The organism is Gordonia sp. NPDC003585, assembly GCF_040610755.1.
Classification (GTDB): Bacteria; Actinomycetota; Actinomycetes; order Mycobacteriales; family Mycobacteriaceae; genus Gordonia.
On sequence record NZ_JBEXMX010000012.1, the window covers coordinates 1 to 57,671 of the forward strand.

Sequence of the window (57,671 nt, forward strand, 5' to 3'; positions counted from 1 at the left end):
CCGAAGACGGTGGCGCCGTGTCTATTCGGCCCGCTCGCTCCGCTCCCGGCGCCGTGCCTATTCGGCCCGCTCGCTCCGCTCCCGGCGCCGGGGGTCGACGGGTGTGCCTGCGCCTGGCGGCGAGCAGTGGTGACCGGACGTCGGATCACCGAGGCGGCACTCACGGCAGCGTTGTCGATGATGCGGTTGATCACCATCGCCGCGGTGTCGTCGGGCACCGCAACGGGGTCGGTCGCGACTTCCGCGATCTTCTGGGCGAGGTGCTCCGACTGCGGGAAATCTTCGGAACTGCGGTGGGTGCGGACGTGATGAGTGATCATGTGTTGCACCGTACGCACACGCCCGGACGTCGCAAAAGGCCTGGCAAATGCGTATTTCAGCGAATATCGTTGAGCCATTTTGCGAATGTTGTGGAAGCTGTGTCGATTATGCTGTTCCCATGGCCAAGATGTTTGTGGGTGCGCGGCTTCGTCGGCTGCGCGATGAACGAGGCCTCTCCCAGGCGGGTCTGGCGCGGCGGATCGACCTGTCTACCAGTTACGTAAATCAGCTCGAGAACGACCAGCGGCCGATCACCGTTCCGGTGCTGCTGACGCTCACGCGCGAGTTCGACCTCGACGCCGACTACTTCGCGCCGGACGGCGACGCACGCCTGGTCGCAGACCTCGCCGATGTACTGGCCGCACAACCCGACGCCGGCGACGTCAGCCGTGCCGAGATCTCCGAGCTGGTCGCGCGCATGCCGGCGATCGGGCAGACGCTGGTGAACATGCATCGCCGGTTGGTCACCGCCGACACCGAACTGGAAGGGCATCGTGCACGGGTCTCGGCGGAAGGCACGCCGTCGGCCACTCCGATGCCGTTCGAGGAGGTCCGCGACTTTTTCTACGACCGCAAGAACTACATCGACTCCCTGGACCGAGCGGCCGAGCAGCTCTTCGTCGACCATCGGCTCTCGGTCGGCGGTCTCGACCTCCAACTCGCCGAACTCCTGCGCGACGAGTTCGGCATCTCGGTCACCATCGGCCACGATCCCGATCCGGCCGGCGCGGCCCGAGGGCCCAAACGTCGCTTCGACGAGGACAGCCGCGTGCTGCACCTCGCCGGGCGACTCTCGTCGGGACAGCGCGCCTTCCAGCTCGCCACCCAACTCGCACTGCTCACCCAGGGTCCGGTCATCGACGCCCTCGTCGCCGAGGCCGACAACATGCACCCGGCGTCGGTACCCGTCGCGCGGATCGGCCTGGCCAACTACTTCGCCGGCGCGCTACTCCTCCCCTACGAGCGGTTCCTCGACGCGGCCGAGAAGGCGCGCTACGACGTCGAACTCCTCAGTCTCGGGTTCGGCGTCGGCTTCGAGACGGTCTGCCATCGGCTGTCCACGCTCCAGCGCGCCCAAAAACGCGGTGTGCCATTCATCTTCGTGCGTACCGATCGCGCGGGGAACATTTCAAAACGTCAGTCCGCCACGGCCTTTCACTTCTCCCGCGTCGGTGGCAGCTGCCCCTTGTGGGTGGTGCACGACGCCTTCTCGACGCCGGGCCGCATCGCTACGCAGGTGTCGCAGATGCCCGACGGGCGCTCCTACTTCTGGCTGGCCCGCACCACCGACGAACAGCAGGGCTTCCTGTCGCCGCGCAAGAGCTTCGCCATCGGTCTCGGCTGCGACGTCTCGCATGCCGAACGGCTCATCTACGCCAGCGGCATCGACCTCGCCGACGAAACGACCGTCGTGCCGATCGGTGCGGGCTGCAAGGTGTGCAGCCGACCCGCGTGTGCGCAGCGCGCCTTCCCGCAACTCGGTCAGCCCATCCTCGTCGACGCCACTGTCAGCGATTCGATTCCCTACCGCCAGGCGACGACCTGACCACTCGAATACTCCCGCTCCCCGAGTGCGGGCCCTCGATCCGAACGATCGATCGGCCGGGATAGCATCCAGAGCGGAGGTGTGCAGAACAGTGAGCGCGACGTGCGGGACGGATGTGCCCGGAGTGGCAGGCGCACCGGAACCGATCGAACGGCACCCCCGCGCTGCGGTCACCGTGCTCTGTGCGGCGGGCATCGTAGTGGCGCTGATGCAGACGATCATTGTGCCGCTCATCCCCCAGCTGCCGACGCTGCTGCACGCCGATCCCGGCAACACATCCTGGGCGCTCACCATCACCCTGCTCGTCGGTGCCGTGATCACACCGATCGGTGGTCGTCTCGGCGACATGTACGGCAAGCGACTCGCCCTGATCGGCAGCATGAGCTGCGTGGCCATCGGTTCGATGGTGTGTGCGCTGTCGACGGCGCTGGTCCCGTTCCTGATCGGTCGGGGTCTGCAGGGCCTCGGTTTCGGCACCATCGCGCTGGGTATCAGCGTGATGCGCGACATCGTGCCGCCCCGACACCTCGGTTCGTCGGTCGGCACCATGAGTGCGTCGCTCGGTGTCGGCGGCGCACTGGGCCTGCCGTTCGCCGCGTCCATCGCCCAGCATCTCAGCTGGCATGCCCTGTTCTGGGCGTGCGCCGCCGCCGGAATCCTGGGCGCCATCGGCATCGCGATCACCGTCCCGGAGAGCCCGACCCGCAGCGGCGGCCGCTTCGACCTGATCGGCGCGGCCGGACTCGCCGCGATGCTCGTCTGCCTTCTCCTGCCCTTGTCCAAGGGATCGGCGTGGGGGTGGACGAGTCCACTGACCCTCGGACTGTTTGCCGCTTTCATCGTGGTCGGCGCCCTGTGGTCGTACTTCGAGCGTCATCACGCCAACGCTCTGATCGACCTCGCGGTGGTCGTCGAGCGTCCCGTCCTGCTGACCAATGTCGCATCCGTGGCGACCGGATTCGCGTTCTATTCGATGCAGCTGATCCCGATCCAGCTCCTGATGGCGCCGACCTCGAGCCCCAACGGACTCGGCTTCGACATGCTCACGGCGAGTCTGATCCTCGCCCCGAGCGGTCTGCTGATGTTCGTCTTCTCCCATATCAGCGGTCGGCTCACGGATGCCTTCGGGCCGCGGATCTCGCTGTCGCTCGGCGGGCTGGTGATCGGTACCGGCTACATCGTGTTCATCGTCGCGATCGCCGGGCCGTGGGCCCTGAACTGGGGGTTGATGGTCACCATCAGCTGCCTGATCGGCGCCGGGCTGGGAATCGCGTACTCGGCGATGCCGTCGCTGATCATGCGGGCGGTACGCGTCGAACAGACCGGCGAGGCCAACGGCGTCAACGCCCTCATGCGAGTGGTCGGGACGTCGATGTCGGCGGCCGTCGTCGGGATGATCCTGACGTGGTCGATGATCGCGGCCACCGCCCCCGACGGCCAGACGATCGCGGTGCCCAGCGAAGTGGGCTATCTGTGGTCCGCGGGAATCTCGCTGGGCGCCTGCGTCGTTGCGAGCGTCGTCGCACTCACCATCCCGGCGAGTCGGCGCGTCGTCGAAGAACGCGTCTGAGATCGGAGCAGCGACCCACCCGCCGCCCCGTCGACGATCGTGAAGGCGGGAAGAGCGCGCCTCGTCGCAGACACCGCATTCGTGGCCAGAAACCGCCAGTGCGGTCGGAAACCTCTGGTGCGCACCGGGTTTCTCACCAGACACGCGGTTCCTGAGATCGCGACACGCCGACAATGCGCGTCGGCGGCGGTCTTGGACCACCATCTCGGCGGCGGACGCTTCCGCTCAGAGGGTGCTGGCGACATCTGCTCGCATGTCTCCCATCTGCGCGCGATGCACTGCGCGCAAAGGGGAGAAACGCGAGCACCTGCGTCGTCGAGCCCGCGACTGTCGATCGGCGCGTTCCGCGGAACGCGCCACACGCTCGTGGCGCCCGCAGAAAATAGGGGAAGAAACTTCGTCCCCTACCCTTAGAGTCCTCCCCTAGAAACTTCTGGGGGAGGACTCTGAACCTAGGGGAGGAAAACTCTTCCCCTAGATTCTGCGAGCACGACGCTGACGTATTTGCCCAGGTCAGCGAGCCGGCAGGTGGTCGAAGAACGCGTCTAGCTCTCGAACAGCTGGTGTCCGAGATACCGGCCCGCGGCGACACCGGGCGGGATCGCGAAGACCGCCGACCCGATCGGCGTCGTCCATTCGTTTAGCAGGTCAGCCTCGGCCAGCCGTTGCTGTACCGGGATGAACTGGGTGTCGATGTCTCGCTGAAACGTCGTGAAGATCAGGCCCGCGTTCGTCGTGGCACCGCCAGACGGCACGTCGTCGAAGTTGTAGGCCCGCCGCAGAAAACGTTCCCGCGGCCCCTTCGCGTGGGCACGCGCGATGTGGGAGTTCGCCGGGATCACCGGGATGCCCCGTTTGGTCGCCGCGAAGTCGGGCTCGTCGTCTTCGTGACTTCCGGTGAGCGGAGCACCGGTGTCCTGATGGCGGCCGATGGCGAGGTCTCGTCCGTGCCGATCGAGTTCGTCCCAGGTATCGAGTTCGACGCGGATGCGGCGGATCACCATCGTGGTGCCGCCGGCGAGCCACCCCTGGTCCGGCCCTGCCCAGACGACGTCGGCGAAGTCGCCGCTACCCGATCGGGGGTTGACGGTCCCGTCGACCGATCCCATCAGGTTGCGCATCGTCTGGCCGTCGGGGTGCGCGCCCCGGGCCGGCCGGAAGCCACGCTGAATCCACCGGATGGTGGCGAGCTTTCGGGTGTTCTTCAACAACACGCGCTGCGCGTGGGCCAGCGTCGTCGGATCATCGCAACAAAGCTGCAGGAGCAGGTCGCCCCCACCCCATTCCGGCTCGAGGGCGTCGATCCCGAAGGACGGCAGTGGCCGCACCGACGCCGGGGACTGGAGTCGTAGCCGCTCGAACAGCGTCGGACCGAACCCGACCGTGACCGTCAGGCGCGACGGCGAAGTGGCGAGTTCGGGCTCGGTGTCGGCGAGGGCAGCCGCACCCGCGGTCAATCGGGCGGCGTCCGCGGTCCACAACTTCAGGATCGAAATCGCCTCTCGCGTCGTCGATCCCGGCCTCAGATCCAGAGCGATGAACACGGCGTGCGCCTGCGGCGGCGTCTCGATCCCGGCCTGATGGTCACCGAAGAACGGCACCGTGTGCCGTCCGAATTCCTGGCCCGCTGGACCGGTGACCGCACCGGACGACGCCAGCGTCGATACTGCAGCACCCGCCCCGATGGCGCCGAGCGCGGCGGCGCCTCCCCCGAGGAGGCGCCGCCGGCTCAGTTCCGTTCTCGACATGTCACACCGCTCAGGCGCCAGGTGCCGTGGTGCTGGTGGGCATGCCGTGTCCGGGGCCGTAGTCCTCGTTCGCACCCGCGAAGTCCCGCACCTGGGCCGAGAACGAGGTCGTACTTCCGTCGAAGAGCGTCAATGTGATCGCGACGTCCTCGCCCGGGGTCAAAGGTGCAGGCAGGTCGAACATCATCAGGTGGTAACCGCCGGGCGTCAACTCCAAGGAGCCGTGTGCCGAGATGACGAACCCGCCGTCCTTCTGCCTCATCTGCATCGCACCGCCGACACCGGGGACAACCTCGTGCAATTCCATGCGGCCGGCGGCAGGCGATGATGCAGCCGTCACATGGATGTCGCTGTCGGTGGTGTTGGTCAGGACGCCGAAGGCCGCCGTCATCTGTCCCTGCGGGACCGCCTTCACCCACTGGTTGGCCACGGTGAGATCTGCCTTGTCGTCACCGCTGTCGCCGCACGCGGCGACAAACAACGTCAAGGCCACAGCGACCACCAACACGATCGCGCGACCGCTCGTTCTGAATGTGGTCACCTCACTTGCCCTTTCGTGCAGCCGATACTTCCGCGGCCGTCCGGTGGCGCCCCCAAGCGATCAGAGCCAGCGCCGCGTCGACCACGAGAAACGCCAGCAGCGTCCAGCCGAGCAGCGGCAGGAACCATCCCACTGCAACGGCCGCCGCCACCAGCACAACCGCGGCAGGCCACGGGATCTGACGGATGCCGCCGCGACGAGGAGCTCGTCCGACGCCCCAGGCGCCACCGCGCGTGGGTCGGCGCTGCCACCACATCCGGTACCCCCGGATGATCACCGTGACGAGAGTGAGCGCGACGACCAGCAACAAGAGCTGGTTGAGGAAGCCGAACAGGAATCCCATGTGCGCGCGGATCCCCCAGTCGGCGAGCTTCGCCATCAGCGAGTAGTCGCTGTCGTAGTCCACGCGGCCCGCGGTCTGCATCGTCGTGGGGTCGATGGCCACCGCATCGCTGGACAGGCGATAGGGCTTCTCGATCTCGGCGACACTGATCGCCTGCCCCGGCTCGCTGGGCAGCGTCACTTCGAGGGGCGTGCGCACTCCGGCCGCTGCGGCCACAGCGACGACCCGATCGAAGTCGATCGTCGAGAAGTCGACGGTCGGTGTGGCCATCGAATGCCCGGCATGACCTCCGGCGGCGTCAGATGCCGCGGGAAGCGAGGTGGCCAGATCGGGGCGCTCCCAAGACATCGCGGTACGCAACTCGGTGACATGTTCACCCGCATGCGTCGACCATGTGATACCGGTGGCCGAGAGGAAGACGAGCACGACGAGAATCCACACACCCGCCGCACCATGCCAATTCACCGTACGGGCCCGACCGGTCACCGAGCGGTCGACCCCGAAGAACCGGCCGCGCCGTCCGCGTGCTCGAGCCTGCCGGAACCGACGCCACCACAGGTAGAGACCACCGAGGGCGACCACCCACAACCACGACGCCGCGAGCTCGCTGTAGAGCGCGCCCGTCTCACCGAGCTGCAGGTTGCTGTGGAAGCCGTCGAGCCAGCTGCTCAATGGCAGATATCCGAACCAGGTCGGCTCGCTGCCCAGCACCTTCCCGGAGTAGGGGTCGACGAACACAGCGCGCAGCTTCTCCTCACCGAGTGCCGGGTCGGCGAAGTAGATCCGAGTGGAATCGGTGGCCGACGCCGGGGGCCGCACCCCGGTCACGGACAGGCCAGGATTCGCCTGCTGTGCGGCCGCGACCTGCGCGGTCAGCGGCACGGATGAGCCGGTGGCGTCGACGCTCAGCACGTCGCCGTAGACGACTCGTTCGATGGTCGGGGCAGCTGCGTAGAGGGCGCCGGTGAGCGCGGCCACGAGGATGAACGGCCCGATCAGCACACCGGCATAGAAGTGCAGGCGCATCATCAGCGGTCGCCAGTTGCCGGCGGACGTTGTCGACGTTTCCGGCGGAGAGTCGTCTTGCGACGGGACGGGTGGAGGAACGGAAGGTGAGGACAGAAGGTCCGTCATGGGTACGTACTTTCACGAATGATCGACCCAGAGGGAATGATCAAGGCCGATCGGGGCTGAAGGTAGAAGGCGGCGCGTGGCGCGTTCACCGCGGCGAACTCGCGCGCAGCACGGTCAGACCCCTCGAATGTCGAAGAATCCGAGGGGAAAAGGGCAACCAGAACCCGCTGAGGTCAGCAGGCGGGCGACGCGGCGACGGGTGGCGCTCGGCTGACCCCTCCGCCACCGGCGAGCCGCGAACGCAGCGATCGAACCGGGAGTTGCCACAGTGTGGGTCGCCACGGCGCTTCCGCGGTGGGCGGCGGCGATCCGAGACAGATCGTCCACCGCAGTGCGGTGCGGGCGATCAGCTCGACCAACGACTCGGCGACCACGAGGCCCAGGGCCACGGCCACCGCCATGGCGAGGTGAGCGCCGGCCATCAGCGGCGAGGGTGTCACGCCCATCGTCGAGCCGTGCATGTGTTCGGCCGAAGCGGCGAGCAGGATGTGCCCGGCGAACTGCCCGAGGCACAACTGGACGATCAGATCGGTGAGGTTTCGGCCTGCGCGGCCCGCACTCCACACCCCGACCGCGACGCAACCGCCGACAAGCACCATCAGGGTCTCGCTGGACGGGAGGGAACCGCCGCCCATGCAGTGCGCGGCGAGCGAGGCCGTACCGGATACGGCGCCCACATAGCCCCCACGCAAGCGCGCGGTGAAACTAGGAGACCCGACCATGCGCCTAACCCTATCAATCCGGCACCGCCGACGACCCTCCGCATACCGGATGAGCTGCGCACACGTCCACCGAAATCCGGCTGTAATCTCGCCGCCGTAGCCTGTCGCGGTGGCCGCCCAGACCCTGATCGAGAACTGTCATGTCGTGACCGTCGACACCGCGCGACGGGAATTGGAATCGGCATCGGTCCTCATCGACGGCGACCGGATCGCGGCCGTCGGCCAGGGACCGATCGAGGTGGGCGACGACGTGACCCGGATCGACGGCTCCGGATGCGTGCTGACACCCGGTCTGGTGAACACCCACCATCACCTCTACCAATGGATCACCCGCGGACTGGCCGCCGATCACACCCTCTTCCAGTGGCTGACCACGCTTTACCCCATCTGGGCCGGAATCGACGAGCCGGCCGTTCATGCCGCCGCGTTGGGCGGTCTGAGCCAGCTCGCCCTGTCCGGGTGCACCACCACCACCGATCATCACTATGTGTTCCCGCGTGAAGGTGGCGATCTGCTGGGCGCCGAGATCGCTGCAGCCGGTGAGATCGGGCTGCGATTCCATCCGACCCGCGGGTCGATGGACCTCTCTGAGAAGGACGGCGGACTGCCACCCGACTCGGTGGTGCAATCGCTCGACGAGATCCTCACCGCGAGCAGTGATGCGGTCAACCGGTGGCACAACCCAGACCCCGGCGCGATGGTGCGCATCGCCCTCGCGCCCTGCTCCCCGTTCTCCGTCACCACCGACCTGCTGCGCGAATCCGCGCTCCTCGCACGCGAACTCGGCGTGCGGATGCATACCCACCTGGCCGAGTCGCTGGACGAGAACACCTACTGCGATGAGCATTTCGGTTGCACTCCACTGCAATACATGGAGTCGGTCGGGTGGGTGGGCGACGACGTGTGGTTCGCGCACGGCATCGAGTTCGACGACGACGAAATTGGTCGCCTGGCCGCGACCTCGACCGGTGTCGCCCACTGTCCGACGTCGAATGCCCGTCTGGGCAACCGGATCTGCCGCACCCGGGAACTGGTCGATGCCGGAGTGCCGGTCGGGCTCGGCGTGGACGGTGCGGCGTCGAATGAATCGTGCCGACTGCTCGAGGAAGCCCATCAGGCCGTGCTGATGGCCAGGGCGAAGGGCGGACCCACCGCGTTGTCCACACGTACCGCCATCGAACTCGCCACCCTCGGTGGTGCCCGAGTGCTCGGGCGCGCCGACGAGATCGGATCGATCGAGCCGGGCAAGTTCGCCGACCTCGTCCTCTGGGACCTGACCACCGTCGCGCACCGCGACATCGACGACCCGGTCGCGGCCTTGGTCCTCGGCGCGATCCCGCCCATCAAGGCGTCGTGGGTGCACGGCCGAAAGCTGATCGACAATGGTGAGATGCAGACCGTCGACCTCGACAGTGTCACCGCCGAGGTCGCAACGCAGCATCGTCTCCTGATCGACCGGGCCGGCTGATGGATCTGCACACCGTCACCGGATATCGGTTCGCGCACGATCGAGCCGATCTCGCCCTGGCGCCCGGAGAGCGCATCGTGGCCGGTGGCACATGGATGTTTTCCGAACCCCAGATCGACGTCGACGGCCTGGTCGACATCAGCCGCATCGGTTGGCCTGCAATCGAATACAGGCCCGACGGCGGCCTCCGGATCGCCGCCAACTGCCCCATCGCCGAATTGGCAGCACTTCGGCCGCAGTCCGGATGGCGGGCACATCCACTCTTCGCCCAGTGCGCCAACGCACTCCTCGCGTCGTTCAAGATCTGGAACATGGCCACTGTGGGCGGAAACATCTGCCGCTCGTTCGCCGCCGCATCGATGGTCTCGCTGACTGTTGCGCTCGACGGGAGCGCGCACATCTGGCGGCCCGACGGCACCGACCGCGACATTCCCGTCAGCGAGCTGGTCACCGGCAATGGAACCAACACGCTGGAGAGCGGAGAAGTCCTGCGGGCCATCGATTTCCCCGCACACGCATTGCGCGGCACGACTGCCTTTCGGAAGATCGCTCTCGCAGAGCTGGGTCGGTCCGGTGTCGTGATGACCGGTCGCCTCGACGAAGACGGCACGGTGGTTGTCGGGATCACGGCGGCCACCGAATGGCCTACGGTTCTGCGCTATCCGTCGATGCCGGACACCGATCGTCTGCGTGACGATGTCGGTTCCGCCGCGGGCTACTACACGGACCCGCTCGGTGCTGCCGACTGGCGACGCGCGACGTCGATGGTGTTCGCCGAGGAGATTCGCGCCGAGTTGGTGGGTGCGGTGTCATGAGATTCGAGATCAACGGCGAGGCGGTCGACGCGAGTCCCGATCCCGGACAATGTCTGCGCACCCTGCTGCGCGACCATGCTCACTTCGAGGTCAAGAAGGGTTGCGACGCAGGCGATTGCGGTGCCTGCACGGTTCTTGTTGACGGAAATCCGGTGCACTCCTGCATCTTTCCGGCTCAGCGTGCCGAGGATCGTTCCGTCACCACGGTCGCAGGACTCGGCACACCCGACGACCTTCATCCCGTGCAGCAGTCCTTCGTCGACAACTTCGGTTTTCAGTGCGGGTTCTGCACGGCAGGCATGATCGTCACCGCGTCGACCCTCGAGCCCGACGACCTCGACGACCTGCCGCGGCGCATGAAGGGAAACCTGTGCCGCTGCACCGGATATCGCGCGATCCGCGATTCCATCACCTCCGCCGTTGCCGAAAAGGAGCAACCAACCAATCCGCTGCCTGAGGTGCGAGGAGCGCTAGCGACGAGCCTCGAAGGCCTGGCGACAACACCTCCCCAACCCTCCGAGGCTTGCTCCGCCACAGTCGGCACATCCGCCAACCCCATCGCCGCCCGGCGGGTGGTCACCGGCACCGAGCCGTACACCTTCGATGTCGCGGTCGACGGCATGTTGTTCATCCGCGTCCTACCCTCCCCTCATCCGCACGCACGCATCACCGCGATCGACACCACCGAAGCTGCCACGCTGCCCGGCGTCGAACTGATCCTGACGCATGAGAACGTCTCCACCCGAAGGTTTTCCACGGCTCGGCACGAGCATCGCGAGGACGATCCCGACGACAGCCTCGTGCTCGACCCCGTCGTCCGGTTCGTCGGCCAGCGCGTGGCGGCCGTCGTCGCGACCACTGCTGCGATCGCCGAGGAGGCCTGTCGCCTGATCGAGGTCACCTACGAGGTGCTGCCCGCGGTCTTCGACCCGGAGGAAGCACGCCGCCCGGGCGCACCCCTGATCCATCCGGATCGCACGCCGCTCGATCGTGTGAACCACGCCGACCGCAACGTCATCGCCGACTTCCACCAGGGTTTCGGCGGCGACGTCGACACCGCGCTCGAGGAGTCCGCAGCCACCGTCTCGGGAACGTGGAGCACGGGGCGCGTGTCGCACGCGCAACTGGAAACCCACGGCAGCATCGGATGGTTCGACGACGACGGCCGACTGGTGATCCGTACCAGCACGCAGGTGCCGTTCCTCGTGCGCGACGAGCTCGCATTGCTCCTCGATCTGCCGACCGACAAGATTCGAGTGTTCAGCGCACGCGTGGGCGGCGGCTTCGGCGGCAAGCAGGAACTGCTCACCGAAGATCTCGTGGCACTTGCCGTCCTGCGCACCGGCCGGCCGTGCGGGTACGAGATGACGCGCACCGACGAGATGACCCGCACCACCTATCGTCACCCGTTCCGCGTGTCGGTGGATCTGGGCGCCGACGCCGACGGACGACTGACCGCGTTGCGCATCGACGTGCTCTCGGACACCGGTGCGTACGGCAATCACGCGATCGGCGTGATGTTCCACGCATGCGCCGAATCGGTGTCGGTCTACAACTGCCCGGTGAAGTGGGTCGACGCGGAGGTCGTCTACACCAACAATCCGCCGTCGGGCGCCTTCCGCGGCTACGGTCTGGGCCAGGTGATCTTCGCGATCGAGAGCGCGATGGACGAGTTGGCGCTCGACCTCGGCATCGACCCGTTCGAGATGCGGCGCATCAATGCCGTGCGCGATGGGGATCCACTGCTCATCACCCACCCCGAACCCGAACCCGATCTGCTGTACGGCAGCTACGGCCTCGATCAGTGCCTCGACCTCGCTCAGCGCGCCCTCGAGCGCGGCAACGGCGTGCCGGCACCCGAGGGCAGCGCCTGGCGCGTCGGCGACGGTATGGCACTTGCGGCCATCGCCACGATGGCACCCCGCGGACACCTGTCGTCGGTACGGGTCAGCGTCGACGCCCAGGGCAACTACGACATCGGCATCGGCACAAGCGAATTCGGCAACGGTACCACCACCGTGCACCTCCAGATCGCCACGACCACACTCCAGACGACGCCCGACCGCGTGCACCTACACCACGGTGACACCGACGCCGCCACCTATGACACCGGCGCTTTCGCATCCGCAGGTACCACCGTCGCGGGCAAGGCCTTGCACGCGGCATGTCTGGCATTGCGTACGACGCTCATCGAAACCGCGACCGCCATCACCGGATGCACACCCGACGAGGTGACCGTCACCGCCGACGGGGTGCTCATCGGTGAACGAATGCTCGACTTCGCCGAGCTCATCGCAGCGTCCGACGACCAGCACCGAGACCCCGGCGGCACCCGGTTGACCGCCGTCGGCGAGGAGCGCGGCGACCTGCGTTCCATCGCCTTCAACGTGCAGGCGTTCCGGGTGGCGGTCAACGTCGACACCGGCACGGTCCGCATCCTGCACTCGGTGCACGCCGCCGACGCCGGCACGGTGATGAATCCTCAGCAGTGCCTCGGCCAGGTCGAGGGCGGCGTCGCTCAGGCCATCGGGTCGTCGCTCTACGAGGAGATCATCCTCGACGGCAAGGGCGTTCCGATCACCTCGGTGTTCCGGACCTATCGGGTGCCGCAGATGGCCGACATTCCGCCGACCGAGGTCTTCTTCGCCGAGACCAGCGACGACCTCGGGCCGTATGGCGCCAAGTCGATGAGCGAATCCCCCTACAACCCCGTCGCACCCGCGTTGGCCAACGCCATCCGTCGTGCGATTGGAGTCCGACCCTACGAAACACCGATGTCCAGGGACCGTATTTGGCGGCTCACCCAAGATGCCGCCCCTACCAGCACGGACACTCGGCCACCCGGGTAGTTTCGGGCGACCGAAACTTTTGTTTCGTCCAGCTTGAACTCAATCAGATTTCGTGCAAGATTGGTCGCCATGGCATCGCTACGCGCAGCGCAGTACACACCCAGTGGCGCAAAGGTGCGCAATGCCGCCCTGATGGGTCCTGCGTTTGTCGCGGCGATCGCCTACGTCGACCCCGGGAACGTCGCAGCCAACATCACCGCAGGCGCCCGCTACGGATTCCTGCTCGTCTGGGTCCTGGTGATGGCCAACCTGATCGCGATGCTGATCCAGTACCAGTCGGCCAAGCTGGGCATCGTCACCGGCCAGAGCCTGCCCGGACTGCTGGGCAAACGTTTGTCGCGGCGCTCTCGGCGCGCCTACTGGGTACAAGCCGAAATTGTGGCTGCGGCAACCGATCTCGCTGAGATCGTGGGTGGTGCGATCGCCCTGCAGTTGCTGTTCGACCTGCCGCTGGTGGTCGGCGGGCTGATCGTCGGCGTCGTCTCGATGATCATCCTGCTCCTGCAGAACCCGCGCCAGCAGAAGGTGTTCGAGCGGGTCATCCTCACGCTGCTCGCAGTCATAGTGGTCGGTTTTCTCACCGGCCTGGTCATCAATCCTCCTCCGGCGACCGACGTGCTCGGCGGACTCATCCCCCACCTCCAAGGCCCGGAGACGGTTCTCCTCGCGGCCAGCATGCTCGGTGCGACGGTCATGCCGCACGCCATCTACCTGCACTCATCCCTGGTGATCGACCGACACGGCGCCAACCACACCGACGAGGACAAGCGCCGGCTCGTACGTGTCACCCGCTGGGACGTGGTGATCGCACTCCTGATCGCCGGAGCGGTCAACATCGCGTTGCTCCTGCTCGCCGCACAGAACCTCCGCGGCAAAGAGGGCACCGACACCATCGAAGGTGCCTACACCGCGGTGCAGGACGCCATGGGTCCGACCGTCGCCACCTTCTTTGCCATCGGCCTACTGGCGTCGGGTCTCGCCGCGACGTCGGTCGGGTCGTATGCCGGCGCGTCGATCATGGAGGGCCTGCTGCACGTTCGAGTGCCGCTCCTGTTGCGCCGAACACTCGTCCTCGTCCCGGCAGTGGTGGTGCTCTGGGTCGGTGTCGAACCCACCTGGGCCCTGGTGATCAGCCAGGTGGTGCTGAGCTTCGGCATCCCCTTCGCCATCATCCCGCTGGGTCGGCTCACCGCCGACCGCAAGCTCATGGGCTCCTTCACCGACTCGCGACCCCTGCAGATCGTCGCAGGGGCCGCGGCGGCGATGATCGTCATGCTCAACATCGCTCTCATCGTGTTGATGATCACCGAGTGAATAAGGCTCAGCCGCGCAACAACCCCTTGGCGACGTGGGTCACCTGGATCTCGTTGCTGCCGGCATAGATCATGAGCGACTTGGCATCTCGCGCAAGCTGCTCGACGCGGTACTCGGCCATGTAGCCGTTTCCACCGAAGAGCTGCACCGCCTCCATCGCGACGTCGGTCGCGGCCTTGGACGAGTACAGCTTCATCGCCGACGCCTCCGACAGGCTCAGCGGCTTGCCGGCCTGAGTCCGCTCGATCGCACTGAAGAGCATGTTCTGCACATTGATTCGCGCGACTTCCATTTCGGCAAGCTTGAGCTGGATGAGCTGGAACTGCGCGATCTCCTGGCCCCACAACTTGCGTGTCTTGGCGTAATCGAGGGACAGACGCAGGCATTCGTTGATGATGCCCATCGCCAGCGCCGCGATGCCGACCCGCTCGGCGGTGAAGCCGGCCTTCGCACCTTCCGAACCGCGTGAATCCTCGCCGGTGTCCTCGGTCTCGCCGAGGAGACGGTCCTTGCCGAGGCGCACGTTGTCGAAGAAGAGCTCACCGGTCGGCGAACTCATCATGCCCATCTTCTTGAACGCCTTGCCCTGGGTGAGACCCGGCATCCCCTTGTCGAGGACGAAGGACAGCACCTTGCGGTCACGCATCGGGGTGTTGCTGCCGTCGTCGACTTTGGCGAACACCACGATGGTGTCGGCGTACGGGCCATTGGTGATAAAGGTCTTCTGCCCGTTGAGGATGTAGTCGTCGCCGTCGCGCTTGACCGTGGTCTTCATGCCGCCCAGTGCGTCGGAGCCGGAGTCGGGTTCGGTGATCGCCCACGCGCCCACCTTCTCCATCGTGACCAGCTCGGGAAGCCACCGCTTCTTCTGTGCGAGAGTGCCTTTGCCGCGGATCGTCGACGCCGTGAGCCCCATGCTGACGCCCATCGATCCGACGAGTCCGAGGCAGACACCGGCAAGTTCGATGTTGACGATCATGAACATCGACGAGGCCATGCTGCCGCCACCGCCACCCGACGATTTCTTGCCCTCGGCCTCGGCGGCGAGCTCCTTCTCCAAGGCGTCCTTGGCCATGGCGTCGACACCGAAGGTCGACAGCAGCTTGCGGGTGATGTCGTAGGGCGGCAGCTGCCCGGTCTCGAGCTCATCGATGTGCGGTCGGATCTCCTTGTCGATGAACGCCCGCAGGGCGTCGCGCACCATCAGATCCTCGTCGGACCACTCGAACATCTCCACCTCGCATCTCGAGACAACTAAAACACGTTTCAGTTTCACTGTGTCAGGTGTCACTCCGGAAGTAAAGACACACTTGGGCCTAAATGTTTCACCGTCGCACTGGTTGCCACGGCGCTCGGAAAGCGAGCGCCATGGCAACCAGAATCAGAGTTGATACGACGTCGCCGGCCGGACCTCGATTGCGAAGTAGCCTGCAGCATCGTCGACGAGCAACGCCTGCGCGACCGGCATCGACACCACGCACACCCCGAACGTCGCCGACGCACGCCAGTCATGAATGCGCGCAACAAAGTCGGCCACCGTCTCCCCGCCGTGCGGGCACGCATCCGGAGTCGAAAACCAGAGGCCGAGTGCCGAAGGATCGATCTCCTCGGGCAGCTTCCCTGCCCACTCCCCGAAGTCCATCGTGCGCAATGCGTCGTCGACGTCGAACTGCCCACTCAAGAGCGCCGACGTCTCCAGCGCCACCGTCTCTGGCCCGCTGACCGTGCGCCCCATATCGCTGACCGTGCGTCGCAAATCGTTGACCGTGCGCCGTCCGGCGTCGTCCAGAGACAGATCACCGCCGAACCGCAGGTCCCGATTGGGGCCGGTGCGGCCGGCGGTGATGATCTGCATGACCTCAGTTGACCTCGGCCGTGATGCCCTTCGACGCCGTCGCCGACGTCTTAGGCCGCGCCAGGTAGCCGAGAACCAGGGCGAACACGACGGTCAGCACGGTCCACAGGATCACCTGGTTGGCGATCACGTACACCCGGAAGTCGCCGATGACGTCACCGGGGAACCCGGGGGCGACGATCACGCCCTGGTCGTTGCGCAACTCCTTGGGCACCTCGTGGAACTCCGGCAGCAGAGTCACCGCGACGGTGATCACCGCCAGGTACCCCACCACGCTCACGATGGCCGAGACGAGCCCGCCGATGCGGGGGCGCAACCAGAACGCGAACACGACGGCCGCAATCGCCGCGCCCACCGAGATCAACGTGATGGTCAGGAATGCACCCGAGCGCGCGCCGATGGTGTCGTCGTCGCCGACCGCCGGCGGATTCGCCGGGTACGCGAAGAACGGAACCGCGAAGAAAGACACGAACCCGATCACCCCGAGTGCGCCGGCGAGCCACCGCGGATCGGTCGCAGGGTAACGCCGTCCGACATAGGTCCACAGCACGGTGAACGCGACTGCGAAGAACGCGCCCATGCACAACGCGAACACCAGCGTGCCGACTCCGGCACCGAGGTTCTGCTGCATGGCGCGGGTGAACACCTCGCCACCCTCACCGTGGACGTGTCCGCCCGCCGCGATCTCGAGTTCCTCCTCGGCGCCCGAACGCAGATCCTCGTAGTCGATGGCCTTGGCGACCTGCGGTTCGATGAACAGTCGGGCGAACAGATACGACAGAATTCCGGCGATCAGGCCTGAGAACAGGCCGGCGCCGATGAACTTCTTCTCCATGTTTATTTGTCTCCTGGCTCAGATTCGCTCAGTGGCAGGGGAAGCCGAGGAAGTGGCGGGCGTCGTGGACGAACTCGTGGATGTGGGTGTCGGAACCGAACACCGACACCGCGCCCTGGTCGTAGCCCAGGAAGTAGTAGGCCATCGACGCCAGCAGCACGGTGAGGCTGAGCCACAGTGCCGCGCTGGCGACGGAGAGATTGGGTACCGCGAGCGCCCGAGATGCGGGTGCCGCCTTGGTGGAAGCAGTCATCTGCCTGTCCTTTCGCCGATCACGCGTCGGCAGTTCGTTTGAACCGGTTACCAGCGCGGCACTCTGACTCACGTCGATTCTCAGTTGACCGTCGTTCACAGCGGCGCGACCGTTCCGGACTTGCACCGGATTCCCCGCACTGGCGTGTGCTGACCTTATACCCTGACCGGCTCGGCCTGCTCGCGCTCGCGCCACGGAGTTGTCACAGCCGTAGGGGATGATGGCGAGGTGGCCCGAACCGCGTCTGTACTGCAGCGCTTCACCGCCCCGACGCGGCGGTGGTTCAGTGGCGCCTTCCCGGAGCCCACTGCTGCTCAGACCGGGGCATGGAACTCCATCGCCGACGGTGAGAACACACTGGTCATCGCGCCTACCGGGTCTGGCAAGACGCTGTCGGCGTTCCTGTGGGCGCTCGACCGTCTGGCCGCCGAACCCGACCGCGCGCACGGCACCCGCGTCCTCTACATCTCGCCACTCAAAGCACTTGCGGTCGACGTGGAGCGCAACCTGCGCGCCCCCCTGACCGGGATCACGCGTGCGGCCCAGGAGCTCGGCCTTCCCGAACCGAACATCACCGTCGGCCTGCGCTCGGGGGACACGCCGGCCAATCAGCGCCGGCTCCTTGCCCGGCAGCCACCGGACATCCTCATCACCACCCCCGAGTCGCTGTATCTGATCCTCACCTCGTCGGTCCGCGACACTCTCCGCAACGTCGACGCCGTCATCGTCGACGAGGTGCACGCCGTCGCCGGCACCAAGCGCGGCACCCATCTCGCGGTCTCCCTTGAACGACTTGACGAGCTGCTCGACGAGCCGGCACAGCGGATCGGGTTGTCGGCGACCGTCCGACCGCCAGAGTTGGTCGCGCAGTTCCTGGCCGGCTCCCGTCCCTGCCGCGTCGTCCGACCGCCCGCCGCGAAGACCTTCGATCTGCGCGTCGACGTGCCTGTGCCGGACATGGCGAACATCCCGCCGCCCGCCGATGCACCCGACGACGACCTCGACGACGCCTTCTCCCCGACCGCCGGCTCCCTCTGGCCGCATGTGGAGGCCTCGATCGTCGACGCCATCGAAAGCAACCGCGCAACGATCGTTTTCGCCAACTCCCGGCGCCTCGCCGAACGACTCACCGCTCGGCTCAACGAGATCCACGCCGACCGCTCGGGGACGCCGGTCACCAATGCGCCAAATCCCGGTGTAGCCGGTGGCGCACCTGCGCTTGTTATGGCGAGCGGCGCCAGCGGCGGCGCACCCACCGCCTTGGCCCGCGCCCACCATGGCTCGGTGAGCAAGGAGCAGCGGGCCGAGATCGAGGACGACCTGAAGTCGGGTCGGCTGCGCTGCGTGGTTGCAACGAGTTCGCTGGAACTCGGCATCGACATGGGCGCGGTCGATCTGGTCATCCAGGTGGAATCGCCACCGTCGGTCGCGAGTGGTCTCCAGCGGATCGGCCGGGCGGGTCACCAGGTCGGCGAGATCAGCCAGGGCGTGCTCTACCCCAAGCACCGCACCGATCTCGTGCACTGCACGGTCGCCGTGGAACGCATGCTCGCCGGCGACATCGAGCAACTGCGCGTCCCGTCGAATCCGCTCGACGTCCTTGCCCAGCAGACGATCGCCGCCGCGGCAATGGACGACCTCGACGTCGACGAATGGTTCGACGTCATCCGCCGCGCCGCGCCGTACCGGGAACTCAGCCGCGATGTGTACGTATCGACTCTGGACCTGATCTCGGGGCGTTTCCCGTCCGACGAGTTCGCCGAACTCCGCCCTCGCGTCACCTGGGATCGCGACGCGAACACCATCAGCGGCCGACGCGGAGCTCAGCGTCTGGCCGTCACCTCCGGCGGAACCATCCCCGACCGCGGGCTCTTCGGTGTCTTCATGGTCGGGGAAAAATCCACCCGCGTAGGCGAACTCGATGAAGAGATGGTCTACGAGTCGCGCGTCGGGGACGTGTTCGCGTTGGGCGCCACGAGTTGGCGGATCGAGGACATCACCCACGACCGTGTTCTCGTCACGCCGGCCTTCGGACAGCCCGGCCGCCTGCCGTTCTGGGTCGGCGACACCGTCGGACGGCCCGCCGAACTCGGCGTGGCGATCGGCAAGTTCACCGGCGCCATCGCCGATCCCGAGCAACTCGAGAAACACGCACATGCACTCGGCCTCACCGACTATGCGCGCGACAACCTGGCAGCACTGATCGCCGAGCAGCGCGACTCGACCGGCCACCTCCCCACCGACCGCACCCTCGTCGTCGAACGTTTCCGCGACGAGCTCGGCGACTGGCGGGTGATCCTGCACTCCCCCTATGGTTTACGTGTCCACGCACCGTGGGCGAGTGCCATCTCCGCGCGGCTGCAGCAGACCCTCGGCCTCGACGGTGCGACCACCGCCTCCGACGACGGCATCATCGTGCGGATGCCCGACACCGACGACGAACCACCCGGCGCCTCAGTCTTCGTCGTCGACCCCGACGACATCGAGCAGATGGTCACCGATGCGCTCGCCGACTCGTCGATGTTCGCATCCCGGTTCCGCGAATGCGCCGCGCGCGCACTGCTTCTGCCCCGACGCGATCCTGGCCGACGCGCGCCGCTGTGGCAGCAGCGCCAGCGCAGCGCACAACTCCTTTCCGTCGCATCACAATTCCCCGACTTCCCGATCGTGCTGGAAGCGGTGCGCGAATGCCTCCAGGACGTGTACGACCTGCCCGCGCTGACCGACCTCCTCCGCGGAATCGCTGGACGCCGGGTGCGGATGGTCGAGGTCGAGACCCCCGAGCCATCGCCGTTCGCGGCGTCGCTGCTGTTCGGGTACGTCGGTGCATTCATGTACTCCGACGACGCACCGCTCGCCGAACGCCGTGCCGCGGCACTGTCGTTGGACACGAGCCTGCTCGCCCAACTCCTCGGCCGGGTGGATCTGCGCGAGCTGCTCGACCCCGCGGTGATCGCCGACGTCGTACGCCGACTCCAGCGTCTCGATCCGGCTCGGCAGGCGCGCGACGCCGAGGACATCGTCGACCTGCTTCGCTGGCTCGGCCCGCTCACCACCGACGACGTGGCCGCCCGATATCAGGGTGACGACGCCGCTGCCGTACTGGCCGACCTGCACCGCGCCGGCCCGATCATCTCGGTCACCCATCGCGGCTTCCCATTGTGGGCGGCGGTCGAAGACACCGCACGCCTGCGTGATGCCCTCGGAATCCCCGCGCCACTGGGCATTCCGGCCGCCTACACCGAGCCGGTCCCCGATCCCGTCACCGACCTGGTCCACCGTTTCGCGCGCACGCACGGTCCGTTCACCGTTGCCGAGGCGGCCGAGGGTATCGGGATGGCGACGGCGGTGGTCCGAGACACCCTGGTGCGCCTGGCCGGTGAGCGCAAGGTGATCGAGGGCGATTTCCTGCCCGACCCCGACGCGGGATCGACGACGCAGTGGTGTCACGCCGACGTGCTGGGGCAGATCCGGCGCGGATCGCTCGCCGCCACCCGCGCCGACATCGCACCGGTCGACGCGCCCACGCTGACCCGCTTCCTGTCGAGTTGGCATCACGTGGCATCCGACGAGAGGCTCAGCGGAGTCGACGGCGTGGCGACCGTCATCGATCAGCTTGCCGGATACCAGCTTCCGGCGTCGGCGTGGGAGTCCCTCATCCTGCCGAGCCGGGTCGCCGACTACACCCCGGCCATGCTCGACGAACTGCTGTCCTCGGGTGAGGTGGTGTGGTCGGGACACGGCCGCATCGGCGGTGCCGACGGCTGGATCGCCTTCCACCCCATCGACCTGCTCCCCGTGACGCTGGCGGACGCCGACGAGATCGACCTGACGGCGACGCACAGTTTGTTGCTGGACGCACTGAATCCCGGCGGAGCCCTGCGCTTTCCGCAGCTCGCCGATGGTGTGCGTGGCGACACGGAGATCGGGTCGTCGGACGCCGACATCGAGACCGCCCTGTGGGATCTGGTGTGGTCGGGCCAGGTCGGCAACGACTCCTTCTCCGCCGTGCGTGCGCTGCTGCGGCCCGACCGCCGCGGGCCGGCGCGATCCGCGGGTGCGCGCGGCACGCCCGCCCACCGATCACGAGGCCGCGCGCCGAGGCTTCGGCCACAACGACTCTCGACCAGGTTCCTGGCCGAACATCCGGGCGCCCGGCCCAGTTCACCGTCGACCACGGGCCGGTGGTTCAGCCTCCACCGCGACGACGTCGACCCGACCACCGCCACCCAGGCCGTCTGCGAGCAACTCTTGGTCCGCCACGGAGTGGTCACTCGTGGCGCGGTGGCAGCCGAGGGCGTGACCGGCGGTTTCGCTCGGGTCTACAAGGCGCTCAGCGTGTTCGAGGACAACGGCCACGTTCGTCGCGGCTACTACGTCGACGGGCTCGGCGGCGCCCAGTTCGCTCGGCCATCCATCGTCGACGAACTCCGACACCACGCGCTCGACGACCGCAAGACTCACCACACAGTGGTGCTGGCCACCACCGATCCGGCCAATCCCTATGGGGCTGCTCTGGATTGGCCGGCCACCGGCGCCGACGACTCCGGCCACCGACCGGGCCGCAAACCCGGCGCGCTGGTGGTGATCGCCGACGGTGAGCCCGCGCTGTTCGTCGAACGCGGCGGCAAGACGGTGCTGACCTTCACCGCCGACGCCGATCTGCTGCGCGAGGCGAGCTCCGCTCTCGCCGACGCGGTCCGGTCCGGTCGGATCAATCGACTGACCATCGACCAGGTCGACGGCGCAAACGTGCTCGGCACCCAGATCGCCGCAGCCTTCGTCGAGGCAGGTTTCGCGACCACCCCGCGCGGCGTCCGACTCCGCTACGGACTCCATGCCTGAGGGCGACACCGTCTTCGCAGCGGCGGCCAGACTGCGTCGTGCATTGGACGGCCAGGTGCTCACCTATTGCCAGTTCCGGACGCCGACCCTCGCCACCGTCGACTACACCGGACACACCGTCACCGCTGTCCGCTCCCGCGGTAAGCACCTGCTGATCGATCTGGTCGACCCGGAAGGCGTTTCGGTGCCATCGATTCACTCGCACCTCAAGATGGAGGGCGCCTGGCATGTGCATCCGCACGGGACGCGGTGGCGTCGGCCGGGTCATCACGCGCGGGTTGTTCTGCGCACCCAGAAGTCCGAGGCGGTCGGCTTCGAACTCGGCATCCTCGAACTGCTCGCCGACCCCGACGCAGCGCTGGCCTATCTCGGACCGGACCTGCTCGCCGACGACTGGGATGCCGCCGAAGCCGTCCGGCGAATCGAGGCGCAGCCTTCCACGCCGATCGGTCTCGCCCTGCTCGACCAACGCCTGATGGCGGGTGTCGGCAACGTCTACCGTTGCGAGGCCTGCTTTCTGCGCGGCGTACTGCCGACAACACCGGTGGCCGACGTCGACATCCCGGCCATGGTCGACCTGTGCCGTCGGCTGCTGTGGAACAACCGGATACGCACTGCTCGCAGCACGACTGGTCAGACGGCCCCAAACGCACGCACCTGGGTCTACGGTCGCCGCGGCCAGTTGTGCAGACGCTGCGCTACCCCGATCCGGCGTGACCGTCTCGGCGACGCCGACGACGGCGACCGGGTGATCTACTTCTGCCCAACCTGCCAACGCTGACCCGACGCGCCCCTCCCCACGTGGCCCCCTGCCCTCCACCCGCTCCCCATCCGATCTGAGATGGTGGCCCTCCCCCTGAGCATGCCCCTTCCGCTCCCTGAGGTGCGAGCGGAGCGAGCCTCGAAGGGCCTGGTGAGACGGCATTCTCAGCTCACCAAGGGCTTCGAGGCTCGTGAGCTCGCGTTCAGCCAGCGGCAAGGGGCGCCGCCCTGCCAGCTCGTCAACCCAGGGTTGACGACCAATGCCCGTCAACCTAGAGTTGACGCATGCCCACAGACAACAAACCCCTGACGAACGTCCGGCTCGACGACCTCATCGACGGCATTCGTGCCGTCCATACCGATCCGCTCGAACAACTCTCCGGGGCTGTCATCGCCGCACAGCACCTCGGCGACCTCGCCGACTCGTTGATCGGACATTTCGTCGATCAGGCCCGACGCACCGGCGCGTCCTGGACGGCGATCGGCTCGAGCATGGGCGTCAGCAAGCAAGCGGCGCAGAAGCGATTCGTCGGACAATCTCCCGCGGCCCCTGCCGAAGCTGCGTCGAATCCGTTCGCCCGCTTCACTCCTCGCGCACGCAATGCCGTCGTGAACGCGCACAACCTGGCCACCTCCGAGCGCTCGGAATACGTCACCACGGCGCTGCTCGGTCGGGGGGTTCTGGGCGAAACCGAGTCGCTGGGGGTAGCCGCTCTCCGATCCCTCGACGTAGACACGGACGCTGTGGCCCAACAACTCTCAGCGATCAACGCGCCAAGCGAGGCCGAACCGCGAGCGCTCATCCCGTATGACGATGCCGCCAAGACGGTGCTTGAGGAGACCGTCCGAACCGCCGAGCGCCTCGGCCACAATTACGTCGGAACCGAACATCTGCTGATCGCACTCTTTGCCGACCCCACCGTGGGACCGATCCTCGTCGATGCCGGCACAGGTGCCGACGCCGTCGAGGAGGCCGTGCTGAATCGGTTGTCGGAGTTGGCCTGAGAACTCAGCCGTCGGAGGTGTACCGCTCCGGCTCCTCGCCGAAAGTGAAGTCCCGACCGGTGATCTCTTCGACCGCGATCTCCACGTAGTTGTACTTGAGCGTGGGGATCCACGGCTTCAACGGAGTCTGGTCGGCGGCCTCGATCTCGCGATGAGACTGCAGGACACGTGCGGTGCCCTTCGCGATGACACTCCAGCCACTGACGCCGTCGTGGCTGTCGGCTTCGAAGGCGACATGCTCGTTGGCGGTCAGCTCGTAGAGCTTGGTTCCTTCTGCGGTGCGGAACAGGATGCGCCCGTCGCCGGCGTAGAAGTTGATCGGGAAGATGTCGGGAAGTCCGCCGAAACTCAGTGCGATCCGGCCGAGTTCGACTTGAGAAAGCCGATTCCACGACTCATCGACGGTCAATTCCTTGATCGGGTTGTCCACCATGACCTGTCTTTCTCCCATATCTCATTGTTCACCCGCCGAGGTTACCGGGCACAGAGCCCAAGGTCCCGCCTAACGCCCCGTATTCATCAGCCGTCAACCGGGACCGGCTCCAGGATCTCCGCACGTGCCTCCGGTGCGGCCGCACGCAGTGCGTCGGCCGACTCGTCGTCGGGCTGCGTCTGCGAAGCGACTTCGGCCTCGACGCGAGCGCGGTAGGTATCGATCTCGAAGGCGATGTCCTCGGGACTCCACCCGAGCACGGGCGCCAGCAGTTCGGCGACCTCTTCGGCGCAGCCGACGCCGCGGTGCGAGTACTCGATCGCGATGCGGGTGCGTCGGGCGAGGACGTCCTCGAGGTGCAGCGCCGCTTCGTCGATGGCCGCGTACACCACCTCGACCCGCAGGTATTGCGGTGCGGCCGCGATCGGTCGCAGCAACGACGGATCGCCGGCCGCGTAGTACAGCACGTCGTCGATGAGTGAGCCGTAACGATTGAGCAGTCGGCGAATCCGGTACGGGTGCAGTCCGTATCGCTGTCCGAGGTGTTCGCACTGGTTGATCAGGGCGAAGTATCCGTCCGCGCCGATGAGGGGTACGCGTTCGGTGATCGACGGCGCCACCCGAGTCGGGATGAAGTCGTTGCATGCGTCGACGGCGTCGGCCGCCATCACCCGGTAGGTGGTGTACTTGCCGCCCGCGATCGACAAGAGACCGGGCGCGACGGTGGCAACGGCATGTTCGCGCGACAGCTTGGACGTCTGGTCGTCCTCCCCCGCGAGCAGCGGTCGCAATCCCGCGTACACGCCTTCGATGTCGTCGTGCGTCAGGGAAGTCACGAGCACCTGGTTGACCCGCTCGAGGATGTAGTCGATGTCGGCGCGGGTTGCGGCCGGGTGCGCGAGGTCGAGGTTCCAGTCGGTGTCGGTGGTGCCGATGATCCAGTGCGTCTCCCATGGGATGACGAACAGCACCGAGTTGGCGGTCCGCAGGATGATCGCGGTCTCGCTGACGATGCGATCGCGCGGCACCACGATGTGTACCCCCTTGGAGGCGCGCACCTTGAAGTGGCCACGCTGTTTCGACAGAGCCTGCACCTCGTCGGTCCACACGCCCGCCGCGTTGATCACGCAGTGTCCACGCACCTCGGTGACCTCGCCGTTCTCGGTGTCTCGGACACGAACACCGAGCACACGGTCGGATTCACGGAGAAATCCGACCACCTGGGTGGAGGTTCGGATGACCGCACCGTAGTTGGCCGCGGTGCGCGCCACCGTGAGGCTGTGGCGCGCGTCGTCGACGACGGTGTCGTAGTAGCGGATACCACCGATCAGCGAGTCGCGTTTGAGCGCCGGAGCCACTCGCAGAGCACCGGACCGAGTGACATGCTGTTGTCCGGGAACTGATTTGGCTCCACCCATGCGGTCGTACAGAAAGATGCCCGCCGCGACATAGGGCCTCTCCCAGACGCGCTGCGTCAACGGGTACAGGAACGGCAGCGGCTTGACCAGGTGTGGGGCCAGTAACCGCAGCGACAGTTCACGCTCGCGTAGCGCCTCACGGACCAGGCCGAATTCCAGCTGTTCGAGGTAGCGCAGACCGCCGTGGAACATCTTCGACGACCGACTCGACGTGCCCGACGCGATGTCGCGGGCCTCGACCAGCGCGACACGCAGACCGCGAGTGGCGGCGTCGAGCGCCGCACCCACACCGACGACACCACCACCGATGACGACGATGTCGAATTGTTCCGCTCCGAGCCTGCGCCACGCCTCCTGGCGATACAGCGGGCCCATATCCGCAGGTCGATCCGGATTGAACTCGGTATCCATGATCATCGAGCCTAATTGATCTCGCGCGGATTGCAGTGGCAGCGAACCGGCGCGTGCGACACTGGCCGCGTGGGCAGCGAAAACACCTATGTGGCCGCGATCGACCAGGGCACCACGTCGACCCGAGCGATGGTCTTCGATCGCCGGGGGCGAGTGGTCAGCTGCGAGCAGATCGAACATGAACAGATCTTCCCCAAGGCGGGATGGGTGGAGCACGACGCGCAGGAGATCTGGCGCAACACCCGCCGGGTGACCGCTGCGGCCCTGGCGTCGGCGGATCTGAAGTACGACGACATCGCCGCGTGCGGGCTGACCAATCAGCGCGAGACCACGGTGATCTGGGATCGAGAGACCGGCGTGCCGATCCACAACGCGATCGTGTGGCAGGACACCCGCACCGGCGATCTGTGCACCGAACTTGCCGGCGACGACGGCCCGGGCCGTTATCGGGACAAAACCGGCCTTCCGCTGTCCACGTACTTCGCCGGCCCCAAGGCGCGGTGGATACTCGACAGTGTCGAGGGCAGTCGAGAACGCGCGGAGAACGGCGAACTATGTTTCGGCACAATGGATTCCTGGATTTCCTGGAATATGACCGGCGGTGCCGACGGCGGATTACACATCACCGATGTGACGAACGCGTCGCGCACGATGCTGATGGACCTGCGCACCCTGTCCTGGGATGAGTCGTTGTGCGCGGATTTCGGCGTCCCTGCCGCGATGTTGCCCGAGATCCACAGCTCCGCAGAGGTTTACGGCCCTCTGCGCGAGCACGGCTCGTTACCGGGCGTTCCGTTGGCCGGCATCCTCGGCGATCAGCAGGCGGCAACCTTTGGTCAAGCCTGCCTGGAACCCGGCGAGGCCAAGAACACCTACGGCACCGGCAACTTCCTTCTCCTCAACACCGGCACCGAGCCGGTGTTCAGCGACCACGGCCTGCTGACCACCGTGTGCTACCGCATCGGTGACCAGGACGCCCGGTACGCGCTGGAGGGGTCGATCGCGGTGACCGGCTCTCTCGTGCAGTGGCTGCGCGACAACCTCGGCCTCTTCTCGCATGCTTCCGAGATCGAACAGTTGGCCACACAGGTCGACGACAACGGTGGCGCCTACTTCGTGCCCGCCTTCTCCGGCCTCTTCGCGCCCCGTTGGCGTTCGGACGCACGCGGGGTGATCGTCGGCCTCACCCGTTTCGTCAACAAGGGCCACCTGGCCCGAGCTGCTTTGGAGGCCAGCGCTTTTCAGACCCGAGAGGTCATCGAGGCGATGCAGGCCGACTCCGGTGTGGAGTTGTCGACCCTCAAGGTCGACGGCGGCATGGTTGTCAACGACCTCCTCATGCAGTTCCAGGCCGACATCCTCGACGTCCCCGTCGTCCGACCGGTCGTCAACGAGACCACCGCCCTCGGCGCCGCCTACGCCGCCGGCCTCGCCGTCGGCTACTGGGACAGCGAAGACGAGATCCGCGCCAACTGGGCCGAGGACAAACGCTGGGAACCGTCGATGGACGCGTCAGAACGAGATCGCCTGTACAGCGAATGGAACCGAGCGGTCGAGCACAGCTTCGACCTCGCGTAAGTCGCGTAGCCCCTGCCGGTCGAGGAGCGGCGAGTGAGCGCAGCCGCCGGGTTGAGGAGCGGCAAGGGAGCGGAGCGACCATGGCGCGTCTCGAAACCAACCCGACGCGTATCGAAACCCGCGCGAGCCGAAAATGTCGGCGGCCACCGACCCCTGAAATATCGAAACCCGCGCGAGCCGAAAATGTCGGCGGCCACCGACCCTGAAAATAGGGGAAGAACTTCCTCCCCTATTTGTGGAGTCCTCCCCCAGAAATTCCTCAGGGAAGACTCCAAAACTAGGGGACGAGTTTTCTTCCCCTAGATTTTTTCCATCCGGTCGAGCCAAAGACTTCGCATTTGCAGGACGCCCCGGGTCGGCTCCAAATGGACTGCCTACCTTGGAATTTTATTGATAGTTGCACGCGTGAAGGCGAATGCTAAACCGCAATTTTCTGACACGTCAGGGTCATGCTGCCCCAGCCATACGGCCGTCATAACCAAAGCTCGACCCGAGACTATCAGCGTCGCACAGTGATCAGTTCCGAGCGAAAACGTAGCGACTGTGCGCCCATCCACCAACTGGTCTGGGAACCAACGGAAGTCGTCAAACTCCGCCTTGTAACCATCGAGGTCCGCGACACCAGCGCCAGCAAGATTCCCTACAGACTGGGATAACGAGGAAGACTCACTGTTCGTGAATCGCCAATCGCATCCTCGGACTGTCTGATGGTCGGCGACCGCTGCGTCTTTCGCTGATTTGGGATCAAGACCCATCTTCATGAGAACGGGCTCGGTCACATATGTGCAAGGCTCGTATGTTGTGCCATCATTGTTTTGACTCCACCGGTTCGGGAAAACTGTCTTGAACGGCAGTAGGCGACCTGCATCGTCACGTTGCCTAACCTCAGGCGCCCTACTGGCAGAATGCGAGGCGGCGGGTCCTTCACTTACTGCGGTGCCACTGACTGTACAGCCCGATGCAGATACTAGGGCAACGAAAGCGCCGAGGAGAACGGATAAAGCGTGACGTTCTGGTCGCCAATAGTGCCGACCACTCACGTTTGGATTCCCACAGACCCATCGACGTCGGCACGGTCGAGTTTAGCTCCTGCACGGCGACAATCGCTTGCCAGGTTCCTCAAGTCTGTTGACTGCTGTTCAAGGTCATCGCGCCACGTCGTGATGGCTTGCCTCACGCGTGAATACATGGCTTTACCTTCAACGCACTCACCGAAGCAATTCTGAGGTACCGCGCGATCCAGATTCCTCATCGCCTCTTGCAAGGTACGTGCCGCGGATTCCGCCGTCCTCGCTCGCCCTTCCCAGTCCTCAGTCGAGAACCGGACGACGCCACCTGGGCCGTTAGGACCGCGCCGCACGGAGTCAATGTCCGAAGCCTCGTATCCGGGCAATTGAAGGCCCATATCGTCGTTGGACGTGTAGTTGTCTCCCACCCGACCTCCCCCGTATGCGCCATCGGCTGCCGATGTAACGATTGTCGCAACACTACCTTGGATCGTCGACCGATCCACCGGCGGAACGAGATCTGTGGATCAAACCCTGTCACACCACGAAGTCGGCCAGAATACCCACGACTCCGCCGGTCCCTCCCATTGCCGCGGCCGCCTCGTACACGGACTCGCGGAGCACGGTTCGAGGTTCCTGGCTCTCCGAATCGATGGTGATCATGATGCATTCGAAGGCGCGTGCGCGGCGAAAGCTCTCGCGCTGTTTGTCGATGTCGCCGCGTCGCTGGTGAACGAACGCGTCGAGGTCGTGCTGGGCGACCACCGAACGCACATGTGCGCGTGATCGTTCCGACGCGGTCCCGCGCTCACGCCACTGTGTCAGCGCCTCCGCGATCTCGGGCGAATGCACGTCGGCGACGTCGATGACCGACGCGGTGAGCAGCGCCAGGCACTGCGGGATGTCGCCGTCGGGAACACTGTCGACCAGCCGGGCGACACCTCCGGGCAGCCGTTCAACGCGGTGCATACCTACGCCTCACGCTGTTCGACCGGCTTCTCGGATGTGGGCGTGGTCGTGGGTGTCGGAAGTCGAAGGTCGACCGAACCCTCTTCTGGAGCTGTGTCATTCGGCACCGGGACGCTCGCGGCAGGCGCAGCACGCGGCGCCCAGTCGCCGATCACCGGCGGTCCGACGAGTGGCAGGTCACCAACGATCTCCTTGCCGTTGTCGTCGCTGTGGAGGTAGATCGCGGGAGTGTGCTTCTTGTCGTCCGAGCGTGGCCGTCCAGCGCCGTGAGGTACACCGGGCGTACCCGGTCGCTGGGCGGCCCCGGGATTCGAATTCGGTGTCCCAGCACCGGGATTGGTTGCTCCCCCGGGCGCTCCGGCAGGCGGCACGAGCCCAGGCGGTATCACCGGGCTCCGCGGTCCACCCGGCACGAGACCCGCGGGAACGCCACCGCGCGGGATGTTGTTGGGAGCGCCCTTGCCAGGGCCGGGTGGGTGCCGGTTGTCGATGTTGGCCGGCACGACGTTCGGCGTCCCCCGGCCTCCGCGGTTCAACGAGTCCGGATTGCGGTCGGGCGAACCAGGATTCTGCCGCGACGGGTTGTTCGTGTTAGTCGTGTCGACGGGGGTCGTCCGGTTCGGCGAGTTCGACGACGGCGACGGGCCGCCAGTCGGCGTCGGTCCGCTCCCCGGGCCGTTGGGTCCGCCGCCGGTGATGTCGGTCGTGTTCGCCGTCTGGCCGCGAGAGTTCGACGAGTTGTCACGGTTCGGGTTATTCGGGTCGGTCGAACCCAGGTTGCCGATGTTGCTGAGTTCCCTCGAAGCAGAGTCATCTGTTCTCTCTGCAGGCAGATTCGCTTGGGCCGCGAGCATGGGATTGCTGTAGGTGCTGTCCATCGCTGCACGGACCGCGGCGCGCGCAGCGGCCGAATCCTCCGGATTGTCGCGCACGTGCTCTTGGAGAGCCTGAAATTGTGGCGCGAGCGCGGCCGCGTCGCCCGCGATCTGGCCACCGCGTTCGACTGCGTCCACGACCTGCTGTCCTCTGGTCGCACTCGTGTCTATTGCGTTGGCAAGCAGACGTGCGCGGGTCACGCTTCCGTCCGCCGCGCGCCCGAGCATGAGGTCGGTTCCAAATGCACTGTTCATCTGGTTGACCGCCTGCTTTACGAGACCCGGGGTACCGGCGAACGCCTCGGCGTCGCCGCTGGCATTTCCGCGGCCCATCTTCGCCAGAATCCCCAGCACCTCGCCGATGCTCATCGTCTCCCAAGCCGTCCGCTGCCCGTCGATGTTGCCGGGCGCACCCTTCATCTGATCTAGCGGATCGCCCACGACACCCCCAACGGACCGGAATTCGGTTCTGACGGACCATACCCCGCGATCACCGACGATGGCGATCGCTCGCGGCGTTGTGCACAATTCGGTTGCGTCGGGAACTGCGCGACCATGACGGCGTCGGACAGGCAGCCTTCCTACTGCTCATCGATTCCGTCCCCGCTCATTGGATCAGCGCCCTCGGCCGACGTCGTCGGCGATCGTGGAGGCGGGAAGAGCGCCGCTGCCCGGGACGTGGCTCGGAACCTTGCGAAATGGCGACACTCACGACACCAGGTGCCGAACTGGAGAACGCTAGTGCTGCAGCACTCGCATTCTCCAAATCAACTCGCGTTCTCTCAGATCGACGCGGCAGGTGGCCGGAGCGAAGCCCAGGCCGCGACTACCAGCCAGGTCATTGCGGCAATCCGCGTGAACTCAGGCCACACCTGTGTCGAATCAGGTCATCTGGGTGCTGCAGCACACAGATTCTCCAACACGACACAGGGTGTCCGTCGCGCCTCCCGGATCGAACGATGACAGGTCACATTTCCCCAGCTCACAGCGCCAACTCTCCCAGTCAGAGAGCGATGAGGTCACCTGACCGACGCGATCAGTCCAGATCGTCGTGCCGTACCAATTGCCGGGCCGCCTCGGTCACCGATCCCGACAGTGACGGGTACACCGACAGGGTCGCCGCAAGGTCGCTGACGGTCAGCTTGTTTTGCACCGCGAGCGCGATCGGAAGGATCAGCTCCGACGCCGTGGGCGCGACCACCACGCCACCGATGACCACGCCGGTCGCCGGTCGGCAGAAGATCTTGACGAAACCGCGTCGAAGACCGCTCATCTTCGCCCGAGGGTTGGTGGCCAATGGCAGCATCACGGTGCGGGCGGGATATTCGCCGGCGTCGATGGCGTTCTGCGACACCCCGACCGTCGCGATCTCCGGACGCGTGAAGATCGCCGACGCAACGGTTTTCAGCTTGATCGGCGACACACCTTCGCCCAGGGCGTGGTACATCGCGATCCGGCCCTGCATCGCGGCGACCGACGCCAACGGGAACAGTCCCGTGCAGTCGCCGGCCGCGTAGATGCCGGTGACCGACGTCCGGGACACCCGATCGACCCGGATGTAGCCGCCCTTGTCGACGTCCACCCCGGCAGCCTCGAGTTCGAGCGAGGTGGTGTTGGGCACCGAACCGACCGTCATCAGCACATGCGATCCGGTGACGGTGGAACCGTCCGCGAGATAGGCGGTCACCGAATCGCCGTTGCGCTCAACCTTGTTCGCCCGTGCGTGCTTCACCAGCTCGACACCTCGCTCGGCGAGGGCCTCCTCGAGCACCAGCGCGGCATCCTCGTCTTCGTGCGGCAGCACACGGTCGCGGCTCGACACCAGAGTCACCTTCACACCCAATTCGGTGTAGGCGTGCACGAATTCGGCACCGGTGACACCCGATCCGACCACGATGAGGTGCTCGGGAAGATCTTCCAGGTCGTAGAGCTGACGCCAGGTCAGAATCCGCTCACCATCGGGTTGGGCGTCGGGCAGGATGCGCGGCGAGGCGCCCGTCGCGAGCAACACCACGTCACCGGCGTAACGCTGGGTGCTCCCGTCGGACAGAGTCGCCAGGACCCCATGCGTGGAGACACCCACCTGGGTCGGCTCCAGCGTTGCGGTACCCGACACCAGGGTGACGCCCTCGCTGATCAACCGGGAACGGATGTCGGCGGATTGCGCGAAGGCCAGATCGCGGACACGCTGATGGATCTGCGGAAGGGTCACGAGGGTGTCGTCGGTCTTGATGTTGATGCCGAGGTCGACGGCCCGGCGCACCTCGGTGCGGATGCCGGTCGACGCGATGAACGTCTTCGACGGGACGCAATCCCACAGCACACACGCGCCGCCGATCCCGTCCGAATCGATCACCGTGGTGTCCGCGCCGTATGCGGCTGCGGCAAGCGCCGCCTCGTAACCGGCCGGTCCACCACCGATGATGACGATCTTGGTCACAATCACTCCTGTTCCGGCCATCCATGGCCCTCGTCGAGCCGGCGACGATCTTGGGCTGGTCACTGGCTCGAAGTACCGGCGTGCGCCCTGTCCAGGGTATGCCCGGACGCCCGGTCGTCGACGACGGGATGGTCGGGCCGACGCACTGAAGGACCCGGTGCGACTGCGGTGCACGACGCCTTGTCGTAATACGATCGTCGTGGCCCGGGTCAACGTGGCGCGATCGGAGTCCGTTTTCGCGCCACTCCGTCGAGAAAGAGCAGGTCAGAGGCGACATGCCCATTTATGCGGCTTACGGTTCGAACATGCATCCCGAACAGATGGCCGAGCGCGCCCCGCACTCGCCGATGGCGGGGACCGGATGGTTGAACGGGTGGCGCCTCACCTTCGGCGGCGGGGACATCGGTTGGGAAGGCTCGTTGGCGACCGTCACCGAGGACCGCGACAACGTCGAGGCCAAGGTGTTCGTGGTGCTCTACGACGTGCCCGTCGAAGACGAGGACTACCTCGACCGCTGGGAAGGCTCAGAACTCGGCATCCACCGCAAGGTGCGCGCGCGAGTCGACACCGCGGACGGACCCGTCCTCGCGTGGCTGTATGTTCTCGATGCTTTCGAAGGCGGCTTGCCCTCGGCCCGCTACCTCGGTGTGATGGCCGAGGCCGCTGAGATCGCGGGCGCACCGGCCGAATATGTCCAGGATCTTCGGCTTCGGGAGTCCCGCAACGTCGGCCCCGGACCGGGCAGCGTAGAAGGCTGATCAGACCCCGGCGCCGGGCCCGACGATCAGTCCGGCGAGCGCGCGGACCCCGATTGCGAGTGCGCGTTCGTCGATGTCGAAGTTGGGTTGGTGCAGGTCCCGCTGCACCCCCATGCCGTCCCACACGCCGAGCCGGCCCATTGCACCGGGCACGTGCTCGAGGTACCAGGAGAAGTCTTCGCCACCCGCGGACTGCGGGGTGTCGGCGACCGCGTTCGGACCGATCGCCTCGATCGACCGCTCCAGCATCTCGATCGCGTTCTCGTCGTTGACGACGGGTGGCACGCCGCGGAAGTAGGCCAGGTCGTACTGCACGCCCAGCGGCGCGACCAGTTCGCCGACGATGCTGCGGACCAACGGTTCCAGCTGCGCCCACGTCGCATGCTCACCGGTTCGAACCGTCCCGCGCAGACGACCTTCCTGCGGAATCGCGTTGGGAGCACTGCCGGCGTTGGCCGCGCCCCACACCATCACCGTTCCCGAACGCGGGTCGACGCGACGCGACAGGATGCCCGGCAGACCGGTGATCAGCGTGCCCATCGCGTAGACGAGGTCACCCGTCAGGTGCGGGCGCGATGTGTGCCCACCGGGTGATCGCAGTTGCACGTCGATGTGGTCGGCGGCCGACGTCAACGCACCGGCGCGCAGCCCGACCGTCCCGACGGGCAACCGTGGATCGCAATGCAGCGCGAAAATCTTGCTCAGGCCCGTCGTCACCCCGGCGTCGATGGCGTCGAGAGCGCCGCCCGGCATCACTTCCTCGGCGGCCTGGAAGATCAGCCGCACCCCCACCGGCAGCGGTTCGGCCTCGACGAGCAGCTTGGCGACCCCGATCAGGATGGCGGTGTGCGCGTCGTGCCCGCAGGAGTGCGACACCCCGTCGACAGTCGAAGTGAACGGCAGCCCGGTGTGCTCGGTGATCGGCAGGGCATCCATGTCGGCGCGCAAACCGATCCGCGCCTCCCCACTCGGTCCGAGGTCGCACACGACGCCGGTTCCGAGCGGGAGCCGACGCGGATTCAGGCCGACCGACTGCAGCTCGGTCATCACCAGCTCGGTGGTCCGCACCTCTTGCCGCGACAGTTCCGGGTAGGCATGGATGGCCCGGCGCCACGCAATGAGGTCGGTGCCGTGCGCGGCCAGCCAGGATTCGATCAGATCGCCCATACGATCACCCGACCTCGTCGAGACACGGCCACGCCGCTCATAGCAGTGAACTCGGTGTCGGGACAGCGAGATCGTCGAGCAATGGCGTGCGCAGTCCGCGCTTGATCAGAGCGAGGTTGGGACCGGCCAGGGCCGCGCGTGCGGTGGCGACCTCGGTGGCGCGGTCGACGAGTTCGGCTGCGGCGACCGCCTCTTCGACGATCCCTGCCGACGCGGCATCGTCAGCGCCATACCGACGGCTGGTGAGCATGGCCTCGGTGGCCGCCGCATCCGAAATCCGGGTGCGGACGAGCGCTGCCATACCCCGCGTGAACGGCATGTTCAGTGCTGCTTCGGGCAACGACCAGAATCCCCGCTCGGTGCGCATCAACCGATGGTCCGCGCATAGCGCGAGCATTGCGCCCGCCCCAAAGGCGTGACCGTTCAGGGCGGCGATCGTCGGCACCGGCAACGTCAACACCGTGGTGTAGAGCGCATGTACGCGGTCGAGGTAAGCGGGCAGGCCGGTGGGGTTGGCAAAGACGTAGTCGGTGTCGAGGCCGTTGCTGAAGTACTTGCCGGTCGCCGTGATGATCACCGGCTTGGCCGCGTCCGCCACGTCGTCGAGCAACGCCGTGACGGTGTCGAGCCAGTCGAGGCGGAAGCGGTTCTCGGGATTCGATTCGTCGAGTTCGACCCCTTCGGTGCCCAGATACAGCTCGATGACGTCGCCGTTGGTCTTCAGGTAAGGCATGCGAGAACCATATCGCCTGGACCTGATCCGACTAGTCGGCACCGCGTACACCGCATCCACCCGCGTCCCAGGACGTGTCTCCCAATCCCCTTGGCGAGACACGTCCTAGTGTGGGCGGCATGGATCCCACCGTCGACGCCGACGCCGCGGCAGCGGTCGCGGCCGCCACCATCGCCGCCGAGACCGATGCCGCAGCGCACGACGTGGCCGTGGTACTAGGTTCGGGCTGGGCACCGGCTGCCGAGGCTTTCGGTACGCCCGTCCGATCGGTCTCGATGGCGTCGATCCCGGGCTTCACACCACCGAAGGCGGCCGGACACGGCGGCATGATCCATTCGGTGCGGATCGGCGATCGCCGCATTCTGCTCCTGCTCGGCCGTATTCACGCCTACGAGGGGCACGATCTCGCACGAGTGGTGCATCCGGTGCGTACCGCAGCAGCGACCGGGGTCAGCACGATCGTGCTGACCAACGCGGCAGGCGGATTGCGCGCCGACATGTCGGTGGGTCAGCCCGTGCTGATCTCCGATCACCTCAACCTCACGGCCCGCTCGCCACTCGTGGGCGCGCAGTTCGTCGACCTTGTGGACGCCTACTCACCGCGGTTGCGCGAGGTCGCCCGCCGCGTCGACCCCGACCTCGCCGAGGGCGTGTACGCGGGTCTGCCCGGCCCCCACTATGAGACGCCGGCCGAGATCCGGATGCTGCGCACCCTGGGCGCCGATCTGGTCGGGATGTCCACGGTGCACGAAACCATCGCTGCCCGCGCCGCCGGCGTGGCGGTCCTCGGGGTCAGTCTGGTCACCAACCTGGCGGCCGGCATGACCGGCGAACCGCTCAGCCATGCCGAGGTCCTCGACGTCGGACGGAACTCGGCAGCCCGGATGGGCGAGTTGCTGGCCCAGATCATCGGGGAGGTGTGAGCCGATGACCTACCCACCGGGCAGCTATCCCCCGCCGGGGTCGTACCCACCACCGGAACGGTCACCTTGGTCGTCACCGGCGGTCATCGCGGCCATCGTCGCCGGCGTGCTCATTCTGATCGCCGGTGTCCTCGGCGCGCTTGTGTTCATTCCCGGCGACGACGAGAACAACAACACGGCAGCCACATCGTCGCCCTCGGCAGTGACCAGCACTGTCACGCAGAGTCGGACCACCGCGGACACGACCACCGAGACCACCACCGTCGCGCCTCGCCCGACACCAACGGTGCCCGGCACCGATTCCTTGGGTTTCGTGAACGGTCCCCGCTGCAACGACGCCGGCGATCAGGTGGTCATGGTCGGGCAGACCTCGCGGTCGCGGGTGATCATCTGTCAGGTCGGCACCCAGACCGGACGCTGGTACTACAAGGGTTCCGCTCCGGAAGGCGACATCGAGATCGGCTACCCGACGAAATCAGGCAACACATTCATCGTGCAAAACGAAGGCGTCGTGTACACGATCTCGCCGAGCAGTCTGCTCATCACCCAGGGTGGATCGACCCTCGCGAACGAACCGATGCTCCAGCACTGGGCCGCGTCGTGACCGACCCCGTGTTGCGAGCCGAGCACCTCGACGTCGTGCGGTCCGGACGCCTCCTCCTGGACGACGTGAGTCTCGAGGTACACCCCGGAGAGCACTGGGCGCTGCTCGGACCCAACGGCGCAGGCAAATCGACCCTGATGGCCATGCTCGGCGCCCGCGAACACCCGACGCGCGGCACCGTTGATGTCCTCGGTCGACGGATCGGACGCGTCGACATGCGCGAGTTGCGCATGCATATCGGCCACGTCGACCCACGGTGGCGCATCGACGTGCCGCTGACCGCCCACGAGGTGGTGCTGACCGGTCTCACCAATACCCCGGAGCTCGACCGCCGGCATCGATACGACGACGCCGAGCATGATCGCGCCGACGCCCTGCTCGCGCTGCTCGGCATGTCCGACCGTCGCGATTCCGTCTGGACGGTGATGAGCCAGGGCGAACGTGGACGCACACTCATCGCCCGCGCGCTGATGCCGACTCCCGCGCTGCTCCTGCTCGACGAGCCGGCCACCGGCCTCGACCTCGCCGCCCGCGAGAAGCTGTTGGCGGGCATCGACCAGTTACGTTCGGACGTCACCGATCTCGCGACCGTGCTGGTGACCCATCACCTCGAAGACCTGCCCGCCAGCACCACGCACGCGATGCTGCTCCGCGACGGCGTGGTGGTGGCGACCGGACCGGTGGACGACGTCCTCACCTCGACCACGATCAGCAAATGTTTCGACCATCCGGTGACCGTGACACGCAACGCCGGCCGCTGGTCGGCAGTGTCCGACGCCGGTTAGCGCGGGCCGAACTGACGATCGCCCGCATCACCGAGACCGGGGACGATGAAGAAGTCGTCGTTGAGACCATCGTCGACAGCGGCCACCACCAGACGGACCGGATGCCCTGATTTCTCCAGTGCTGCAACACCTTCGGGAGCAGCGACCACACAGACAGCGGTGATGTCGGCGGCTTTGCGGGCCACCAGGAGTTCGATCGTGTGCAGCAGCGAGCCACCGGTGGCGAGCATGGGGTCGAGGACGAAGACCGCTGTCGTCGACAGGTCGTCGGGCAGCGACTCCAGGTAGGGCACCGGCTGCGCCGTCCGTTCGTCACGCGCGACACCGACGAAGCCGACGTGCGACTCGGGCACCATCGCGTGGGCCTGCTCCACCATGCCCAGTCCCGCCCGCAACACCGGAACCAGCAACGGCGGATTGGCCAGCCGCGAACCCGCGAACTCCGACAACGGGGTGCGGATGGGCACGTCGGCGACGGGCGCGCCGGCCAACGCCTCGTAGATGAGCATCTGTGTCAGATCCGACAGCGCCGCACGGAAAGCGGCGTTGTCGGTCTTCTCGTCGCGCATGGTGGTCAGTCGGGCGGCCGCGAGCGGGTGGTCGACGATGAGGCACTCCATGGCGAACACGATATGACGTGCGCGAACCTGGCGCTCGGAACCGAGTGCGGGTCCGCTGCGTCTGATCTTTTATGAGCCAACTGACCATCGATTCGCCATCCCTGCGAACCTTCGCCGCTGCGCAGCGATCCGCCGCGGCCGACACCCACGCGGACGCGGCCCGGCAACGCAGCGCCGTCACCGATCTCGCCATCACCTTCGGGCTGATCGGCGCCGAGTTCCTGTCGGCGGCAGTGCAGGTGTTCGAGCTCTACACCCGGCATCTGGACACCACCGCCAGACAGCACGACGCGGTCTCCGACAAGACCGAGCGCGCAAACACGACGTACAACGCCCGCGATTGCCGGTGCGGCAAGGACATTGCCGGCGACACCACGCCCGACGCTGCGAGGAAGGCCTGATGCTCACCGTCGAACTTCTCATCGCTCCGCTTCGGCTGCTGATCACCGCGCTCGGCACCGGCGTGCTGCCGGCCGGCAATCCCGCCGATCAGGTCCGCACGACCACAGCGAATCTCACGCACACCCGCGAGCGATCGGCGGCCTCCGTGCGTGGTCTCGGCGATGGTTGGCGTGGCGAAGGCGGAGATGCCGCCCGACGAGCGACCATCAACACACAGAACCGGAACACCGCCCTGCGCAACGACGGCGTCGAGTTCTCGCAGATCGTCGAAGACGCCAGTCGCAAGGTCAAGGTCGCCTCGACCGCGCTCAACACACTGGTGGATTCGTTCGAGCGGATCGCAACCGCACTCGGGCCGCAGCTGTACACCCCGGCCGGGCTGGCGACCATCCTGCCGGTAGCCATCGATCATGTGACCCGCGGCATGGAGATCGTCGGTCGCGCACGGCATGAACTGAAGGCCGACACCACCAAGATGTTGGCGTTGGCCCGGCACGTCGCGCCCGCCGAGGTGGCGCCGCCCGGCGACCGGATCACGAACGACCGGACCACAAACAACGACCACCCCGGCGGGCGGATCCCGATCACTCTGCCCGACGGCTCGACCGCCTACGCGCCGAACGAACGCGCCGCCAAGGCAGTACGCGCCGCCCTCTCGCAGCGCGGCGTGCGCTACCAGTGGGGTGGCACGACACCGGACGGCTTCGACTGCAGTGGACTCACCCAGTGGGCGTATCGCCAGGCCGGTCTCGAGCTGCCCAGGCTCGCGCAAGATCAGGACACCGCCGGCGTCCAGGTGTCACAGGCAGATCTGCAGCCGGGTGATCTCGCCGTCTGGTCGGGTCACGTCGCGATGTACATCGGGAACGGGCAGATGGTGGAGGCAGGCAATCCGGTGCAGGTGTCTGCGGTGCGGACGACCAACATGTCTCAGACATTTGAGGGGTTCTATCGCCCCCGATGAACCACGCTACGCGCAACGAAGTTGGGCGCAACGAAGTTGGAAATGGGCGATCGTTCACCCAACTGTCGTGGGGTCACTACCCGGCGTCACAGACAGAATCGCTACGCTGTGTCCCCATGGCCGGAGACATCGTCCCTATTGAGCTCGGACTCACCGACGGAAACAGCTTCACCTTGTGGGCACCACGTTGGCGTGAGGGCGACGACGAATGGGAGGCCTTCCTCGGCCTCGACGAGGATCTCTATGTGCTGCCAGGTGTGGCCGAACTCGCGGCGTTCATCCGCAACGACGATGACAACGACTTGGCCGACCATCCCGCATGGTCGATCGTCGTAGGACTGCAGGCCGACGAGCTGGTCCCCGACGATCGGCACAGCTACGACCTCGTCGGCGTGCCGGAACTGGCGGCCGAGGATCCCACCCCCGAGGTCATCGCCGAACTCGAGGACGCGCTCGAGATCGTGCGCATCCTCGGCGAGGTGTGTGAGCTCACCACCATCACCAAGTTCTTCAACGGCAACCCGATCCTCGGCGCGGTGACCACCGGCACCCGCAACTTCGAGGGGCGTGAGGGCACCGACCTGTGGGTCCGGATCGGCCGGCTCATCGCCAAGCACTGGGATGACGTGCTCGACGCGATCGACGATGTCATCAAGACGCCCGAGGTCGACGCCGACGCCGTGGTCGCGGCCGAAGCCGAACTCGAAGCCGCAGCCTCTGCCGAGGATGAGGACGAGCCGGCCGACGACGACATCGAGATCGTCGACACCGACGCCGATTCCGACGAAGACGACGACGAATCGGACTCGGAAGACGACGAGGACGAGGACAGCGACACCGACGAAGAGGACGAGGAAGAAGAAGACGACGAGGACGACCTGGAAGACGACTTCTGGGCGTCTGTCGGCATCGACCCGATCCGCATCGTCACCAGCGCCAACGAGTACCTGACGCTGCGCTGCTACCTCGGTGACGAGCCGGTGTTCCTGGGCGCGAACGGCAAGATCTTCGTGTTCACTTCCGGACGGTCACTCTCGCGGTTCATCGCCAACCAGAACAACCACGACCTGGCCGACCTGTCGACGTTCGAGGACGTTCGTTCCGGCGCCACCGACGGCTCGTTGGAGTTCGACGTCATCGACGACAACGTCTACATCCTGCCCGGACTGTCCGAGGACATCGCCGACGGCCCGCGCCGCATGGACCGCAATCAGCTCGACCTCGCCGTCGAATTGTTCACCGACGCAGCGGATTACGCCGGCGACAACGCCGTCGGCGAGGCACTCGCCTCCACCACTCCGCTCGGCTGGTTTGTCGACTACGCCGTCAACCCCGACCCCAAGCGGATGGCTCCGAGCCCGCCGTTCGACAACGAGGCCGAAGCCTGGCGCGCACTCGAGCACGACTTCGAGGACCGCCTGGAGAAGAAGGGCTGATCGCCCGTCACGCTCCCGCCGGCTGAGCATCCACCACCGCCGGCTGCGGTGCTCGAGGCGCCAGCCGAGAGCACCTCAGGGAGGATGGGGTGTGGCACCTCAGAGCGGCGGACGGTCACCCGAGCAGCACGGCGTACCCCGGTTTGATCACGTCGTCGATGAATGCGAGCCGTTCGTCGAAGTGGATGAACGCCGACTTCATCGCGTTCACTGTGAACCGCTCGAAATCGGCCCAGCCGTAACCGAATTGGCGTGCGAGTTGGAGGAACTCGTTGCTCATGGTGGTGTCGCTCATCAGCCGGTTGTCGGTGTTGACCGTCACCCGGAAGCGCAGCCGCGCGAGGACGTTGAACGGATGCTCGGCGATGGAGGCCACGGCCCCGGTCTGCACGTTGGAACTCGGGCAGAGCTCGAGTGGAATTCGCTTGTCGCGCACGATGTTCGCGATGTCCCCCAGCCGAGCGCCGACGAACGACTCTGCTGCCGGGTCGGCGTCGGCGGGCAGCTCGATGTCGTCGATGACGCGCACACCGTGTCCGAGGCGGTCGGTGCCACAGAATCCGATCGCCTCATGGATGGACGGCAGCCCGAACGCCTCGCCGGCATGGATGGTGAACGGGGCGCTGTTGGCACGCATGTACTCGAACGCGTCGAGATGTCGGGTCGGTGGGTGTCCGGCCTCGGCGCCGGCGATGTCGAACCCGACCACACCGCGATCCCGATAACGCACGGCCAGTTCGGCGATCTCGCGAGATCGCGCGGCGTGACGCATCGCGGTGACCAGGCACCGAACCGCGATCGGCTTGCCGCGCTGAGCTGCGGTGGCCTCACCGTCGGCGAAACCGCGCAGCACTGCCTCCACCACCTCGTCCAGCGTCAGTCCCCGTTCGAGGTGCTGCTCGGGTGCATAGCGGATCTCGGCGTACACGACGCCGTCGTCGGCGAGGTCTTCCACGCATTCGCGCGCGACCCGCTCCAGGGCGTCGGCCGTCTGCATCACCCCGACGGTGTGCGCGAAGGTCTCCAGATACTTCTCCAGCGACCCGCTGTCGGCGGCCTCCCGGAACCAGCGCGCCAAATCGTCGACGTCGTCGGCGGGCAGGTCGTCGTATCCGGTCTGTTGGGCGAGGTCGAGCACCGTCGCCGGCCGCAGCCCGCCGTCGAGGTGGTCGTGGAGCAGAACCTTGGGGGCGAGTGTGATGTTGGCGAGATCCAGCGGCCTCATGAGCTCACCCTATCCAGCACCAGGGAGCGGGCGGGAGGTTCGCCACCCGCCGAGACCTCGACGGCGTCGACGAGCACCGCTCGCGCCCCGGCGAAACGCTCGGGTGTCTGGGTGTGCAGGGTGAACAGCGGTTCGCCCGCCCGCACCCGGTCGCCCGGTTTGGCGTGGATGGTCACGCCCGCCTCCGACTGCACCGACTCCCCCGGGCGGGATCGGCCGGCGCCAAGCCGCCACGCCGCATCACCGACGGCCCGCGCATCCATCACGGTGATGACGCCGTCGGCGGGTGCGACCACCACGTCGGAATGATCCGCGACCGGAAGGGCTGCATCAGGGTCGCCGCCCTGCGCGGCGATCATCGTCCGCCAGGTGTCCATCGCACGACCGTTGGCCAGGTGCTCGGCAGGATCGGCCGCGGTCAGGCCGACGGCGTCGAGCATCTCGCGTGCCAGGGCCAGCGTCAGCTCGACCACATCGTCGGGCCCGCCACCCGCCAGGACCTCCACGGACTCGGCGACCTCGACGGCGTTGCCGACGGTCAGCCCGAGCGGGGTGTTCATGTCGGTGAGCAGCGCGACCGTGCGCACCCCTGCGTCGCTGCCGAGTTCGACCATGGTCTCGGCGAGCAGCCGCGACTGGTCGATGTCCCGCAGAAATGCGCCCGACCCGAACTTGACGTCGAGCACGAGCGACTCGGTGCCCTCGGCGATCTTCTTGCTCATGATCGAACTCGCGAGCAGCGGAATGGTTTCCACGGTCCCGGTCACGTCGCGCAGCGCGTACAGCTTGCGATCGGCGGGTGCCAGGTCGGCACCCGCCGCGCACACCACCGCGCCCACGTCCTCGAGCTGGGCGATCATGTCGTCGGCCGACACATCCGCACGCCACCCCGGGATCGACTCCAGTTTGTCGAGGGTGCCGCCGGTGTGTCCGAGTCCACGACCCGACAGTTGCGGAACCGCGACCCCGAACGACGCGACGAGCGGTGTGAGCGGAAGCGTGATCTTGTCTCCGACGCCGCCGGTCGAGTGCTTGTCGACGGTGGCGAGCGGTCGGGCGTCGCGCCGCAATCCGGAGAGGTCCATCCGGCGGCCACTGTCGATCATCGCCCGGGTCCACGTGGCGATCTCCCGGCGCGTCATCCCCCGCAGGAAGATCGCCATCAACAATGACGACATCTGCTCGGGTGCCACCTCACCGCGGGTATACGCATCGACGACCCACGCGATCTGTGCGTCGGTCAGCTCCCGACCGTCCCGTTTGGACGCGATCACCGCCACCGCATGAATCACCTCGTCGACCTCGGTCACTGGGCCACCTCCAGATCGTCGGGACCGAATGCGTCCGGCAGCAGCGTGGCCAGCGCCTTCGGTCCGGAGCCATGGTCGATGAGGAGATCGGGTCCGCCATGCTCGTAGAGCACCTGACGGCACCGCCCACACGGCATCAGCACGGCCCCCCGCCGATCACAGACACTGACCGCCACCAGCCTCGATCCGCCGCCAGAGATCAGCTGCGCGACCAGCGCGACCTCGGCGCAGATGCCGAGCCCGTATGAGACATTTTCCACATTGCAACCCGCCACGATCCGACCGTCGTCGGTGATAGCAGCTGCGCCGACCGGAAACCCGGAATAGGGCGCGTAAGCCCGCGGGATCATGTCATTGGCTTTGTCTCGCAACGTATTCCAGTCAATTTCGATGCGCACAACAACCTCCTGACCTTTCAGATGAGTGCTGCGGGGTGTGATATTCGCTACCACGAGATCCTTGGTAAGGCAAACCTAAGTCGGAATCTCTTGTCGCCCAAATCGGTTCGGGCAATTTACCACCGGTCCCACCATGGGTTTAGAGTCTTTTGACATGGGTCCACGGTCGAGTCGGAGCATGCCGATTCGGCGCGTCCATCGACGATGTTGGAGGCCACTTTCCCGATGAGCACCCCCACCGAAGTCGCACCCGAGCCGGTGCGCAGGCGATCTCTGTATCGTGGCGACCCAGGCATGTGGTCCTGGGTCTTGCACCGCATCACCGGTGTGACCATCTTCTTCTTTCTCTTCGTACACGTTCTCGACACTGCGGTCATCCGCGTCGATCCGAACAAGTACTCCGAGGTCATCGAGACCTATAAGACGCCGATCATCGGCCTCATGGAGATCGGTCTCGTCGCCTGCGTGCTCTATCACGCGTTCAACGGTCTGCGCATCATCCTGATCGACTTCTGGTCCAAGGGTCCGAAGTACCAGCGCCAGATGCTGTGGGCGATCCTCGGCCTGTTCGTCATCGTGTTCGGTGCCGCGACCATCCGGTTGCTGCAGATCCTGATCACCCATTCGCTCTAGGAGACGCGCAGAAGATGACGACCTCCGAGACACACCTCGCCAAGACGCTGGGCACTCAGCACGACCGCCCGGCCAGCCTTGACAACCCGCGGTCACCGCGCAAGCCCAAGGGCGGCAACTTCGAGAAGAACGCATGGCTGTTCATGCGGTTCTCCGGCCTCGCCCTGATCATCCTGACCATCGGCCACATGTTCATCATGCTGGCGTGGGACGACGGCGTGCACCGCATCGATGCCAGCTTCGTGCTCGAGCGCTGGAGCCATCCGTTCTGGCAGATCTGGGACCTCACCATGTTGTGGCTCGCCCAGCTGCACGGCGGCAACGGCGTTCGCACCGTGATCGCCGACTACTCCCGCAAGGATTCGACCCGATTCTGGCTCAACGTGCTACTCGGGCTGTCGATGATCCTGATCCTCGTCCTCGGCACCTACGCGATTCTGACCATCGGGTCGGTCGAGTCCAACTAAGGAGACTTGAGAACACATGCAGGAACACCGCTACGACGTCGTCATCGTCGGTGCCGGCGGCGCAGGCATGCGAGCCGCCATCGAGGCAGCGCCTCGGGCCCGCACGGCCGTGCTGACCAAGCTCTACCCCACCCGTAGCCACACCGGCGCGGCTCAGGGCGGCATGTGTGCCGCGCTGGCCAACGTCGAGGAGGACAACTGGGAGTGGCACACCTTCGACACGGTCAAGGGCGGCGACTACATCGTCGATCAGGATGCCGCGGAGATCATGGCCAAGGAGGCCATCGACGCGGTGCTCGACCTCGAGAAGATGGGGTTGCCGTTCAACCGCACCCCCGAGGGCAAGATCGACCAGCGGCGTTTCGGCGGCCACACGCGCGACCACGGCAAGGCGCCCGTGCGTCGTGCTTGCTACGCGGCCGACCGCACCGGCCACATGATCCTGCAGACCCTCTATCAGAACTGCGTCAAGCACGACGTCGAGTTCTTCAACGAGTTCTACGCCCTCGACATCTGCCTGAGCGAGAACGCCGACGGCGAGATGGTCGCGACCGGCGTCGTCGCCTACGAACTCGCCACCGGTGAGATCCACGTGTTCCACGCCAAGTCGATCGTGTTCGCCACCGGCGGTTCGGGACGCATGTACAAGACGACGTCCAACGCGCACACGCTGACCGGCGACGGCATGGGCATCATCTTCCGCAAGGGACTCCCGTTGGAAGACATGGAGTTCCACCAGTTCCATCCGACCGGCCTGGCCGGGCTCGGCATCCTCATCTCGGAAGCGGTTCGCGGCGAGGGCGGCATCCTGCGCAACGCCGAGGGTGAGCGCTTCATGGAGCGCTACGCCCCCACCATCAAGGACCTCGCCCCCCGCGACATCGTGGCGCGGTCGATGGTGCTCGAGGTCCTCGAGGGTCGCGGCGCGGGCCCCAACAAGGACTACGTCTACATCGACGTCACCCACCTCGGTGAGGACGTGCTCAACGAGAAGCTGCCCGACATCACCGAGTTCTCCCGCACCTACCTCGGCGTCGACCCGGTCACCGAATACGTGCCGGTGTACCCGACCTGCCACTACGTGATGGGCGGCATCCCGACCAACATCGAAGGTCAGGTGCTGCGCAACAACGACGAGATCGTGCACGGGCTGTTCGCCGCCGGTGAGTGCGCCTGCGTGTCGGTGCACGGCGCCAACCGCCTGGGCACCAACTCGCTCCTCGACATCAACGTGTTCGGTCGACGCGCGGGTATCGCCGCGGCCGACTACGCCAACTCGGCCGATTTCGCCGAGCTGCCGGAGAACCCCACCGAGATGGTCGACGGGTGGATCGCCGACATGCTCTCCGAGCACGGCCACGAGCGGGTCGCCGACATCCGTACCGAGTTGCAGGCGTCGATGGACAACAACGCGTCGGTGTTCCGCACCGAGGAGACCCTCAAGCAGGCGCTGTCCGACATCCACATGTTCAAGGAGCGCTACGCCCACGTCCGTGTGCACGACAAGGGCAAGCGCTTCAACTCCGACCTTCTCGAGGCCATCGAACTCGGCTTCCTCCTCGAGATGGCCGAGGTCACCGTCGCAGGCGCACTCAATCGCAAGGAGTCCCGTGGCGGCCACGCCCGCGAGGACTACCCCAACCGCGACGACGTGAACTACATGCGACACACGATGGCGTACAAGAAGGGCACCGACCTGCTCTCCGACATCGAGCTGGACTACAAGCCCGTGGTCCAGACCCGATACGAGCCGATGGAGCGTAAGTACTGATGACGGCGATCATGGACAACCCGGCTCCCAACACCGAGGAGCCGCCACTGCCACCGGTGCCCGACGAGGCGACCATGGTGACCCTGAAGATCTTCCGGTTCAACCCGGAGGATCCCGACGCGCAGGGCTTCGAGAGCTTCCGAGTACCGGCGCTGCCCACCGACCGTCTGCTCAACCTGCTGCTCTACGTGAAGGGCTACCTCGACGGCACCCTCACCTTCCGTCGCAGCTGCGCCCACGGCGTGTGCGGTTCGGACGCGATGCGCATCAACGGCGTCAACCGCCTGGCGTGCAAGCTCCTCATGAAGGACCTGCTCCCCAAGGACAAGAGCAAAGAGATCACCATCACCATCGAGCCCATCAAGGGTCTGCCGGTGGAGAAGGATCTCGTGGTCAACATGGAACCGTTCTTCGACGCGTACCGCGCGATCAAGCCGTTCCTCATCACCAGCGGGAACGAGCCGACCCGCGAGCGCATCCAGTCGGCCACCGACCGCGCCCGGTTCGACGACACCACCAAGTGCATCCTGTGTGCGTGCTGCACCACGAGCTGCCCGGTGTTCTGGAACGACGGCAGCTACTTCGGTCCGGCGGCCATCGTGAACGCGCACCGCTTCATCTTCGACAGCCGCGACGAAGGGGCCGTCGAGCGACTCGACATCCTCAACGACATGGACGGTGTGTGGCGGTGCCGCACCACTTTCAACTGCACCGACGCCTGCCCGCGTGGTATCCAGGTCACGCAGGCGATCCAGGAGGTCAAGCGCGCACTCATGTTCTCGCGCTGACGATTACGCATCTTCTCTGCAGCCCAGACGCACCCGCCCCGGTTCACGAGGCGGGTGCGTCTGTTTCTGCGGCCGCCTGATACCTCAGCAACACGACCCCGCCTGCCGACGACACGTCTTCCAGGCCGAAGCGTTGCAGTTCGTCGGCGTCGTCGGCGAACATGCGGGCGCCCGAGCCCAGCACGAGCGGGTGGACCATGAGCAGCATCTCCTCGACGAGTCCGCGCGGCAACAGGGAGCGGATGAGTTGACCGCTGCCCATGATGACGAGGTTGCCACCCGGGCGCTCGCGCATCTCCGCGATCTGAGCGGGTACGTCGCCGGTGACGAGAATCGAATTGGGCCAGGCCAATTCGACGTCGGGGCGCGACGACGCAACATACTTGGTCGTGTTGTTGAGCCCCTCTTTGAACGGTCCGCCGACCGCATTCCAGTGCCCCAGCATGTCCTCGTAGCTGCGCATGCCGAACAGCCACGAGAAGTCCGCGCCCATCACCGGCCCCATCGCGGCACCGATCGCCGGGCCCGCCGCCGGGTCGTTGGCCGCCGACGCCCATCCGCCGTGGCGGAAACCACCTCTCGTGTCCTCGTCGGCGCGGCCCGGCGCCTGGATGACCCCGTCCATGCTGACGTGGTTGACAACGACTACGCGCATGCGATCTCCCTTCGTCGCACTGACAGACCGCGGCCGCGCACAAAACTCATCGCTGGTGGTGGGAACCGACTTCGGGTCCGCTGCGTCCAAGTTGATGTCCCGATTCTTTGCGACCCGAGGAGATCCGATGTCACGTTGCCGCACCCTCGTCCCGATCCTGTTCACCTGCCTCGCGATCCTGATGCCCGCCTGGGCACCGCAGGCCGCCGCGGCTCCGGGCGCCACTGGTCCTGCCCCCGGCGCCACCGGGCAGGGCGACCGCATCACCGTCGTTCTGACCTCCGACCGCGAATACAACAGCGCGGCAACCTGGTTCGACACCAACAACCGGATGCAGGCACAGACCGACGTGCCACTGCCCCGCCACGACGCCGCGAGCCATCTGTGGACCGGGGTCATGGTCTATACCCGCACGATGCGGGATCAGCGCACCAACGTCATGTTCCAGTCGATGGGCAACTACGCCGGATGCGAGATCTGGGTGAACGAGCACCGGGTCGTCGAGCAGCAGGCGCACGGCAAGTACGCGACCGTCTACTGCGACGATGCCCGGCGGCCCCGCGCACACGCTGCACCAGGATCGAAGGGACGCTAGCGTCAGGAGCTGTGTTCTCCGAACGCCTTCGTGTCCTGGAATTGCGGCATGCGGAAACCGAGCCGCCCGGAGCGTATTCGCCGGCCCTCGACGACCTCGCAGATGTGACCACCGTCCGCGTCTGGCGGGAGCCGCTGCCGGGCGACCTCGGTGACGTCGACGCCATCGTCGTCATGGGTGGGGCAATGGGTGTCGGCGACGCCGGTAGTCTGCCCTGGCTGGCGAAAGAAATCGATTTCCTGCGCGAGGCACACGAGCGTGGCGTTCCGATCTGGGGAGTCTGCCTCGGCGCCCAGCTGCTGGCGGCGGCACTCGGCGCACGAGTCACGCGCGCCGAGACCCCGGAGCTCGGGGTGCACCGCGTGGTCCTGACCGAGGAAGGGCGCCGAGACCCGGTCTGGTCGGCGACGCCGGGACACGAGTTCTCAACCGTGCAATGGCATTTCGACACGTTCGCATTGCCACCGGGCGCCGTGCTGCTCGGCTCGTCACACGAATGTCCTCACCAGATCTACCGCCTTGGCGCCAGTTACGGAGTGCAGTTCCACATCGAGGCCGGCGAGTCGTCGGTCCGGGAGTGGCTCTCGGGCCCCGACTCGTACGCCGCTGTCGCGGCGGCGATCGGTGACGATGCGACGGCGGCCTTCGCCGACGCGGCAGGCGAGGCCGAGGCCCGGGCAGGCGCACTCGCCGATGCGGTCATGCGTCGGTGGCTGACCGGGATTCGCCGACGGGGGTGACACAGCGGCGGCCGCGGATCGGCCCGGAGCGTCGAAACGCTCACACTGTGTCGGTTCGACGCAGCCAATCCGGACATTGTTGGAGACTTGACGACTGATTTCGTCGTCAGACTGCACAACTGCGACGGAAACCTTAGTCTGTTCCCACCAATGCGCAGAGCACACGCGCATCAGACGTGGGAGCAAGTCATGAGCGAGGCGGTACAGGCCGAGATACAAGGCGGCGACAAGGGCTTGCGTGCCGGTTCCATCGGGCTTCTCGGCAACGTCATCATCGGTCTTTCGGCGGTGGCGCCGGCGTACAGCCTCGCGGCGACGCTGGGGTACGTCGTGGAAAACGTACACACCAAGGCCCCGGCAATGTTCGTGGTCGCCTTCATCCCAATGCTGTTGGTGGCCTTCGCCTACCGCGAGCTCTCACGTGACACCCCGGATTGCGGGACCACTTTCACCTGGGGCACCAAGGCATTCGGACCATGGATCGGCTGGATCGGCGGCTGGGGTCTCGCGGTGTCGGCGATCATCGTGCTCGCGAACGTGGCCGAGGTCGCCGCGGTGTACCTGCTGAAGTTCCTGACGCTCGACTCCCTCGCCGAAAACCTGTGGATCAAGGTGCTCCTGGGCTCCGCTTTCATCGCACTGATGACGTGGGTCAGCATTCGCGGGATCGTGATCAGCGAGCGCATCCAGGCCGTCCTCATGTTCATCCAGTTCGCGGTCCTGATCACCGCCAGCGTGATCGCGTTGACCAAGGTCGGGCTGGGCAAGGCCGGCGAGCAGGCAATCACCCCGGAGTTGAGCTGGCTGTCGCCGACCGGACTCACGTCGTCGGAGATCGCCGCGGCTGTCATCCTCTGCATCTTCATCTACTGGGGATGGGATGCCTGCCTCGCGATCAGCGAGGAGACCAAGAACCCCGCCAAGACCCCGGGGCGGGCCGCGGTCATCACCTGCCTGATCCTGGTCGCCACCTACGTTCTGGTGGCCTACGCCGTGGAGTCGTTCGCCGGATTCGGTGACACCGGGATCGGATTGAACAACCCTGAGAACACCGACGACGTGCTGACCATTCTCGGCGACCCGGTCGCGGGCGGTTTCATGGCCGCGGCCCTGTTGTTGACCGTGAGCGTTTCGGCGCTGTCGTCGACGCAGTCGACAATCCTGCCCACTGCGCGAGGCAGTCTGTCGATGGCCGTGTACAAGGCGCTGCCGGACCGCTTCGCCGTCATCCATCCCCGCTACATGACACCCGCGTTCGGCACCGCGGTCATGGGCGGCTCGGCCCTCGCCTTCTATCTCGTCCTGTCGTTGCTCAGCAGCAACACCTTGGCCGACTCGATCGCCTCACTCGGGCTCGCGGTCGCCTTCTACTACGGCATCACCGCGTACGCCTGCGTGTGGTACTTCCGCCGCACACTGTTCCAATCCGCCCGCAACTTCTTCTTCCGCGGCCTGTTCCCCCTCCTCGGCGGGTTGGCGATGACGTGGGCGTTCGTCAAATCGGCGATCGACATGTTCGCTGTCGACTACGGGTCGACGTCGGTGGGTGGTGTGGGTGGCGTCTTCATCTTGGGCGTGGGCATGTTGGTGCTGGGAATCCCGTTGATGCTCGCCTGCTTCGCCCACAACAGCGACTTCTTCCGCGGCAAGACCCTGACCGCCACCACCGAAGTGAAGGTGCCCGATGTCTACTGAGTCCCAAGCCAACGACACCGCGCCCAATCCGTTACGCCTGACCGTCGGATACCTGGCGACTCCATCGGGCAACGACGGTGTCGCGCTCGCGTGCGCGCTGGCCAGCGCCACCGGTGCGGCCATCGACCTCGTCTGCGTCGTCAAGCCTATGGTCTTCGACGGCAGCCCCGGGCTCGATCAATATCAGGAACGTCTGGAAAACCAAGCCGCACAATGGCTCAGCGAAGGCGCAGCCCGCATCCCGGACGGCGTGGAAACCCGGACCGTCGTGGTGGTCAACGAGTCGTTCGCCGCCGGACTCATCGGTCTCGCCGAGCAGGCCGGTGCCGCAATGATCGTCGTCGGTGGCACCAACGACGGCGTGTTGCGCCGCCACAGCCTCGGGACCGTCAGCACCGAGTTGCTGCATTCCTCGCCGCTCCCGGTCGCGCTCGCCCCGCGCAGTTACGCCGATCGTGAGAACGTCAGCCTCGACATGATCACTGTCGCCGTGCCCGTGAAGCAATCGGCCGCCAACCCGTTGCCGTTCGCACTCGAACTGGCCGAACTCGGACGCCTCGACCTCCGGTTGCTCTCCCTCGTCTCCCTGGATTCACCCTTCGACGACGACTCAGCCCGTGCCGCGCGCGCCCACCAGGTCTCGGTGGCGAAAGAGCTGCTGGAAGCGACCAAGGCATCGGTGGACACCGATCTCGACGTCGACGTGGTCGTCGCCGACGGCTCGACGCTCGACGAAGCCCTGGACAATCTGACGTGGGACCAGAACGACCTGGTGGCCGTGGGCTCAGGGCATCTCGGCGCAGACAAGCGTGTCTTCCTGGGGAGCACCGCCGCTCGCATCCTGCGCTGGACCACCGCACCGGTCATCGTCACCCCAAAGGATTGAACCCCCAAAGGATTGAACGCCTGCTGAGGAGTCATCGACCACCCGCCGACGTCGTCGGCGATCGTGGCGGCGGGAAGGTGGGTCGGGGCCAGTGGCCAGGATCGGGCCCCTGACGGTGGTCCTCCGGGTATGTCCCGGAAGCGGACGCTGACGGGCCCGATCTCAGTCACCGCTTGTCGGCCGTCGCGTTCCGCCGGTGGCGACACCAGGAACACGCGCCCACAAAAAGTCGGGGAAGAAACTTCGTCCCCGACCATTGGTGTCCTCCCCCAGAACTTTCTAGCGGACGACTACGAACCCCGGGGAAGAAGTTCTTCCCCGTCTACTTTCAGTGAGCCCGACGCTGACACATTTTCCCAGTTCAGAGCATTGGTCACCTAACTCTTCGGATCAGCGACCGACCCGCCGACGTCGTCGGCGATCGTGGAAGCGGGAAGAGCCGGAGGCGTCCGAAGCGGTCCATCTCAGGTGCCACCGAGGGCATATTGCCCTCGGAGACACGTCACGGCGACCGCTTCAGACGCCACCTGCTGCGGCGAGCCGGTGAGACCACAGGAACACGCCGCTAACCCCGTTGGATGTCTGTACGCCTCAGCCCGGCCACGCGCACTGCGCATTTGACTGGGCTCCCAGGTACAGTTTTCCGCAGTTCAGGACGCCGAAGGCAGTACTCTTCGGATCAGCTGTCGAAGCCGAGTCCGACCTTGTCCATCGCCGTCAGCCACAGTCCCCGGGCGCCCGCGCGCCGCTCGCTGCGCGCGAGCTGATGTCGGGTGACCGTGATGCCCAGCCAGCGCAGCGGCTCGGGTGGGAACGGAATCGGCTTGGAGCGCACCATCTTCAGCCGGGTACGTTCGGTGTCGAGACCGTCCACCAAGTCGAGCGCGGAGGCCGCCGCGAAGTGCGAGGCACCGACACCGAGCCCGGTGAATCCCACTGCGGTGACAACCCGACCGCCGTAAGACCGATCCCAGAACGCGCAGAACCGGGAACTGGTGTCGATGACGCCGCCCCAGGTGTGCGTGGCCTTGACGCCTGCGAGTTGCGGGAAGAACTGGAGTAGGTGCTCGGCGAGCAGCGCGAACTCTCCGGCGTCGTACTCGTGGCGCCTCGACCGACCAGATCCGAAGTGATACAGGGCATCCCAACCGCCGAACAAGATGCGGTCGTCTGCGGTGAGCCGAAAGTAGTGAAAGCGCGGCCCACTGTCGGCCAGACCCTCGCGTCCGGCCCAGCCGAGCGAGGCCCGCTGATCGGCGCTCAGCGGTTCGGTCATCAGTGCGTAGTCCCACACCGGCACCGTGTACAGGCGCAGACGACGGACGAGTGACGGACTCGCGGAGGTGGCCAGCACCACTTTGTCGGCCGCGACGGAGCCGAAGGCAGTGTCGGCCCGCATCCGACCAGCGTCGTCGGCGAGTGCGGTGACCTCGGTGCCCTCGAAGATCTGCACGCCGAGGCGTTCGGCGGCCCGGGCCAGACCCCAGGCGAGCTTCGCCGGATCGAGCATGATCACCTCGGGGTCGAAGGCTGCGCCGCGGACCATCGGCGAATGGACCCGCTCGCGCGCGTCAGACTCGTCGAGCAGAGACAGTTGCTGACCCAGAAGTGTTGCCTGGTCGGCCATCTCGGCGAGGCCCTCGATCTGCCAGTCGAAGTTCGCGATGTCGAGTTCGCCGGTCCGCTCGGCGTCGGCGTCGATGCCGAGTCTGTCCAGAGCCGCTTCGATCTCGTCGAGTGTCGCACTGCCGAGTTGGCTCAGGCGGGTCATCTCGTCGGGAAAGCGGGTGAGCCCGTTGCCGATCCCGTGGGTGAGGCTTGCCGAGCAGAATCCGCCGTTGCGGCCGGATGCGTGTTCGGCGATCCGGTCGCGCTCCACCAGCACGACGCGGCGTCCGGGATCACGTTCGGCCGCGGTGACCGCGGTCCACAAACCGGTGAATCCACCTCCGACCACCAGCAGATCCGCATCCGCCATGCCGGTCAGACGGGGGCGTGCAGCGGGGCGATCGGGGCGATCGAGCCAAAACGGGGCCGAGGACGCCTGCGCGACCATCTCGATCGCTTCGGGTCCGGCAGTGGCGGCCCAGGTCATCAGCTGGTCCTCGTGGGGTCTGCGAAAACCGTCCTGTGCCAGTTCTTTTCGGCTTTGCCGGTGATATCGCTCATGACGTGCTTGATGGCGAGGTACTCATCGAGTGAGTAGGTCGACATGTCTTTGCCGAAGCCGGAGGCCCCCACGCCGCCGTGCGGCATCTCGCTGATGATGGGAATGTGGTCGTTGATCCACACGCAGCCCGCATGGATCTCTCGAGACGCTCGCCCGGCCCGGTAGACGTCCCTGGTCCACGCCGAGGCCGCGAGCCCGTACACCGTGTCGTTGGCCCGGCGGATGGCATCGTCGTCGTCGGTGAACGACGAAACGGTCAACACCGGACCGAAGACCTCGTCTCGATAGATCTCCGAATGCTCGTCGACATCGGCGACGAGGGTGGGTGGGTAAAACGCCCCGGGTCCGGCGGGTACCTCGCCGCCGACGACGATCCGTGCCCCCGCAGCGCGGGCACGATCGACCATCCCGGCGACCTTGTCCCGATGCGCCCGGGAGACCAGTGAGCCGAGATCGGTTGCAGCCGAGCGCGGATCGCCCATCACCACCGACGACATCACGTCGGCGACCCCTGCCACGAAGTCGTCGTAGAGTTCGGGCGCGACAATCGCTCGGGTGGCGGCCGTGCAATCCTGTCCGGCATTGATCAGCGACCCGGCCACCGCGCCCTGCACGGCAGCGTCGAGGTCGGCATCGTCGAAGACCACGAACGGCGCCTTGCCGCCGAGTTCGAGTTGGACACGGGTACCGTTGGCCGCCGCCTGCGACATGACCGCTCGGCCCACCCCGGTCGACCCCGTGAAGGTGACCATGTCCACGCCCCGATGTCCCGCGAGTTCCGCGCCCACCTCGATGCCGGTGCCGACGACGACGTTGAACACGCCGTCGGGCAGGCCCGACTCAGTGGCCAGCCGGGCCAGGGTGAGCGTGGTGAGGGGCGTCAACTCGGCAGGCTTGAGGACCACCGCACAACCGGCGGCGAGCGCGGGCAAGACCTTCCAGACAGCCATCTGCAGCGGATAGTTCCACGGCGTGATGGACCCGACCACGCCCATCGGTTCACGCCGGATCGACGACGTGTGGTCTGGCGAGTACTCCGCGGTGGCCTTCCCCTCGAGATTGCGCGCCGCCCCGGCGAAGAAGCGGGCGTTGTCCACACTGCCGGGCACGTCGAACTCGCGGGCAAGCCGAACTGCCTTGCCGGTCTGCGCCACTTCCTCCTGCGCAAGATCCTCCGCCGCGGCGTCGATCGCATCGGCGAAGGCGGCGAGAACACTCGACCGCTCCGCCGGTGTCGTTGTCCCCCATGACTTCTGCGCGAGCCTCGCGGCGGCGACTGCGGCGTCGACCTCGGCGATCGTGGCATGCCGTAGTTCCGCGACCGGCGTGTCGGTGGCAGGATCGACAACGACGTGGCGTTCACCCGATCCCTCGACCGACTCACCCGCAATCCAGCACGCCTTCGTCCTCAGCACGTGCGCGATTCTACCCGGCTCTCTGCGTATTCGACACGTTAGGGCAAGATTTTCGGATGAAATCGTCGGTGAAAGTTGCGCCAAACCACGAAATCCGTCACGGTAGAGCTGTGGCCGAGACAACCAACACGCCCTTGGACGACACTGCCAAGCGCATCATCGAGTTGCTGCAGGCCGACGGGCGCAGCTCGTATGCCTCCATCGGCAAGGAGATCGGGCTGTCCGAGGCTGCCGTCCGCAATCGGGTCCAGAAACTCAGCGACTCCGGATTGCTGCAGATCGTGGCCGTCACCGACCCGCTGAAGCTCGGCTTCGCTCGTCAGGCCCTCATCGGAATCCGGTGCGCGGGCGACACTCAGGCCGTCGCGACGGCACTGGCCGAACACGCGGAGATCGACTACGTCGTCCTCACGGCCGGTTCGTTCGACATCTTGATCGAGGTGGTCTGCGAAGACGACGACCACCTGCTGACCATCCTGAACCAGAAGGTCCGCGCCCACCCCGGGGTCACCAGCACCGAGACCCTCGTCTACCTGAAACTCGTCAAACAGCAATACAATTGGGGAACCCGATGACCGCAGCAACACATCAGTCACTCGGTGAGCGCAGCGCCGCCCACCTGTGGGGCCACTTCGCCCGGCACGGCGAAGGAATCGCACCGCCGGTGATCACGCGCGGCGAGGGCGTCCGGATCTTCGACGATCGCGGCCGCAGCTACCTCGACGGACTGGCCGGCCTGTTCGTCGTACAGGCCGGACACGGCCGCGAGGAACTTGCGCAGGCTGCCGCCGCTCAGGCTCGGGAACTGGCATTCTTCCCGCTCTGGTCGTACGCGACCCCACCCGCCATCGAGCTCGCCGAACGCCTCGCCGCGTATGCGCCCGGCGACCTCAACCGGGTGTTCTTCACCACCGGCGGCGGCGAAGCCGTGGAATCGGCCTGGAAGCTGGCCAAACAGTACTTCAAGCTGAGCGGCAAACCCCTCAAGCACAAGGTGATCTCGCGCGCGGTCGCCTATCACGGCACCCCGCAGGGCGCACTGGCCATCACCGGCGTGCCCGCGCTCAAGCAGATGTTCGAGCCCCTGACCCCGGGTGGTTTCCGGGTTCCCAACACCAACATCTACCGCGCCCCCACCGACGAACTCGCCGCCGACCCGAAGAAGTTCGGTCGCTGGGCGGCCGATCGCATCGCCGAGGCGATCGAGTTCGAGGGACCCGACACCGTCGCCGCGGTGTTCCTGGAACCGGTGCAGAACGCCGGTGGCTGTTTCCCGCCACCGCCGGGCTACTTCGAACGGGTTCGCGAGATCTGCGACGAGTACGACGTGTTGCTGGTCTCCGACGAGGTGATCTGCGCGTTCGGACGGATCGGATCGATGTTTGCGTGCGACGACTTCGGTTACGTACCCGACATCATCACCTGCGCGAAAGGCATGACCTCGGGGTACTCACCGATCGGCGCGATGATCGCG

General features: G+C 66.3%; 50 protein-coding genes, 1 pseudogene and 1 riboswitch (1 of these 52 running past the window's edge). Of the genes and pseudogenes, 27 read left to right on the forward strand and 24 right to left on the reverse strand.

The annotated features are described in order from the left end of the window. Positions 1-320, reverse strand: a pseudogene (locus ABZW74_RS04775) (hypothetical protein); the annotation flags it as partial. A 119-nt stretch (positions 321-439) separates the two neighbouring features. On the opposite strand from ABZW74_RS04775, the gene ABZW74_RS04780 reads away from it, so the two are divergent. Together ABZW74_RS04780 and ABZW74_RS04785 are read left to right on the forward strand one after the other, a co-directional pair. Further along, the gene (locus ABZW74_RS04780) at positions 440-1,867 is read left to right on the forward strand and encodes a short-chain fatty acyl-CoA regulator family protein (RefSeq protein WP_355274426.1); all 1,428 of its coding nucleotides are present in this window, start codon (positions 440-442) and stop codon (positions 1,865-1,867) included. 124 nt (positions 1,868-1,991) lie between these two features. Further along, positions 1,992-3,437, forward strand: a complete 1,446-nt coding sequence (locus tag ABZW74_RS04785) for an MFS transporter (RefSeq protein ID WP_355274429.1) — start codon at positions 1,992-1,994, stop codon at positions 3,435-3,437. A gap of 545 nt (positions 3,438-3,982) precedes the next feature. On the opposite strand, the gene ABZW74_RS04790 is transcribed toward ABZW74_RS04785, so the two are convergent. The 4 genes from ABZW74_RS04790 to ABZW74_RS04805 form a co-directional block, all read right to left on the reverse strand. Continuing rightward, positions 3,983-5,185: a Dyp-type peroxidase gene (locus ABZW74_RS04790; protein WP_240858815.1), complete on the reverse strand. Its 1,203-nt coding sequence runs from the start codon at positions 5,183-5,185 to the stop codon at positions 3,983-3,985. Between the two features lie 10 nt (positions 5,186-5,195). Continuing rightward, positions 5,196-5,726 carry a copper chaperone PCu(A)C gene (locus ABZW74_RS04795; RefSeq protein ID WP_240858808.1) on the reverse strand — a complete coding sequence of 177 codons (531 nt, stop codon included), beginning with the start codon at positions 5,724-5,726 and terminating at the stop codon, positions 5,196-5,198. A gap of 1 nt (position 5,727) precedes the next feature. Next, complete coding sequence (locus ABZW74_RS04800) at positions 5,728-7,098, reverse strand: PepSY-associated TM helix domain-containing protein (protein WP_355274433.1); 1,371 nt, start codon at positions 7,096-7,098, stop codon at positions 5,728-5,730. Positions 7,099-7,376: 278 nt separating this feature from the next. After that, complete coding sequence (locus ABZW74_RS04805; RefSeq protein ID WP_240858803.1) at positions 7,377-7,925, reverse strand: hypothetical protein; 549 nt, start codon at positions 7,923-7,925, stop codon at positions 7,377-7,379. Between the two features lie 109 nt (positions 7,926-8,034). On the opposite strand from ABZW74_RS04805, the gene ABZW74_RS04810 reads away from it, so the two are divergent. The 4 genes from ABZW74_RS04810 to ABZW74_RS04825 all read left to right on the forward strand — a co-directional run bounded on the left by ABZW74_RS04810 (position 8,035) and on the right by ABZW74_RS04825 (position 14,371). Continuing rightward, the gene (locus ABZW74_RS04810; protein ID WP_355274436.1) at positions 8,035-9,393 is read left to right on the forward strand and encodes an 8-oxoguanine deaminase; all 1,359 of its coding nucleotides are present in this window, start codon (positions 8,035-8,037) and stop codon (positions 9,391-9,393) included. After that, positions 9,393-10,208 (forward strand): FAD binding domain-containing protein, encoded by an 816-nt coding sequence (locus ABZW74_RS04815; protein ID WP_355274439.1) that lies wholly within the window; start codon positions 9,393-9,395, stop codon positions 10,206-10,208. The genes ABZW74_RS04810 and ABZW74_RS04815 overlap by 1 nt, the downstream gene beginning before the upstream one ends. Next, on the forward strand, positions 10,205-13,057 hold the full coding sequence (locus ABZW74_RS04820; RefSeq protein WP_355274442.1) for a molybdopterin cofactor-binding domain-containing protein: 2,853 nt from the start codon (positions 10,205-10,207) through the stop codon (positions 13,055-13,057). Before ABZW74_RS04815 ends, ABZW74_RS04820 begins: the two co-directional genes overlap by 4 nt. 69 nt (positions 13,058-13,126) lie before the next feature. Next, entirely contained in the window at positions 13,127-14,371 is a 1,245-nt protein-coding gene (locus ABZW74_RS04825; protein ID WP_355274445.1) for an Nramp family divalent metal transporter, read from the forward strand. Between the two features lie 7 nt (positions 14,372-14,378). Here the strand turns inward: ABZW74_RS04825 and ABZW74_RS04830 are convergent, their stop codons facing one another. From ABZW74_RS04830 to ABZW74_RS04845, 4 genes are all read right to left on the reverse strand, one after another. Further along, entirely contained in the window at positions 14,379-15,602 is a 1,224-nt protein-coding gene (locus ABZW74_RS04830; RefSeq protein WP_355274447.1) for an acyl-CoA dehydrogenase family protein, read from the reverse strand. 150 nt (positions 15,603-15,752) lie between these two features. Further along, positions 15,753-16,226, reverse strand: coding sequence for a histidine phosphatase family protein (locus tag ABZW74_RS04835; protein ID WP_355274450.1), 474 nt, complete (start codon positions 16,224-16,226; stop codon positions 15,753-15,755). Positions 16,227-16,230: 4 nt separating this feature from the next. Next, on the reverse strand, positions 16,231-17,061 hold the full coding sequence (locus ABZW74_RS04840; protein ID WP_355274453.1) for a CbtA family protein: 831 nt from the start codon (positions 17,059-17,061) through the stop codon (positions 16,231-16,233). A gap of 28 nt (positions 17,062-17,089) precedes the next feature. Further along, positions 17,090-17,314: a CbtB-domain containing protein gene (locus ABZW74_RS04845; protein WP_355274456.1), complete on the reverse strand. Its 225-nt coding sequence runs from the start codon at positions 17,312-17,314 to the stop codon at positions 17,090-17,092. 36 nt (positions 17,315-17,350) lie between these two features. Beyond that, positions 17,351-17,481: riboswitch (cobalamin riboswitch) on the reverse strand. A 61-nt stretch (positions 17,482-17,542) separates the two neighbouring features. Here ABZW74_RS04845 and ABZW74_RS04850 point away from each other — a divergent pair. The 3 genes from ABZW74_RS04850 (at position 17,543) to ABZW74_RS04860 (ending at position 23,926) form a co-directional block, all read left to right on the forward strand. After that, a complete protein-coding gene (locus ABZW74_RS04850; RefSeq protein WP_355274458.1) occupies positions 17,543-22,159 on the forward strand; it encodes an ATP-dependent helicase in 4,617 nt (1,538 codons plus the stop codon). Continuing rightward, positions 22,152-22,940: a DNA-formamidopyrimidine glycosylase family protein gene (locus ABZW74_RS04855; RefSeq protein ID WP_355274461.1), complete on the forward strand. Its 789-nt coding sequence runs from the start codon at positions 22,152-22,154 to the stop codon at positions 22,938-22,940. Before ABZW74_RS04850 ends, ABZW74_RS04855 begins: the two co-directional genes overlap by 8 nt. A gap of 266 nt (positions 22,941-23,206) precedes the next feature. Next, positions 23,207-23,926 carry a Clp protease N-terminal domain-containing protein gene (locus tag ABZW74_RS04860; RefSeq protein WP_355274464.1) on the forward strand — a complete coding sequence of 240 codons (720 nt, stop codon included), beginning with the start codon at positions 23,207-23,209 and terminating at the stop codon, positions 23,924-23,926. A 4-nt stretch (positions 23,927-23,930) separates the two neighbouring features. Here the strand turns inward: ABZW74_RS04860 and ABZW74_RS04865 are convergent, their stop codons facing one another. Further along, the gene (locus tag ABZW74_RS04865) at positions 23,931-24,359 is read right to left on the reverse strand and encodes a pyridoxamine 5'-phosphate oxidase family protein (protein WP_240858976.1); all 429 of its coding nucleotides are present in this window, start codon (positions 24,357-24,359) and stop codon (positions 23,931-23,933) included. Between the two features lie 86 nt (positions 24,360-24,445). After that, positions 24,446-26,188 (reverse strand): glycerol-3-phosphate dehydrogenase, encoded by a 1,743-nt coding sequence (glpD, locus tag ABZW74_RS04870; protein WP_355274467.1) that lies wholly within the window; start codon positions 26,186-26,188, stop codon positions 24,446-24,448. Between the two features lie 90 nt (positions 26,189-26,278). Here glpD and glpK point away from each other — a divergent pair, with 90 nt between their 5' ends. Next, positions 26,279-27,766 carry a glycerol kinase GlpK gene (glpK, locus tag ABZW74_RS04875; RefSeq protein WP_355274559.1) on the forward strand — a complete coding sequence of 496 codons (1,488 nt, stop codon included), beginning with the start codon at positions 26,279-26,281 and terminating at the stop codon, positions 27,764-27,766. Between the two features lie 374 nt (positions 27,767-28,140). Here glpK and ABZW74_RS04880 read toward each other — a convergent pair whose 3' ends face one another. The 4 genes from ABZW74_RS04880 to ABZW74_RS04895 all read right to left on the reverse strand — a co-directional run bounded on the left by ABZW74_RS04880 (position 28,141) and on the right by ABZW74_RS04895 (position 33,057). Beyond that, positions 28,141-28,806: a DUF3558 family protein gene (locus ABZW74_RS04880; RefSeq protein WP_355274470.1), complete on the reverse strand. Its 666-nt coding sequence runs from the start codon at positions 28,804-28,806 to the stop codon at positions 28,141-28,143. A gap of 504 nt (positions 28,807-29,310) precedes the next feature. Next, the gene (locus ABZW74_RS04885; RefSeq protein ID WP_240858759.1) at positions 29,311-29,742 is read right to left on the reverse strand and encodes a hypothetical protein; all 432 of its coding nucleotides are present in this window, start codon (positions 29,740-29,742) and stop codon (positions 29,311-29,313) included. A gap of 2 nt (positions 29,743-29,744) precedes the next feature. Continuing rightward, entirely contained in the window at positions 29,745-31,058 is a 1,314-nt protein-coding gene (locus ABZW74_RS04890) for a hypothetical protein (RefSeq protein WP_355274473.1), read from the reverse strand. A gap of 595 nt (positions 31,059-31,653) precedes the next feature. Beyond that, the gene (locus tag ABZW74_RS04895; protein ID WP_355274476.1) at positions 31,654-33,057 is read right to left on the reverse strand and encodes an NAD(P)H-quinone dehydrogenase; all 1,404 of its coding nucleotides are present in this window, start codon (positions 33,055-33,057) and stop codon (positions 31,654-31,656) included. A gap of 275 nt (positions 33,058-33,332) precedes the next feature. Here ABZW74_RS04895 and ABZW74_RS04900 point away from each other — a divergent pair, with 275 nt between their 5' ends. Continuing rightward, positions 33,333-33,815: a gamma-glutamylcyclotransferase gene (locus ABZW74_RS04900; protein WP_240858749.1), complete on the forward strand. Its 483-nt coding sequence runs from the start codon at positions 33,333-33,335 to the stop codon at positions 33,813-33,815. Here the strand turns inward: ABZW74_RS04900 and ABZW74_RS04905 are convergent, their stop codons facing one another. After that, positions 33,816-34,982 (reverse strand): amidohydrolase, encoded by a 1,167-nt coding sequence (locus tag ABZW74_RS04905; RefSeq protein ID WP_240858747.1) that lies wholly within the window; start codon positions 34,980-34,982, stop codon positions 33,816-33,818. Between the two features lie 37 nt (positions 34,983-35,019). Then, positions 35,020-35,715 (reverse strand): enoyl-CoA hydratase/isomerase family protein, encoded by a 696-nt coding sequence (locus ABZW74_RS04910; protein ID WP_355274480.1) that lies wholly within the window; start codon positions 35,713-35,715, stop codon positions 35,020-35,022. A 119-nt stretch (positions 35,716-35,834) separates the two neighbouring features. Here ABZW74_RS04910 and ABZW74_RS04915 point away from each other — a divergent pair, with 119 nt between their 5' ends. The 3 genes from ABZW74_RS04915 to ABZW74_RS04925 are packed head-to-tail and all read left to right on the forward strand — an operon-like array spanning position 35,835 to position 38,027. Next, entirely contained in the window at positions 35,835-36,638 is an 804-nt protein-coding gene (locus ABZW74_RS04915) for a purine-nucleoside phosphorylase (RefSeq protein WP_240858742.1), read from the forward strand. 4 nt (positions 36,639-36,642) lie between these two features. Continuing rightward, positions 36,643-37,242 (forward strand): hypothetical protein, encoded by a 600-nt coding sequence (locus ABZW74_RS04920; protein WP_240858740.1) that lies wholly within the window; start codon positions 36,643-36,645, stop codon positions 37,240-37,242. Beyond that, positions 37,239-38,027 carry an ATP-binding cassette domain-containing protein gene (locus tag ABZW74_RS04925; RefSeq protein ID WP_355274484.1) on the forward strand — a complete coding sequence of 263 codons (789 nt, stop codon included), beginning with the start codon at positions 37,239-37,241 and terminating at the stop codon, positions 38,025-38,027. The genes ABZW74_RS04920 and ABZW74_RS04925 overlap by 4 nt, the downstream gene beginning before the upstream one ends. On the opposite strand, the gene upp is transcribed toward ABZW74_RS04925, so the two are convergent. Next, positions 38,024-38,647: a uracil phosphoribosyltransferase gene (gene upp, locus ABZW74_RS04930; RefSeq protein WP_240858730.1), complete on the reverse strand. Its 624-nt coding sequence runs from the start codon at positions 38,645-38,647 to the stop codon at positions 38,024-38,026. The genes ABZW74_RS04925 and upp overlap by 4 nt on opposite strands. A 71-nt stretch (positions 38,648-38,718) precedes the next feature. Here upp and ABZW74_RS04935 point away from each other — a divergent pair, with 71 nt between their 5' ends. The 3 genes from ABZW74_RS04935 (at position 38,719) to ABZW74_RS04945 (ending at position 41,449) form a co-directional block, all read left to right on the forward strand. Further along, positions 38,719-39,048, forward strand: a complete 330-nt coding sequence (locus ABZW74_RS04935; protein ID WP_240858728.1) for a type VII secretion target — start codon at positions 38,719-38,721, stop codon at positions 39,046-39,048. Further along, a complete protein-coding gene (locus ABZW74_RS04940; RefSeq protein WP_355274488.1) occupies positions 39,048-40,013 on the forward strand; it encodes a C40 family peptidase in 966 nt (321 codons plus the stop codon). Before ABZW74_RS04935 ends, ABZW74_RS04940 begins: the two co-directional genes overlap by 1 nt. 116 nt (positions 40,014-40,129) lie before the next feature. Next, positions 40,130-41,449 (forward strand): primosomal protein, encoded by a 1,320-nt coding sequence (locus ABZW74_RS04945; RefSeq protein ID WP_240858721.1) that lies wholly within the window; start codon positions 40,130-40,132, stop codon positions 41,447-41,449. Between the two features lie 115 nt (positions 41,450-41,564). On the opposite strand, the gene ABZW74_RS04950 is transcribed toward ABZW74_RS04945, so the two are convergent. Genes ABZW74_RS04950 through ABZW74_RS04960 form a run of 3 tightly spaced genes read right to left on the reverse strand, consistent with a single transcriptional unit; the run spans position 41,565 to position 44,382 of the window. Beyond that, a complete protein-coding gene (locus ABZW74_RS04950) occupies positions 41,565-42,674 on the reverse strand; it encodes an adenosine deaminase (RefSeq protein WP_240858719.1) in 1,110 nt (369 codons plus the stop codon). Next, positions 42,671-43,984 carry a thymidine phosphorylase gene (locus tag ABZW74_RS04955; RefSeq protein ID WP_355274492.1) on the reverse strand — a complete coding sequence of 438 codons (1,314 nt, stop codon included), beginning with the start codon at positions 43,982-43,984 and terminating at the stop codon, positions 42,671-42,673. Before ABZW74_RS04955 ends, ABZW74_RS04950 begins: the two co-directional genes overlap by 4 nt. Further along, on the reverse strand, positions 43,981-44,382 hold the full coding sequence (locus tag ABZW74_RS04960; protein ID WP_355274495.1) for a cytidine deaminase: 402 nt from the start codon (positions 44,380-44,382) through the stop codon (positions 43,981-43,983). Before ABZW74_RS04960 ends, ABZW74_RS04955 begins: the two co-directional genes overlap by 4 nt. Before the next feature lie 225 nt (positions 44,383-44,607). On the opposite strand from ABZW74_RS04960, the gene sdhC reads away from it, so the two are divergent. Genes sdhC through ABZW74_RS04980 form a run of 4 tightly spaced genes read left to right on the forward strand, consistent with a single transcriptional unit; the run spans position 44,608 to position 48,041 of the window. Continuing rightward, positions 44,608-45,015 (forward strand): succinate dehydrogenase, cytochrome b556 subunit, encoded by a 408-nt coding sequence (sdhC, locus tag ABZW74_RS04965; protein WP_240858709.1) that lies wholly within the window; start codon positions 44,608-44,610, stop codon positions 45,013-45,015. Positions 45,016-45,029: 14 nt separating this feature from the next. After that, on the forward strand, positions 45,030-45,482 hold the full coding sequence (locus ABZW74_RS04970) for a succinate dehydrogenase hydrophobic membrane anchor subunit (RefSeq protein ID WP_240858704.1): 453 nt from the start codon (positions 45,030-45,032) through the stop codon (positions 45,480-45,482). Positions 45,483-45,498: 16 nt separating this feature from the next. Then, a complete protein-coding gene (sdhA, locus tag ABZW74_RS04975) occupies positions 45,499-47,253 on the forward strand; it encodes a succinate dehydrogenase flavoprotein subunit (protein WP_355274504.1) in 1,755 nt (584 codons plus the stop codon). Continuing rightward, positions 47,253-48,041 (forward strand): succinate dehydrogenase iron-sulfur subunit, encoded by a 789-nt coding sequence (locus ABZW74_RS04980; RefSeq protein WP_240858695.1) that lies wholly within the window; start codon positions 47,253-47,255, stop codon positions 48,039-48,041. The genes sdhA and ABZW74_RS04980 overlap by 1 nt, the downstream gene beginning before the upstream one ends. A gap of 43 nt (positions 48,042-48,084) precedes the next feature. Here the strand turns inward: ABZW74_RS04980 and ABZW74_RS04985 are convergent, their stop codons facing one another. After that, complete coding sequence (locus ABZW74_RS04985; protein ID WP_355274508.1) at positions 48,085-48,696, reverse strand: dihydrofolate reductase family protein; 612 nt, start codon at positions 48,694-48,696, stop codon at positions 48,085-48,087. 127 nt (positions 48,697-48,823) lie between these two features. Here ABZW74_RS04985 and ABZW74_RS04990 point away from each other — a divergent pair, with 127 nt between their 5' ends. The 4 genes from ABZW74_RS04990 to ABZW74_RS05005 all read left to right on the forward strand — a co-directional run bounded on the left by ABZW74_RS04990 (position 48,824) and on the right by ABZW74_RS05005 (position 52,612). Then, positions 48,824-49,291, forward strand: coding sequence for a hypothetical protein (locus ABZW74_RS04990; protein WP_240858691.1), 468 nt, complete (start codon positions 48,824-48,826; stop codon positions 49,289-49,291). A gap of 11 nt (positions 49,292-49,302) precedes the next feature. Beyond that, the gene (locus ABZW74_RS04995) at positions 49,303-50,031 is read left to right on the forward strand and encodes a type 1 glutamine amidotransferase (protein WP_355274511.1); all 729 of its coding nucleotides are present in this window, start codon (positions 49,303-49,305) and stop codon (positions 50,029-50,031) included. Positions 50,032-50,220: 189 nt separating this feature from the next. Then, complete coding sequence (locus tag ABZW74_RS05000; protein ID WP_355274514.1) at positions 50,221-51,726, forward strand: APC family permease; 1,506 nt, start codon at positions 50,221-50,223, stop codon at positions 51,724-51,726. Continuing rightward, positions 51,716-52,612, forward strand: coding sequence for a universal stress protein (locus tag ABZW74_RS05005; protein ID WP_240858685.1), 897 nt, complete (start codon positions 51,716-51,718; stop codon positions 52,610-52,612). Before ABZW74_RS05000 ends, ABZW74_RS05005 begins: the two co-directional genes overlap by 11 nt. Positions 52,613-53,291: 679 nt before the next feature. On the opposite strand, the gene ABZW74_RS05010 is transcribed toward ABZW74_RS05005, so the two are convergent. Together ABZW74_RS05010 and ABZW74_RS05015 are read right to left on the reverse strand one after the other, a co-directional pair. Continuing rightward, positions 53,292-54,707, reverse strand: a complete 1,416-nt coding sequence (locus ABZW74_RS05010) for an FAD-dependent oxidoreductase (RefSeq protein ID WP_355274517.1) — start codon at positions 54,705-54,707, stop codon at positions 53,292-53,294. Continuing rightward, a complete protein-coding gene (locus ABZW74_RS05015) occupies positions 54,707-56,206 on the reverse strand; it encodes an aminobutyraldehyde dehydrogenase (RefSeq protein WP_355274562.1) in 1,500 nt (499 codons plus the stop codon). The genes ABZW74_RS05010 and ABZW74_RS05015 overlap by 1 nt, the downstream gene beginning before the upstream one ends. A 101-nt stretch (positions 56,207-56,307) precedes the next feature. On the opposite strand from ABZW74_RS05015, the gene ABZW74_RS05020 reads away from it, so the two are divergent. Further along, complete coding sequence (locus ABZW74_RS05020; RefSeq protein WP_240856701.1) at positions 56,308-56,772, forward strand: Lrp/AsnC family transcriptional regulator; 465 nt, start codon at positions 56,308-56,310, stop codon at positions 56,770-56,772. Next, positions 56,769-57,671, forward strand: partial view of an aspartate aminotransferase family protein gene (locus tag ABZW74_RS05025; RefSeq protein WP_355274520.1) — the 5' portion only. 471 nt of this gene lie beyond the right edge of the window; the window shows 903 of its 1,374 coding nt (coding positions 1-903); it begins with the start codon at positions 56,769-56,771; the stop codon falls past the right edge of the window. The genes ABZW74_RS05020 and ABZW74_RS05025 overlap by 4 nt, the downstream gene beginning before the upstream one ends.

Bases quoted from the DNA above. Each gene is read 5' to 3' on its own strand.
- ABZW74_RS04885 (WP_240858759.1), bottom strand. From the start codon at position 29,742: ATGCACCGCGTTGAACGGCTGCCCGGAGGTGTCGCCCGGCTGGTCGAC.
- ABZW74_RS04915 (WP_240858742.1), top strand. From the start codon at position 35,835: ATGGATCCCACCGTCGACGCCGACGCCGCGGCAGCGGTCGCGGCCGCC.
- ABZW74_RS04860 (WP_355274464.1), top strand. From the start codon at position 23,207: ATGCCCACAGACAACAAACCCCTGACGAACGTCCGGCTCGACGACCTC.
- ABZW74_RS04830 (WP_355274447.1), bottom strand. From the start codon at position 15,602: ATGTTCGAGTGGTCCGACGAGGATCTGATGGTGCGCGACGCCCTGCGG.
- ABZW74_RS04950 (WP_240858719.1), bottom strand. From the start codon at position 42,674: ATGAGGCCGCTGGATCTCGCCAACATCACACTCGCCCCCAAGGTTCTG.
- ABZW74_RS04910 (WP_355274480.1), bottom strand. From the start codon at position 35,715: ATGCCTTACCTGAAGACCAACGGCGACGTCATCGAGCTGTATCTGGGC.
- ABZW74_RS04905 (WP_240858747.1), bottom strand. From the start codon at position 34,982: ATGGGCGATCTGATCGAATCCTGGCTGGCCGCGCACGGCACCGACCTC.
- ABZW74_RS04835 (WP_355274450.1), bottom strand. From the start codon at position 16,226: ATGCAGATCATCACCGCCGGCCGCACCGGCCCCAATCGGGACCTGCGG.
- ABZW74_RS04920 (WP_240858740.1), top strand. From the start codon at position 36,643: ATGACCTACCCACCGGGCAGCTATCCCCCGCCGGGGTCGTACCCACCA.
- ABZW74_RS05005 (WP_240858685.1), top strand. From the start codon at position 51,716: ATGTCTACTGAGTCCCAAGCCAACGACACCGCGCCCAATCCGTTACGC.
- ABZW74_RS04855 (WP_355274461.1), top strand. From the start codon at position 22,152: ATGCCTGAGGGCGACACCGTCTTCGCAGCGGCGGCCAGACTGCGTCGT.
- ABZW74_RS04865 (WP_240858976.1), bottom strand. From the start codon at position 24,359: ATGGTGGACAACCCGATCAAGGAATTGACCGTCGATGAGTCGTGGAAT.
- ABZW74_RS04840 (WP_355274453.1), bottom strand. From the start codon at position 17,061: ATGGAGAAGAAGTTCATCGGCGCCGGCCTGTTCTCAGGCCTGATCGCC.
- glpD (WP_355274467.1), bottom strand. From the start codon at position 26,188: ATGGATACCGAGTTCAATCCGGATCGACCTGCGGATATGGGCCCGCTG.
- sdhC (WP_240858709.1), top strand. From the start codon at position 44,608: ATGAGCACCCCCACCGAAGTCGCACCCGAGCCGGTGCGCAGGCGATCT.
- ABZW74_RS04990 (WP_240858691.1), top strand. From the start codon at position 48,824: ATGTCACGTTGCCGCACCCTCGTCCCGATCCTGTTCACCTGCCTCGCG.
- ABZW74_RS04935 (WP_240858728.1), top strand. From the start codon at position 38,719: ATGAGCCAACTGACCATCGATTCGCCATCCCTGCGAACCTTCGCCGCT.
- ABZW74_RS04940 (WP_355274488.1), top strand. From the start codon at position 39,048: ATGCTCACCGTCGAACTTCTCATCGCTCCGCTTCGGCTGCTGATCACC.
- ABZW74_RS04790 (WP_240858815.1), bottom strand. From the start codon at position 5,185: ATGTCGAGAACGGAACTGAGCCGGCGGCGCCTCCTCGGGGGAGGCGCC.
- ABZW74_RS04985 (WP_355274508.1), bottom strand. From the start codon at position 48,696: ATGCGCGTAGTCGTTGTCAACCACGTCAGCATGGACGGGGTCATCCAG.
- ABZW74_RS04805 (WP_240858803.1), bottom strand. From the start codon at position 7,925: ATGGTCGGGTCTCCTAGTTTCACCGCGCGCTTGCGTGGGGGCTATGTG.
- ABZW74_RS05010 (WP_355274517.1), bottom strand. From the start codon at position 54,707: ATGACCTGGGCCGCCACTGCCGGACCCGAAGCGATCGAGATGGTCGCG.
- ABZW74_RS04820 (WP_355274442.1), top strand. From the start codon at position 10,205: ATGAGATTCGAGATCAACGGCGAGGCGGTCGACGCGAGTCCCGATCCC.
- ABZW74_RS04845 (WP_355274456.1), bottom strand. From the start codon at position 17,314: ATGACTGCTTCCACCAAGGCGGCACCCGCATCTCGGGCGCTCGCGGTA.
- upp (WP_240858730.1), bottom strand. From the start codon at position 38,647: ATGGAGTGCCTCATCGTCGACCACCCGCTCGCGGCCGCCCGACTGACC.
- ABZW74_RS04815 (WP_355274439.1), top strand. From the start codon at position 9,393: ATGGATCTGCACACCGTCACCGGATATCGGTTCGCGCACGATCGAGCC.
- ABZW74_RS04780 (WP_355274426.1), top strand. From the start codon at position 440: ATGGCCAAGATGTTTGTGGGTGCGCGGCTTCGTCGGCTGCGCGATGAA.
- ABZW74_RS04900 (WP_240858749.1), top strand. From the start codon at position 33,333: ATGCCCATTTATGCGGCTTACGGTTCGAACATGCATCCCGAACAGATG.
- ABZW74_RS04800 (WP_355274433.1), bottom strand. From the start codon at position 7,098: ATGATGCGCCTGCACTTCTATGCCGGTGTGCTGATCGGGCCGTTCATC.
- ABZW74_RS05000 (WP_355274514.1), top strand. From the start codon at position 50,221: ATGAGCGAGGCGGTACAGGCCGAGATACAAGGCGGCGACAAGGGCTTG.
- sdhA (WP_355274504.1), top strand. From the start codon at position 45,499: ATGCAGGAACACCGCTACGACGTCGTCATCGTCGGTGCCGGCGGCGCA.
- ABZW74_RS04980 (WP_240858695.1), top strand. From the start codon at position 47,253: ATGACGGCGATCATGGACAACCCGGCTCCCAACACCGAGGAGCCGCCA.
- ABZW74_RS04825 (WP_355274445.1), top strand. From the start codon at position 13,127: ATGGCATCGCTACGCGCAGCGCAGTACACACCCAGTGGCGCAAAGGTG.
- ABZW74_RS04970 (WP_240858704.1), top strand. From the start codon at position 45,030: ATGACGACCTCCGAGACACACCTCGCCAAGACGCTGGGCACTCAGCAC.
- ABZW74_RS04945 (WP_240858721.1), top strand. From the start codon at position 40,130: ATGGCCGGAGACATCGTCCCTATTGAGCTCGGACTCACCGACGGAAAC.